Below are 56,921 nucleotides of genomic sequence, written 5' to 3'. Positions count from 1 at the left end.
CCGGGTACGTGCCCAACCGGGCCGCACGCTCGCTCGTCACGGGACGCACGGGGACGGTCGCGGTCGTGATCTCGGGCGTCGACCCCGAGATCGAGGGCAACCAGATGACCGGGCAGGTCTTCGCGGACCCGTTCTTCGGTCGGATCGTCGCCGCGTTCGTGCGTGCCCTGCGCCCCCACGACCTGCACCCCGTCCTCATGCTCGCCGAGACCGACGACGCCCGGGACCAGGTCATGTCCTACCTGCGCCAGGGCAACGCCGACGGCGCGCTGCTCGTCGCCGCGCAGGCCGACGACCCCCTGCCCGGCATGCTCGTCGAGGCAGGTCAGCGCGCGGTCCTGTTCGCCCGCCCCGAGCCCGCGCTGCCCATCAGCTTCGTCGACGTCGCCAACCGTGACGGCGCGCGACTGGCCGCCCGGCACCTCATCGAGCGCGGGTGCGACGAGCTCGCCGTGATCTCCGGCCCGGCCGGCCTGCACGCCGCCGAGGAACGCCTCGCCGGCTTCCGCGACGAGGTGTCCCGGCACGGTCGCGCGTACGTCCCCGCGGAGCCCGGGGAGTTCACGCTCGAGGGTGGCGAGGCCGCGATGGAACGTCTCCTCGACACGGTCCCCGGCCTCGACGGCGTGTTCGCCGCGAACGACTACATGGCGCAGGGGGCCGTGCACGCGATCACGGCACGCGGGCTGCGCGTCCCCGAGGACGTCGCCGTCGTCGGGTTCGACGACAGCTCGATCGCCCCGCTGTGCCGCCCGTCCCTCACGAGCGTGCGGCAGCCCGTCGAGGAGATGGCGGCCGAGATGGCGCGCCTGCTCGTCGGGCAGATCGGCGGCGAGCGGCAGGTGCGGTCCGTCGTGTTCGACCCGACGCTCGTGGTGCGCGACTCGGCCTGACCCGAGCACCGGGCGGCGGCGCAGCTCTCGTCGGAGAATCCCCGCGACCTCGTCCGGACCCCGGGTGCAGAATGGCAGCATGCCTCTCGCACCCCGCTACCTCGCTGCCGACGACCGCTACGACTCGATGACCTACCGGCGCTCGGGCCGCAGCGGCCTCGCCCTGCCCGCGCTGTCGCTGGGCCTCTGGCACAACTTCGGCGACGTGAACCCGTTCGACAACCAGCGTGCGATCCTGCGCCGCGCGTTCGACCTCGGGATCACGCACTTCGACCTCGCGAACAACTACGGCCCGCCCTACGGCTCGGCCGAGGAGAACTTCGGGCGCCACCTCGCGCGCGACCTGCGCCCCTACCGCGACGAGCTCGTGATCTCGAGCAAGGCCGGCTACGACATGTGGCCCGGCCCCTACGGCGACGGCGGCTCGCGCAAGTACCTGCTGTCCTCGCTCGACCAGTCGCTCGCGCGCACGGGCCTCGACTACGTCGACATCTTCTACTCGCACCGGTTCGACCCCACGGTCCCGCTCGAGGAGACCATGGGTGCGCTGCACACGGCCGTCGTGAGCGGCCGCGCGCTGTACGTCGGCGTCTCCAACTACTCGCCCTCCCAGACGCGTGAGGCCGCGCAGATCCTCGCCGACCTCGGGACGCCGCTGCTCATCCACCAGCCCAGCTACTCGATGTTCAACCGGCACGTCGAGCTGCCCGAGGCCGGGCACGACGACGGCGAGAACCTGCTCGACGTCGTCGAGGACCTCGGCGTCGGGACCATCGTCTTCTCGCCCCTCCAGCAGGGGCTCCTCACGGACCGCTACCTCTCGGGCGAGGTGCCCGCGGACTCGCGCGCCGCCGTCGGGCACTTCCTCAAGCCCGCCGCCATCTCCGAGACCTACCTCGAGCGCGCCCGCGCGCTGAACGAGGTCGCGGCCGGCCGCGGGCAGTCGCTCGCGCAGCTCGCGCTGAGCTGGGTCCTGCGCGACGAGCGCATCACGTCGGCACTGGTGGGCGCGAGCAGCGTCGCGCAGCTCGAGAACAACGTCGCGGCGCTCGACGCGCCCGCGCTCACGGCCGAGGAGATCGCCGCGATCGAGCCGTTCGCGGTCGACGGCACGACGCGCTGAGCCCACCCGCTCGACCCGGCCGTCGTGCCCGAGGTCGGTCAGGCGCGTCCCTGACCGGCCTCGGGCACGGCGCCGAGGTAGCTCAGCGCCAGCGCTGGACCGCGAGCGGTGCGGCCTCCGCGAGCTCGCGGACCACGGGGTGCTCGCTCTCGGCGAGGACCTGCTGCAGCGGGCCGGACTCGACGAACTCGCCGTCGACCAGCAGGTGCGCGGACGAGGTCATGCGGTGCACGAGCTCGAGGTCGTGCGAGACCAGCAGCACGCCCGTGCCGAGCTGTGTGGCCGTCTCCTTGACCCGACCGGCGATCTCGCCGCGCATGGTCGGGTCGAGCGCCGTGAGCGGCTCGTCGAGGAGCAGCACGTCGGGCCGCGTCGCGAGCGCCCGGGCCAGGGCCACGCGCTGACGCTCGCCGCCCGACAGGGTGCGCAGCGGGCGGTCCGCGTAGCGGTGCTCCAGGGCGACGAGGTCCAGCAGGTCCTCGATCGACTGCCCCGAGGGGCGCCCGCCCTTGCGTGCGTCGGTCAGCCCGGACTTGAGCACGTGCGTGACGCTGCTCGCGGGGTCGATGCCCGGCAGCCCGTCCTGCGACACGCGCCGCACGGCTGCCTTGAAGGTCTTCTTGTCGCGGCGTCCGAGGCGCGTCACGGTCCGCCCGCCCCACGTCACGGTCCCGCTCGACGGCTTGACCTCGCCCAGCAGCGCGCTCACGAGCGTCGACTTCCCGACGCCCGACGGGCCGACGATCCCCACGGGCTCCTGCCCCGCCGCGAGCTCGATCGAGACGCCGCGCAGGACGTCCGCGCCGCCGTGCCCGGCCCAGAGGTCGCGCGCCTGCAGGATGTGGGTGGTCGTCATGCTCGGTCCTTCCGAGGGTGGGTCAACCGATACGGGGGCATGAGTGTCCCCGGTGGTCCAACGAACGACGGTACTCGCGTTCTCCCGGTGGTCGGTGCGTCGCGGGTCACACCGACCACCGGCAGGCGGTACCGGTGCGCGCCCGCGACGCACCGAGGCGACCGGTCAGTCGCTCGTCGTCCACGCCGACGGCGCCGCGACCACGTCCCGCAGCACCGTGCGCGCCCCGCCGATCATGGCCGCGTGGGCCGCGACGAGCGCGGGCCGCAGGTCGAGCTCGGTCCAGGGCGACGCGAGCACGCGCGTCGTGAGCTCGGTCGTCAGGGCCTCGCGCAGGTAGGGCAGCAGGTCGGTGTAGATCCCGCCGAGCAGCACCGTCTCGATGTCGACGAGGTTGACGAAGTTCGCGAGCGCGCGCCCGAGCGCCGTCCCGGCCGAGGTCGCGGCCTCCCGGGCCGACGGCGCACCCTCCTCGAGCGCGTCGAGGAACCGTTCGATCGGCGCGTCCACGGGGATGCCGGCCGCGCGCAGCATCGCGTCCTTGCCCGCGTACTGCTCGAGGCATCCCGTGGCGCCGCACAGGCAGCGCGGTCCGTGCGGGTCGACCACGACGTGCCCGATCTCGCCGCTCCAGCCCCGGTTGCCGAGGAAGAGCTCGCGGTCGATCACGATCGCGGAGCCGATGCCCACCTCGCCCGAGACGTAGAGGAACGACGACGGCACGGGGGGAGCGACGTCGTCGGGCCTGCGGTCCGGTGCGCCCGCCACGAGCTGCGCGAGGCCCGCGAGGTTGGCCTCGTTGGCGATCTCGACGGGCAGGCGGTCGGGCAGGCCGAGCAGGGGGAGGGGCAGGAACGACGACCAGCCGAGGTTGGGGGCGACCTGGAGGCGGCCAGCGCGGGCGTCGACCAGGCCGGGCAGCGCGAGGCGTGCGCCCGCGACCTGCATGTCCTGGGCCTCGACGTCCTCGACGAGGCGGCGGGCGAGGGCGCCCAGGCGGCCGAGGACCTCGGCGGGGTCGCTGCCGTGCAGGTCGCCGGGGACGACCTCCTGGGCGACGACCTGACCCGTGAGGTCGAGGACCGTGCCGCCCAGGTAGTCGACGTTGACCTCGAGGCCCAGTCCGACGATGGTCCGCTCGGCGGGCGTGAGGGGGACGGCGGGGCGTCCGGCGCGCAGCGGGGTGACGGGTGGGAGCTCGCGCACGAGTCGTGCCTCGATGAGCTGGTCGACGAGCACGGACACCGTGGCGCGCGTGAGCCCGGTGGTGGCGGCGATGTCGGCGCGCGAGCGGGGGCGGGGCGCGTCGAAGAGCGCCTGGGAGACCAGGGCGAGGTTGTACTCGCGCAGGGTGTGCTGGCGGGCGGCCGTGGGGCGCGCCCGGGTGGGCGTCCTGACGCCGGTCGAGGACTCGTCGCGGTTCACGTCTTGACCTTACCGACAGGACCGCATAAGTTCATCCATACAACAAATGACGGCCTGCCCGAAGACGGAGCCGGCCCATCTCGACGAGGAGACTGTCGTGGCTGACGCGATCGACCAGAGCATCAACTTTTCCTTCGGCCTGTGGACCGTGGGCTGGACCGGACAGGACCAGTTCGGCGGAGCCAGCCGCCCCCACCTCGACCCGGCCGAGTCCGTGCGCAAGCTGGCCGACCTCGGCGCGTGGGGCTTCACGTTCCACGACGACGACGTCGTGCCCTTCGGCTCCGACGACGCAACCCGCGAGCAGCTCCTCGGCGAGGTCAAGAAGGCCGCCGACGAGACCGGCCTGACCATCGAGATGGTCACGACCAACCTCTTCAGCCACCCCGTCTTCAAGGACGGCGGCCTCACCTCGAACGACCGCGGCGTCCGCCGCTACGCGCTGCGCAAGGTCCTGCGCAACGTCGACCTCACCGCCTCGCTCGGCGCCAAGACGTTCGTCATGTGGGGTGGCCGCGAGGGCACCGAGTACGACGGCGCCAAGGACCTCCACTCCGCGCACGAGCGCTACGCCGAGGGCCTCGACCTCACGGCCGCGTACATCAAGGACCAGGGCTACGACATCAAGATCGCGCTCGAGCCCAAGCCCAACGAGCCCCGCGGCGACATCTTCCTCCCGACCATCGGCCACGCCCTCGCGCTCATCGCGAAGCTCGAGCACGGCGACATCGTGGGCCTCAACCCCGAGACCGGCCACGAGCAGATGGCAGGCCTGAACTACACGCACGGACTCGCGCAGGCACTCTGGGCCGGCAAGCTCTTCCACATCGACCTCAACGGCCAGCGGTCCATCAAGTTCGACCAGGACCTCGTGTTCGGCCACGGCGACCTGCTCTCCGCGTTCTTCACGGTCGACCTCATCGAGAGCGGCTTCCCCAACGGCGGACCCCGCTACGAGGGCCCCCGCCACTTCGACTACAAGCCCTCGCGCACCGAGAACGAGGTCGGCGTCTGGGACTCGGCCAAGGCCAACATGGAGACCTACTCGATGCTCGCGCGCAAGTCCGCCGAGTACCGGGCCGACCCCGAGGTCCAGGCCGCGTTCAAGCACGCGGGCGTGTTCGAGCTCGGTGAGACCACCCTGGGTGCCGGCGAGACCGTCGCCGACCTGATCGCGGACCGCGGCGCCTACGAGGAGTTCGACGTCGAGGCCGCCGCCGAGCGCGACTTCGGCTTCGTGCGCCTCAACCAGCTCGCGCTCAAGCACCTGATCGGCTGATGGGCGGCGCTCTCGGGTCGGCGGGCGACGTCCTCGTCGCCGGGGTCGACTCGTCGACGCAGTCGTGCAAGGTCGTCGTCCGTGACGCCGTGACCGGGGCGCTCGTGCGCTCCGGCTCGGCGTCGCACCCCGACGGCACCGAGGTCTCGCCCGACGCCTGGTGGACGGCGTTCCGCACCGCGGTCGAGGTCGCGGGCGGGCTCGACGACGTCGCGGCCCTGGCCGTGGGCGGGCAGCAGCACGGCATGGTCGTGCTCGACGCCGACGGCGAGGTGATCCGTCCCGCGCTCCTGTGGAACGACACCCGCTCGGCCGGTGCCGCGCAGGACCTGATCCGTGAGCTCGGCGCCGGGGACGCGGACGCCGGGGCCAAGGCGTGGGCCGAGGCCGTCGGGTCCGTGCCCGTCGCGTCGCTGACCGTGACCAAGCTGCGCTGGCTGCGCGACGCCGAGCCGCAGAACGCGGCACGGGTCGCGGCCGTCGCGCTCCCGCACGACTGGCTGACGTGGCGCATCGCGGGCTACGGGCCGCGGAGCGAGGGCCTCGAGCCCGACCTCGGCGCGCTCGTGACCGACCGCTCCGACGCGTCCGGGACGGGCTACTTCGACGCCTCGGCCGACGGCGGGCGCGGTGCCTACCGCACCGACCTGCTCGAGCTCGCGCTCGGACGCTCCGACGTCGCGCTTCCCCGGGTCCTCGGCCCGGGGGAGCCCGTCGGTCCGGCGGCTCGCGGCGTGGCCGGGGCGGACGTCCCGGACGGGGCCCTGATCGGCCCCGGCGCGGGCGACAACGCGGCCGCGGCCCTGGGCCTCGGCATGCGCGCGGGCGACGTCGCGGTCTCGATCGGGACCTCGGGCGTCGTCTCCGCGATCGCGACGGCCGCCACGGCCGACGCGAGCGGGCTCGTCAACGGCTTCGCCGACGCCACGGGCAACTACCTGCTGCTCGGGGTGACCCTCAACGCGAGCCGTGTCCTCGACGCGACCGCGCGGGTCCTGGGCGTGGACCACGCGGGCCTGTCCCGGCTCGCGCTCCAGGCCCCGGCGGGCGCCGACGGCCTCGTGCTCGTCCCGTACCTCGAGGGCGAGCGCACACCGAACCGGCCCGACGCGAGCGGCACGCTGCACGGCATGCGCCTCGCGGCCATGACGCCCGCGCACCTCGCGCGGGCCGCCGTGGAGGGCATGCTGTGCGGCCTGGCCGACGGGCTCGACGCCCTGCGCGCGCAGGGCGTGCAGGTCGAGCGCCTCCAGCTCATCGGCGGCGGCGCGCAGTCCGAGGCGGTGCGGCGCATCGCACCGCAGGTCTTCGGCCTGCCCGTCACGGTCCCCGAGCCGGGCGAGTACGTGGCCGACGGCGCCGCTCGCCAGGCAGCGTGGGTGCTGTCGGGCGAGGCGGAGGCTCCGAGGTGGGAGACGTCGTCGAGCACGGGGTACTCCGCGGACCCCGAGCCGACGATCCGCACGCGGTACGCGGCGGTGCGCGACCTGACCTGAGGTCGTCGTCGCTGGTGTCCTGACGAGGGGCCGCCGTTCCTGCGGGAACGGCGGCCCCTTCGCGGTGCACGGCCCGACGTGCCGCTCAGGCTCGACGCCGGGCGAGGTACCAGGTGCCCGCGGCCGCCGCGGCGAGCGAGGCCGCCGCGGCCGCCGCCAGGGTCTGCGCGAGGCTCGCGCCCGCAGGCCCGGAGGTGGCGCCGGGCCCGCCCAGCGCGACCGGTCGAGGGGCGAGCGTCGCGGTGGTCGCGACGAAGCTCGGCGCGGGGTGCCCGCCCGCGGGGTCGGTGTCGATCCAGTCGTACGAGTCCGTGGTGCACGTCTGGGTCGTGGGGAACCAGAAGGCCTGACCGGCCGTCCCCGTGACCCTGGCGACGAGCTCGAACCGGGCCGGTGTGCCGTCGGCGACCGGGGTCCCCTCCCAGCGCACCGCGCCCGGCCCCTGCTCCGCGGCCCATCCCTCGGGCTGGGAGGTAGACACCGCCTCGACCCCCGCGGGGAGCGTGACGTCGAGGCCTGTCGTCGGGGCGCCGTCGCAGCCGTGCTCGAACGAGAACGTGAGCGTGGTGGTGCCGTCCCCGTTCGGCGTCGCGGTCTCCAGGAGGACGTGGGCCGCCGCGCCCTGCGCCCCTGCCACGGTCAGCAGCGCGGCGAGGCCGAGGGCTGCGGCTGCGCGCGCACTACGCGTCATGGGGAGACCTCCACGGGGAACGTGACGACCGGGTTCTCGTACTTGGACGTGCGGACGCCGACCGTGACGTCCCACGCCCCGGCCATCGGCAGGTCGATCGAGGCCAGGTAGGTCCCGGTGCCCGTCCGCGTCACGGTGGGCGTGAAGGGGCCGATGCCCAGCTCGGGCTGGGTGAGCCCGACCTCGGGGAGTGCGACCGGGTCGAACGGGGCGCCGTCCGCGTCCAGCACGGTCAGCTCGAGCGAGTTGATGCCCAGCGCGCCCGGGGTGATCCTGGCGCGGAGCGACCCGGACCCGAGGGGTTCGTCGCGCTCCTGGGCGGGCACAGTGCTCTGCGCCTCGACGGGGGCCCGGGTCTGCGCCTCGACCGGGCTCTGGGAGACGAGCACCCCGGTCACGACCAGCAGCACCGTGAGGACCGACGCCTCGGCGACGACCGTCCGGCGCAGCCGCAGCCGCCCCTCGGGGCCCTCCGCGAGGTGCGGGACCAGCCCGTACCGGTTCCACGCCGCGATCGCCACGAGGCTCAGCGCCAGGGCGACCTTGACCAGGAGCGTCCTGCCGTACCCGGTGGTCACGAGCGCGTCGAGCGAGCCGAGGATGCGCCAGGCCAGCAGGACGCCGCTCAGGGCGAGCGCGAGGACGAGCCACGCGCCCACGGTCGAGAAACGCAGGACCGTGCGCGCCGAGCGCTGGGCCGACGCCCCCGACGAGCGCGTCAGCAGCAGGCACAGCCCCACGATGCCGCCGAACCAGACGGACCCCGCGGCCACGTGCAGCACGTCGGCGCCGAGCACGAGCCACGCCGGGCCGAACGTCCGGGTGTGCCCCACGACCGTCAGCGAGGTCGCGGCCAGCGCGGCGGCGCCGAGCGTGAGGGGGACGGGCCACAGCCGGCGGGTCGCCCGACCGGCTCGGGGGCAGAGGACGGTCGCGACCCCCAGGCCCACCAGGCCGAGGAGTGCGGCGAGGGCCGTCTCGGACCCCAGGGCCGCTCCCCAGACCTCGGGCGCCAGGAGGGCTCCGGCCCCGCGGCCCGCCTGCCACGCCGCCGTGACCGGCACCGAGACGAGCAGCCCCGCGCCCGCGAGGACCGCGAGCCCCCGGCGCGTGCGGTCGAGCCGACGCCGGAGCACGGGCATGGCCCCCGGGGTCGCGTCGAGCAGGAGGAGCTCGAAGACCACGAGGCCGGCCACCCCGAGAGTCCCGGCGTAGACGAGCGCCTGGGACGCCCGGCGCAGCGTCGAGACCACCACCGACGTCGACGGCTCGGGGGCCGTGGCGACGGTCTCGCTCGGCGCTCCGACCGAGAACGTGAACGCGCCCGCGACCGGGTGCGTGTCCCCGGACGTGACGCGCCAGCTCACGACGTACGTGCCGTCGTCGAGCACCGCGGGCACCGCGATCTCCACGCGGGAGTCGACCGCCGTGGGCGTGACGGCGACCGCCGTCCCGGCGGCGTCGAGCAGCGCGACGCCGCCGGGCGGCACCTGGACGGGTTCGTTGAACGTGAGGGTCAGCAGGGCGGGGGAGTCCTCGACGACGGAGCCGTCCCGAGGATCGCTGTCGACGATCACGGCGTGGGCCGCGGCCGGGGAGGCTGACGCGAGCATCAGCACCACCCCGGCCACGGCCGACACCACGACCGCCGTCACCCCGCGCAGGACGCGGGCGACGTTCATGGGCCGCGTCAGGCCTTCGGACGACGGGCGAACGCCGCGCCGCCCAGGACGAGCCCCGCCGCACCGAGCACGAGCGCGACCCCGGACAGGACGAGGGGCAGCGACGACGTCTCGTCCGAGGGACCCGCCGCGTCGGTGGTGCCGTCGGCGCCCGCTGACTCCGCCGACTCCGCGGCTGCGTCGTCGGAGACCGTCTCGACGGCCCCGTGCGCCTCTTCCGCCTCGGTGATCGTCAGGGTCGGGGCGGGGAGCTCGAGGTCGTGCGGGTCCTCGCCCTCGACCGCGACCTGGACCCAGGCGGACTCGCCCTCCTGGCAGGTCTGGACCGTCGGGAAGACGAGGGTCTCGCCGACCGCGTCGGGGAGCTTGGTCGACAGGACGAGGGCGTCCCGGTAGCCGTCGGGCAGCGGCGTCTTCGCGGTGTAGACGATCTCGCCGACACGCTCGGTGAGCTGGCCGCCGTGCCCGTCGTCGATCGGGGTCGCGAGGGTCACCATGACCTTCTCGACGTCCCAGCCGGGGTTGACCGTGGGGGTCACGCTCGTGATGGGCTCGGGGATCTGGATCGAGACCTTCGTGGTCGCGGACTCGCCGCAGCCGTGCGGGACGCCGAACGTCAGCAGGGCGTAGGAGCCCGCGGTGGTCGTGTCGGGGTTGACCGACACGTGGGCGGACGCGCCGCTCGCGCCGAGCGCGAGGAGCAGGGTCGTCGCCGCAGCGACGGTGAGGAGCTTCGGAGAACGCTTCATGATCGGGGCACAGGCCTTCCGTGGTCGAACGCAGGGTCGCTCCCGCCGCGAACAAGGTGGACTCGCGGTCATGGACGCGCGAGGGTGCGGCACGACGACGGGTGCGCCGTCGAGGCGGCAGGGAGCGGGTCGCGGCGGAGGGCCGCGACCGAGGTCAAGGTGCTGCGTGGACCAGGACGGGAGGGGCACGCCCCATGACCGCACCGCGGCCAGGGGCGGCGGGGGCGAGGGGTGTCGAGGCGAGGACGAGGACTCCACGCCCCCGGGAGGCAGGAGGACGCAGGAGGCGCGGGACCGAGCGCATGGTCAGCCACGACCACAGGGCCCACAGCGCCCGGTCGGCGTGGGTCAGGAGCACCGAGACGACGAGCGTCGCGAGCACGTGCGCGGCCAGCATGGGCACGGGGTTCTCGGTGGCGTGCGCGTGCGCGGGCGCCGGGGACGCCGCGAGGAGCGCGCACTGCTCGAACGTGTAGTGCAGGACGACCTGGCCCAGGCCGAGGACTCCCAGCAGGAGCGGCAGGGCCAGGCGGCGACCCAGGACGCCGCGCAGCAGCACGGCCGTCAGCAGCACGAGGACCACGACCGGCACGGCCCCCGGCGCCGCACCCCCGGCGAGGCGGTGCGAGACCAGGGACAGCCCGACGACCGCGGTGGCGAGCAACCCTGCTCGAACCCCGCGCAGCAGACCGACCGCCGGCGACAGCACGCGACGACTGTAGCGGGCAGAGCGTCAGAAAAGGACCCCTTGTCCAGGAATACGTCCGGTGACGGCGGTGGGCCGACCTCGGGCGACGCCCGCGTGGACGACGAAGGGCCGCCGTCCCGGAGGAACGGCGGCCCCTTCCCCGTCGATGACGAGGGGGTGTGGAGAAGTACCCGTCAGAGCACGCGGATCACGGGCCCGGTCACCCCGCCGAGGCGCCCGACAGCGAGCCCCTTGGTGACCGACCAGGCCGGCCCCTCGATCGTGAACGTCGTGACGTCGGTCGTCGAGGCGGACCGGGAGAGGTTGACGCCCCAGGCGCTCGCGGTGATCTCGAGGTGCACCCAGTCGCACGTGCCGGCGTCGAGCCGGAAGGTGTTGCCGGTGCGGGTGAGGTCGAACGTGCACGGCCCGGCGTCGACGGGTGCCGCGCTCGCGGACGGGGCCAGGGCGACGGTGGCGGCGACGAGGGCCGAGACGGCCAGGGCGCGCATTCTGGTGGTTCGCATGGAGCTCCTTCGCTTCAGGTGAGGGGACGTCGTCGTCCCCCGGACCTGTCCAGTCCACCCCGCCCGGACCCCCGCAGGCATCCGTGAAAACCCTTCCACGGAGGTTTCACCCTGTACGGGGAATCCCTCACACGCCGCCCGCGAACCCCGTCTGCCGCCACGCCTCGTAGATCGCGATCGACGCGCTGTTGGTCAGGTTGAGCGACCGGCGCCCCGGCAGCATGGGGATCTTGACGTGGTCGGTGATCCGGGGGTGGGCGAGGACGTCGTCGGGCAGGCCCGTGGGTTCGGGGCCGAAGAGCAGCACGTCGCCCGGGCGGTACTCGACGTCGGTGTAGGACGTGGTCGCGCGCGTCGTGAACGCGAAGACGCGCGCCTCGGGCATGGAGGTCAGCACGGCGTCGAGGTCGGCGTGGACCTCCATCGCGGCGAGGTCGTGGTAGTCGAGGCCCGCGCGGCGGAGCTTGGGCTCGTCGAGGTCGAAGCCCAGGGGTTCGACGAGGTGCAGGCGCGCGCCGGTCACGGCCGCGAGGCGGATCGCGTTGCCCGTGTTGCCGGGGATGCGCGGCTCGAAGAACACGAGGTGGGGCAGCGTCGGGGCGGGCCGCTCGGCGCCGGTGCCGAGGTGCGGGCGCCAGTCTTCTGCGCCGGTGACCCCGGGCGAGGGTGCGGGCACGGGGGAGGAGGGGACGTCGTCGGGCATGGTCCCGATTCTCCCACCGCACCTGCCTCTCACGTGTCAGGGCGAGCGAGGTCAGCCCATCTGCGTGAGCGCGGCCTCGTCGACCTCGTGGAGCAGCGGCTCGCCCGCGAGGAAGCGGTCGATCTCCTCGACGACGATCGACCCCTGCCGCAGCCGGCCCTGGACCGTCGCGGCCGCATGGTGCGGCGTGAGGAGAACGTTCGGCAGGCTCCGGAAGGGGTGGTCGACGGGCAGCGGCTCGGCGTCGAACACGTCGAGTGCGGCGTCGATCCGCCCGCTCGCGACCTCGTGGAGCAGCGCGGCCTCGTCGGTCAGCCACGACCGGGCGGTGTTGACGAGCCCGGCACCGTCGGGCATGAGCGCGAGCTCGCGCGCACCGACGAGGTGGTGCGTCTCGGGCAGGGTGGGGGCGTGGAGCATGGTGATGCGGCTCGTCGCGAGCAGGTCGTCGAGGCTCACGAGCGCGACACCGAGCGCCGACGCATCGGCAGCCGACAGCGTCGGGTCCGCGACCACGACCTCGGCCCCGAGCGCACGCAGCATCGTGATCGCCGCGCGCCCGGTCCGGGACGCACCGACGACGCCGACGCGCGTGCCCGCGATCTCGTACCGCGGCGGCGCGGCCTCGGCGTCCTCCCACGAGGCGCCCGACGCGAGCCCGTGGTGGAAGCGCGGGAGCTGGTGCAGCAGGGCCATGGCGAACACGACCGACACCTCGCCGACCGACTGCGCCATGCCCTGCCCGGCCTGCGTGACGCGCACGCCGCGCGCGAACAGCTCGGGCGTGACGAACGGCTTGACGCTCGCTCCCGTGTGCGCGACCAGGCGCAGGTCGGGGAGGCGGTCGAGCAGCGCGGCGTCGAGGCGCGGCGTGCCCCACGAGATGACGAGCACCTCGGCCCGCGGAAGGCCCGACGGCGCAGCGCCCGTCCGGGCGTCGAGCGTCGCGCCCAGCGTGGTCGGGTCGTCGACGAGCACGACGTCGGTCAGCGCCGTGAGCGTCTCCCACGCGGCGGGCGTGAAGAACTCGGCCCGCAGCGCGGGGGAGACGCTGACGACGCTCGTGGTGCGGCTCATCGCAGGATCATCCCAGCCACGCGTCGAGGTGCTCCGCGATGAAGTCGTCGTCCGACGCGCCGAGCCAGGGGTACGCGGCCGTGACGCGCGTGAGCTCGTCGGCCTGCCCGGGCGACAGCGTCTCGTCCGGGTCGAGGCACCAGATGCCCTCGAGGAGTCCCTGGCGGCGCAGGACCTCGTGCACCCCCGCGATGACGCCCGCGAAGTCGTTCGTGGAGTCGAACACGGCGGCGTTGGCGTCGGTGAGCCCGGTCTGACGGGCGACCAGGAGGCGCAGGGCCGCGTCGTCGGGCACGGTGGGCGTGCCGTCGGGGGTGACGCCCCGCGCGGCCTGCGCGAGGCGCAGGGTCTCGACCGCGCCGCGCGTCCACACGGCCCACTGGCCGAGCAGGCCGCCGACGAAGCGCGCCGGGTACGGGCTCGCGCTCCCCGGGACCGGGACGTCGACCTCGGAGACGAGGTCGGCGATGATCGCGTCGTCGTTGCCCGTGTACAGCGAGATCTGCTCAGCCCGCCCGGACTCGGCCACACCGCGCAGCACGTCGATCGTGCGGTACCGGTCGAACGGCGCGGCCTTGACGGCCACGACGGCCTCGATCGACGCGAACTCGCGCCAGAAGTCGACCGAGAGTCGCGGCCCGCCGATCGCCTCCTGGAGGTAGAAGCCGATCACGGGCAGGACCTCGCCCACGGCCCGCGCACGGTCGAGCAGGTAGCGCTCGACCTCCTCGCGCGTGCCGCCCAGGCCCGCCACGCGCGGGGCGAGGAGCACCGCGTCGTAGCCGAGGTCGGCCGCGACCTGGGCCTCTGCGACAGCCTGGGCTGTGGGGCCCGAGGCCCCGGCGACCTGGACGAGCGGGCGCGGGCCCGTGACCGCGGACCCCGCGGGGGCGCGCCCGCCCAGCGTCTCGCGCGAGACCTCGGCCGCCATCTCGAGCACGGGCCGGTAGAGCCCGACCTCGCGGATCTCGAACTGCGTCGTGTGCACGCCCACGGCCACGCCGCCCGCCCCGGCCGCGTGGTAGTACCGCGTCAGGGCGCGCTGGCGGCGCTCGTCGAAGCGGCGGTCGGCCGTCAGTGCGAGCGGCTGCGCCGGGATGACCGTGCCGGCGCGCAGGAGCGCGAGCGAGTCGGGCTTCATGGCGTCGAGCACCGAGCCCATCAGAACTTCCCGTCGCGCACGGTGAACTTGGTGGCCTTGCCGCTCGTGGGCAGGCCCGCGGCGAGCCACCGCGCCTGCCAGTCGACGAGCGTGCGCAGCGAGACGTCGGGGTACCCGAACAGCTCGTGGCACAGGCTCGCGTCGTTGAGCAGGGCCGTCCCGGCCTCGGCGCCCGTGAACGACACCTCGCGGCCCAGGCCCGCGCCGAGCAGCCCCGCGAGGCGGCGGACCGACGCGGTCTCGGGGCCCGTGAGGTTGACGGTGAACGCGGGAGAGGACGCGTGGCCGAGCGCGCGCAGCGCGACCTCGTTCGCGTAGCCCTGCCACACGACGTTGACGTGGCTCGTGGTCAGGTCGACCGGCTCACCCGCGAGGATCGGCGCCGCGACGTCGCACAGCACGCCGTAGCGCAGGTCGACCGCGTAGTTGAGGCGGATGTTCGCGACCTTGGTGCCGCGCGTGAGGGCCGCGTGCTGGAACAGGCGCTCGCGCCCGAGGCAGCTCATGGCGTACTCGCCGACGGGTCCGGTCGGGTCGTCCTCGGAGCAGCCGCCCGAGGACACCGGCACGAGCGGGTAGACGTTCCCGGTCGAGAACGCGGCGATGGTCGAGTCCGCGTAGCGGCGCGCGACGTCGCTCACGAGCGCGGCGTTCGCTGCCCACGCGAGCGAGGGGGCCGACGACGTGCCGAACTTGGCGCCGACCATGTAGACGACGTCGGCGCCGTCGGGCAGCCCGGCCAGGACGGCCGGGTCACCCGTCATGAGGTCGGCCGTCACGACGTTCACGCCCGCGTCGCGCAGGTGGTCGGCCTGGGCCGGGTCCGACCAGCGCGAGACCGCGTGGACGGCGTCGCCCGTGCGACCTGCGGCGTCGAGCGCGCGCCGGGCGAGGACAGTGAGGCTCGGGCCCATCTTGCCGCCAGCGCCCAGGACGACCAGGTCGCCCGAGCGGGCTGCCATGTCCGCGACGAGCGCGGGAGACGGCGTGGTGAGGAGGTCCTCGAGCTCGGCGAGCGAGGAGGGACCGGCGGAGCGCCCGACGGCGGAGGCGCCGGCAGGAGCGACGGCGGCGGCGGGCAGAGGGCTGGGTGAGGTCGAAGACACGAGTGCTATCCCTTGATTCCGGACATGGTGACGCCCTCCTGGAAGTAGCGCTGGGCCACGAGGTAGGCGGCGAAGATCGGCACGAAGGAGATGGTCGCGCCGGCGAGGATCATGTTGAGCGGCACGTCCTGCTGCTGCAGCGACGCGATACCCACGGTCAGGGTCCAGTGGTCGGTGCCCTGGCCCATGATGAGCGGCCACAGGAAGTCGTTCCAGTGCCACAGGAAGACGAACGTGCCGAGCGTCGCGAGGATCGGCTTGCACAGCGGCAGCACGATGCGCGTGAAGATGCGCCACTCGGACGCGCCGTCGAGCTTGGCCGCCTCGAAGAGGTCGTCGGGCATGTCCATGATGAACTGCCGCATGAGGAAGACCGCCTGGGCGTTCGCGAGCGTCGGCAGGATCAGGCCCCAGTAGGTGTCCAGGCCGCCGACCTGCGCCATGAGGATGAAGGTCGGGATGAGGGTCACGTGGTACGGGACCATGACCATCGCCAGGAACGACCAGAACATGGCCTCGCGACCCGGGAACTTCTTCTTCGCGAACGCGTAGCCGGCCATCGCGGAGAACGCGAGGACGAGGACCACGGACACGACCGAGTAGATGAGCGTGTTCCCGAACCAGGTCCAGATGTTCCCCGCGCCGAGCACGCGGTCGTACGCCGCGAAGCCCAGGTTCGTGGGGATCAGGCTCTGCGGGAACTGGATCGCCGCGGCAGGCTTGAGCGAGAGGACGACCATCGCGTAGAACGGGAAGATCGTGACGACCGCCGCGAGGCTCAGCACGACGTAGCGCACGACCTTTCCGCGCCACGTCAGGTCCATGCCCGAGCTCTTGCTGCGCCTGCGCCGAACCTTCGGCGTGAGGTCGGGCGATGTGGTGGTGCCGGCAGCGGTCCCGGGGTGCCCCGGGGTGCCGGGGGTGGCGAGCGTGGTCACTTGTCCCTCCCGATGAGGCGACGCTGCACCAGCGCAACGACGATGGTGATGATGAACAGCGCGACGCCGAGCGTGCTGGCGTAGCCGAGGTCGAAGTACTTGAAGCCCTGGTCGTAGATCTGGTAGACGAGGCTGTAGCTCGCGCGGGCGGGCCCGCCGCCCGTCATGGTGTAGACCAGGTCGAAGATCTGGAACGACGCCGTGGTCTCGATGACCGCCAGGAAGAACAACGTCGGCTTGAGCTGCGGCATGATGATGTGCCAGAACCGGTGCCAGGCGTTCGCGCCGTCGAGCGCCGCAGCCTCCTCGAGCTCGCGCGGCAGGTCCTGCATGCGAGCCAGGAGGATGAGCATCCCGTACCCGAAGCGCGACCAGATCGACACGAGCGCCAGGGCCGGCAGGACCAGGGTCGTGCTCCCCAGCCACGAGTCCGTCGACAGACCGATCAGGCCCATGAGCTGCGACCACGGGCCGCCCGTCGAGAACACCCACGTGAACACCGTCGCGGCGAGCACGAGGCTCGTGACGACCGGCAGGAAGAACACCGAGCGGTAGAAGCCCGAGCCGCGGAACGAGCGGCGCACCAGCAGCGCCATGAAGGTCGAGATCGCGAGCGACAACGGCACGATCAGGACGCTGAGGATCAGGGTCACGCGCATCGCGGACCAGAAGATCGGGTCGTTGACCATGCGTTCGAAGTTGTCGAGGCCGGTCCACTCGGCGGTGCCGCCGATCGTGTACTCGAAGAAGCTGAGCCCCACGCCCGCGATCGCCGGTCCGAAGCGGAAGGCGAGGAAGAGCAGGAAGGCCGGGAGCGCGAAGAGCAGGCCGATCCGCGCCTCACGGCGGGCCATGGTGCGGCGGAACGCTGATGGTCCTGTCGGGCCTGTCGAGCCGCTTCCGCCCGACGGGCGCGAGGACCCACCGGACGGTGGCTGCGCGGCGGGCGTGGCGCCGTCGGGCACGGAGCCCTGCAGGCCTGGCCCGAGGACGTCTCCGGACGGGGTGGTTGCTGTCATGGGGTTCTTCTCCTTCGCCTCACCGGGCCGAGGGCCGCGTCAGCGGCGGCCACCCGGCCCGGTGGGTGTGGTGCGAGATCAGCCGAGGAGCGGGTTCGCGGCAGCGGCCGCGTCCTTCATGGCCTGCTCAGGGGTCTTCTGGCCGATGAGCGCGGCCTGGATCTCCGGGGCGAGGATGCCCATGACCTCACGCGACTTCTCGTTGAGGTCGCCGGAGGTCGTCGCGTCGAGCGTGGCCTCGAGCGCGGCCATGGTCGCGTCGTCGCCGTACAGACCCGTCTGCGACGTGTACGGCGTGAACCAGCCCGCAGCCTTCGCGTACTCGGCCGACGCCTCGGGGCGCGTCGCGAACGCGAGCCACTTGCCCGCCGCGTCCAGGTTCTCGGCCTCCTTCATGAGGGCCAGCGAACCGACAGTGCCGTAGCCGATCGACTCGGCCTGCTTGAGGGAGGGGAGCACGACCGTGTTCTCCTCGCCCCAGAAGGTCGCGACGTCGCCGGGGCCCTGCTGCCACGTGCAGGCGATCTTGCCCTGCGCGGTGCGCGTCTGCTCGAACGCCGGGATGGTCGTCAGCAGGTCCTTCTCGACGAAGCCGCCCTCGGCCAGGTCCGTGACGAACTGGAGCGCCTCGACGCCCTCGGGCGAGTCGAACGCGACCTTCGTGCCGTCCTCGGAGAAGACCGAGCCGCCGGCCTGCCACAGCAGCGGGTAGAACGACTCGTTGAGCGTCGCGTCGACCGCGCCCCAGTAGTTCGTGACGTCGTAGCCCGCGTCCTTGAACTTCGGGGCCAGCGCCATCAGGTCGTCCCAGGTCTCCGGGTAGTTGCCCGACTCGCCGATCGCGTCGAAGGCCGCGGCGTTGCACACGAGCGGCTTCGAGTTCATGATCAGCGGCGCGCCCATCATGGCGCCGTCGATGCTCACCGACTTCGCGGCGTTCTCGCGCAGGTCGCCCGTGTTGTCGGTGATGTAGTTGTCGACCGCCGCGAGGGACTTGGCGTACTTCGGGAGCTGGTCCGGGATGAGGTAGACGACGTCGGGGCCCTTGCCGCCCGCGATGCCCGTCGCGAGCGTCTCGTCGCGACCCGCCCACGGGTAGATCTCGACCTTGACGTCGACGTCCGGGTTCTCCTTGGTGAACTCCGCGATCTGCTCGTCCCAGAACTTCTTGTGGGCCGCCTCGTCCGCGATGACGGGGTACGTCCACATGGTGACGGAGCCCGAGGCCGCGCCGTCCGAGGGGACGGGCGTCGAGCCGCCGGCAGCGTCGCCGCCGCCGCACGCGGTCAGGGCGCCGAGGGTGGCGATCGCCGCGATGGCGGTCGCCACGTGCTTCTTCGGCATGGTCATTTTCGTGCTCCTTTGACGTCGAATGATGACTACCGTGCTGGTTGACTCATGTGCTTCGAGCCGCCGGGCGCATCGTCGCGCCCTGCGGGGTGCTGCTCTGCCCGGGCGGCCGGACGGCCACCCGGACGGGACCTGCTGCTAGCGGGCCGGGACCTCGACGACGGTGCGTGAGTGCCGCGACTCCTCGGCCGCGAACACGGCGAGGTGGCTCTGGAGGGACTCGACGGCGCCCGACCGGACATGGCTCGGATCACCCGTCGCGACGGCGCGCACGAACGCGTCCATGACGCCCGAGTCGCCGCCGCCGTGGTCGTCGGCGGCGTTGGTCGCGCCGTGGTGGCCCGAGTCGTGGACCGTGACCGAACCGTCCCGGAAGTCGGTGACCCGGATCTTCTCGCCGTCGCCGTCGAGGCAGCCGTGGGTCCCGAAGATCTGCGTCTTGCGGTGGTCCTGCTCCGAGAAGGCCGTCATGGTGAACGTCGCCGCGCCGCCGCCCTCGAGCTCCATCGCGACGACCTGGTGGTCCACCACGTCGTTGTCCGACGCGTAGACGCACCTCCCGTAGTCGCCCGTGCGCAGCGCCTCGACGACCGACGCCTCGTCGGTGCCGTCCGTGACGACCGTGACGGGCCAGATCGCACCCTTCTCGCGCAGCGTCCCCAGGTACAGGCGGGGCGCCGAGTACGGGCACGTCGGCTCGAGCGGGCAGTCCAGGCAGCGGTCCGCGGCGCCCGCCGGGCGCTCCTGCGGACGGAAGTGCTTGAGCGAGCCGAAGCTCGCGACGGTCTGGATGCGCTTGCCCGTGACGTATCGGATCCAGTCCAGGTCGTGGCTCGACTTCGCGAGGAGCATGGGGCTCGACGTCTTCTCCGAGCGCCACGGGCCGCGCACGTACGAGTGCGCGTCGTGCCACCAACCGACCGGCTCCAGGTGCTGCACGTTGACGATCTCGCCCAGGACACCCGAGTCCACGACCGACTTCATGAGGTCCGTGTACGGCATGTACCGCATGACGTGGCACACGCCGAACAGGACGCCCGAGGTCTCGACCGCGTCGACGACGTCCCGGCACTCCTCGGCGCTCGGCGCGAGCGGCTTCTCGACCAGGATCGCGTAGCCCTGGGCGGCGAGTGCCACGACCGGGTCGCGGTGCTCACGGTCCTGCGTCGCGACGACGACCATGTCGGCGAGCGGAGCCGTGGTGCCCGCCGCGACCAGGTCCTCCCAGTCCGCGAACTGCGCGACGGGGGAGGCGTCGGGGCTCGCCGCGGCCGCGCCGTCGCTCACGAGCGACCGCTGGAACGGGCGCGGGTCCGCGACCGCGACCAGGCGCGCACGGTCGGGGTGCGCGGCGATCCAGCGTGCGTAGGTCTGACCACGGTTGCCGGCGCCCACGAGGGCGACGGTCACGGGTGCATCATTGCGGGTCACGAGCGGTCCTTGCGTCGTTGCGGGGGCTGCGGGGTGGTGCTGGGTGTTGCGGGTGGTGCTTGGTGGTGCTGGGTGTCGCTGGTCGAGAGGGAGGTGCTGGTCGAGCGGCCGGTGCGGGCGGAGAGCCGGGCGAGTGCGGCCTCATTTGCTATTTGCTATAGCAACTATGCCAGATGATCCTGCGCCCTGACAGCCCGTCAGGTCAACTTGCGACCGAGTCGTGACCTTTCGCGCGGCCCCCCGCAGGTCCCTGGAGGGCTCGACGGCGGTGCCGCGCCGCTGCCGGCAGCTGCCGCCCCCCGCCGCGCCCCCGCCGCGCCCCCGCCGCGCCGCGCCGCGCCCCCGCCGTGCCGCTGCTGCTGCGCCGCCGCCCGCCTCGGCCCCACCTCCCCCGGTGTCGAGCATGCGGTTGGTGTCGAGAATCGCGTGATCTTCGACGCCAACCGCATGGTCGACGGACGCCAACCGCATGGTCGGCGCCGGGAGCCGAGATCTGTGGCTGCCCGGCCCCGTCGGTGCCGAGAACGGGGTTGAGGTCGTCAGGTCATGGTTGGCGACCTCGACCCCGTGCTCGAGGCGGGGGTACCTCGTTCTCGGCGGCCGGCAGCCGGCAACCAGCAGCCGGCGACCGACGTCAGACCACGAGCGTGCCTGCCGTCGAGACTGTCGGGCCGTCGGCCGGGATCGCGACGCGCTGCACGCCGGCCTCGACGTTGCCGGTGTGCAGGAGGTAGGAGCCTGCACCGAACGCGCCGTCGGCGAGCTGGAGGCGGCCACCGGTGAAGGTGGAGCCCACGGCCGACCAGCGATTGATACCTGTGTCTAGCTTCACGTGACCAGTGTCACCCGACGGAGCCGTGGAGCGTGCACCGTCCAGGTTCCAGGTGACCGGCTTGTCCGCCTTCGCCCGGCTCAGGAAGGTGCCGCCCGCGGGCGAGCCCTCGAGCCGTGCCCCGTCGCCGACCCGGACGGTCTGCTCGGCGGCACCCGCAGCGACGACCGCGACGTTGCGCAGCACGCCGCCCCGGACGGTCAGGTCGCCCGACGCCGTCACGGTGCCCTTGCCCTCGGCCGCCTCGAGCGTGCACTGGTCCAGGACCACCGGCCCCGAACCTGCGAACGATGCACTCTCCAGCCCGTTGAGCGTCGTGCGGACCAGGTGCACGGGGTTGGTCACGTTGGCCTGCGTGATCGGGCTGTTCGGCAGCACGTTGAAGCGCGAGCCCTCGATGACGTTGGGACGCTTCGAGCGGCTCGACGCCTGGGACACGATGAGCGTGTCGTCGGCCTGGCAGCCGCGCAGCTGGACGCCGTCGGCGTTGACCCACAGCATGCCCGAGCCTGCGAGACCCTCCTTGCGGATGACCTGGACGTCCTCCAGCGTCAGGTCGGTGACCTTGACGCGCGCCACGAACCACGAGCACACGTGCTTGCTGACGGTGATGCGCTTGGCCGACGAGCCCCACGCCGCGCCCGAGTTGGCGAACGTCATGAGCCCCGAGTTCCCGACGTACGTCAGGTCGTGCTCGTACTGGCCGTGCGTGACGAACGGCCCCTGGTCGTCGCCGTCGCCGTGGCAGTTCTCCACGAGGCCGTACGCCGAGGCGGTCCAGTCGTTGAGGTGGCGGCAGTTCGACGTGTGGCAGTCGGACACGTGCCCGTACAGGCAGTAGATCTGCTGCGTCAGGTAGCCCGCGCCGCCCCAGGTGATCGAGGCCGGGTTGGCGAGCGAGCAGCGCGACGTCGTGAAGAACGTCGACCAGCGGCGCATGACCAGGGGCCAGAACGTCGCCACGCCGTGCACGTTCTCGACGTCGCAGCTCACCGCGTACTCGAACGCGAGCGGGTGCGAGCCCGTGTACTGGTCGCCGCCCGCGACGCCCACGAACGACAGGTTGCGCACGTGCACCTGCTGCACGGGCTCGACCTTGGTCCACGTGAGCGTGCGCCCCGCGGCGAGCTCCCAGCCGTTGAGGTAGTTGACGCGCACGTGCGTCGCGTCGACGATCTGCGTGACCTGGACCTGGAGCTGCAGCTCGCGCTCCCACCGGCCTGCGAGCGCGTTGACCTCGAGCGCGTACCACTCGCCCACCGCGTACCTCGAGGAGTCGGTGACCTCGAAGTCGTCGCGCAGCTCGGGCATGACGGCCGTGAGCTTGTTGGTGCGGACGTCGTTGGTGACGGTGCCGCGGAAGAACAGGACGGCCGCGAAGGGGTCGTCCTGCCCTGCCTTCTCGATGCCCTCGGTCGTCATGGTGTGCCCGCCGAAGTCGAGCTCGAGGTGCGAGCGCGTGAACCGGTGGCGGCGCACGAAGTTGAGGTCGGTGTGCGCCTCGATGCGGCTCACGGTCGGGTCGTTCACGAGGGCGTCGAGCGCGTCGTCGGCCGGGGTGTCCTTTCCGAACAGCCCGAACCAGCGGAAGTCCGCGGTGCCCGTGTGGAGCGTGTGCCAGCGTCCCTTGCCCTTGACGTCCTTCGGGGCCAGCACGGTGCCGCCGTTGGCCGCCGCGTCGCTCTTCGCGTCGTAGCGGACGAGGCGCGCGGCGCCGTCGCCGGGGGTCGCGTGGCCGAGGAGCTGGACGACGGTCCCGTCGTCGATCTTCTTGGCCTTCCAGCCCACGAGCTGGGCGACGGACGTCGCGACCAGGACCTCGTCGTCGGGCTCGTCCTTCTTCAGGGGCAGCACGCCCGACGGCGCCGCGGCGGCCGGCGTGGCGGCCGCGGCCGAGTGCGTGCCCAGCAGGGCGCCGGCGGCCACGAGGCCGCCGATCCCGGCGACGCGCAGCAGGTTGCGGCGCGAGGGGGCCTCGACCGTGGGGGTCGGGTGGGGCGAGGTCGACGTCGTCGTCGGCTCGCCGGGGGTCTGTCCGGAGGTGATGAGGTTCGTCATCTGCAGGGGCCTTTCATCAGGGGTTCTTCCGGGTGGGCAGGGGGAGCTCGTGCGGTTCACAGCGCGAGCGAGTCGGTGACGAGGACGTGGTCGCCCTCGGGGAAGCCGGTGCGGTCGACGCCCTGCTCGACGCAGCCGGACTGGAGCACGCGCGTGGTCGGGGCCAGGTCGTAGCGGCCGCCGCTGAAGCGCGAGCCGACCGCGGTCAGGGCGTCGGTGCCCGTGAGAGCGACGTGCGCGGTGGTCCCGCTCGCGGCGAGCGTCGCGCCCCGCAGGTCCACCTGGACCGTCCCGGGGCCCGCAGCCCGCGAGACCAGGGCGCCCGCCGTCGTCGTGCCGGAGACCTTCGCCCCGCGGACCGTGAGCCGCTGGTCGCGGACCGCGCTGAGCTGGATGCCCGTGCCCGTGAGGGTCCCGCCGCTGATCGTGACGTCGGCCGGGCCGACGAGCGCGGGGGCCGCCGGGGCGGCCTCGTCGGTCGAGCCGACGAACGTGCAGTCGGTGAACGTGACCGGGCCCGCGCCGCGCAGGATCGTGCCGGCGAACCCGGTGAACCGGGTCCGGACGAAGTGGACGGGGTTGGCGACCGGGGTCTGGTGCAGGACGCTGCCGACCGGCAGCGAGAAGTGGCAGTCCTCGATGACGTTGGGCCGCTTCGACAGGTTCGACCGTTGCGCGACCGCGAAGAACGACGCGGTGCACCCACGCATCTGCACGCCGTCGGCGTTGACCGTGAGGCTGCCCTGCTGGTCGAACGTCGAGCGCGCGACCACGTGCACGTCCTCCAGGGTCAGGTCCGTGATCTTGGTGCTCACCGTGAACCACGAGGCCACGTGCCCCTTGACCGTGATGCGCTTGGCGCTGATACCCCACTGCGCCCCCGAGTTGGCGATGTCCATGAGGCCGCTGTTGCCCTGGAACACGAGGTCGTGCTCGTACTGGCCGTGCGTCGTGAACGGGTTGCCGCCCTGGTCGTCGCCGTCGCCGTGGCAGTTCTCGACGAGGCAGTAGGCCGAGGCCGTGAGGTCGTTGAGGTGGCGCGCGTTGTGCGAGCGGCAGTCCGCGACGCGCCCGTACAGGCAGTAGATCTGCTGCGTGAGGTAGCCCGCGCCGCCGTAGAAGACCGTGGGCGGGTTCGCGACCGAGCAGCGCTCGGTCGCGAAGAACGTGTTCCAGCGGCGCATGATGACGGGCCACCACGTCCTGGAGCCGTGCACGTCCGACACGTCGCAGCGCACCGCGAACTCGTACGCGACGGGGTGCGAGCCGGTGTACTCCCGGTCGTCGGGCAGCTCGCCGTTGAGCGGGCCGTCGTAGGGACCGGACCCGATGAAGGTCATGTTCCGCACGTGGACCTGCTCGACCGGCACGACCTTGCGCCACTCGAGCACACGGCCCGGTGCCAGCTCCCAGCCGTTGCGGTAGTTGACGCGCACGTGCGCCGCGTCGACGACCTGGGTGACCTGCACGAGGCGCTGGAGCTCGCGCTCGTCGCGCCCGCCGCCCGGCCTCGGGTCGACCTGGATGGTCCACCAGTCGCCGACCGCGAACGCCGACGAGTCCGCGACCTCGAACACGTCGCGCTGGTCGGGCATGGTCTCGGCGAGCGTGCGCTGCTGGGTCACGTCCGTGACGGCGCCCCGGAAGAACATCACGGCGCCGAACGGGTTGTCGTGCGCGTTGCGCTCGATGCCCTCGGTCGTGATCGTCCGGCCGCCGAAGTCGAGCTCGAGGTCGGAGCGCGTGAACGTGTGGCGCCGCACGAAGTTGAGGTCCGTGTGCCCCTCGATGCGGCTGACGGTCGGGTCGTTCACGAGGGCGTCGAGCGCGTCGTCGGCGCTGCCGGTGGGGGCGTCGGTGCCGAAGATCCCGAACCAGCGGAAGTCCGCGGTGCCCGTGTGGAGCGTGTGCCACCGCCCGGGGGCGGTCGCGCCGAGGTCCTTCGGGGCCAGCACCGTGCCGCCGTTCGGCACCGCGGTGCTTCTCGTGTCGTAGCGGACGAGGCGAGCGGCGCCGTCGCCGGGGGTCGCGTGGCCGAGGAGCTGGACGACGGTGCCGTCGTCGATCTTCTTCGCACGCCAGCCGACGAGCTGGGCGAGCGAGGTTGCGACGGTGAGCTCGTCGTCGGGCTCGCTGTCCTTGCTCAGGCCGAGCGGCGCGGCGAGCGCCGAGGGGGCGAGGCCCGTCGACAGCGCGAACGCGGTCGCGGTCAGCGCGCCCATGCCCGCGACGCGCAGCAGGCTGCGGCGCGAGGGGTCGGTGGGGGCTGCGGGGGCGGGGGAGAGGTCGGGGGCTGCCGCGCTGTCGCGGGCAGTCAGGGGGGTCTTCACGTGGGTCACCCTTCGGACGGGTCGATGAGACGGGTCCGTTCAGGCGTGGCCGACGCGCGGCAACGGGCGTGCGGGTGGAGTCCGTCGGGCCGGGGCTGCGGTGACCGAGGACGGGACGAGATGGACGGTTCAGGCTGGGCGCGGCAGGCCGCGACAGCAGGATGGATGCGCTTCGTTGCGTCCGGATGAACCGGGCATTTCCCGGAGATTAGGCCGATGCTATAGCAATGTCAAGAGGTTGGTGACGAGTCGCCAGGTCCGCCGGGCGACCGTACCGAGATGCGGCCAACGGGGGTTCGTGGCCCCCGCGGACCCCAGGTGGCCGCAACTCGACGACGGCACGTGCCGCCCGAGAGCATGGCGCGAGCGCCTCTCACAGGTAGTCGCCCGGCCAGTGGAATCCCGTGGCCGGGCCGCTCGTCGCCGCGCGCAGGGCGTCGATCTCGGCGACAGGACGCCGGACCGGGCGCAGCATCCCGGTCGCATCCGTGATCGTCTCGCGACCCTCCGGCGCCAGCAGCGCGTCGATGAGCCCCGCCGCGGCCGGGATGCGTGGCAGGCGCACCTCGGCGCGGACCGCCCCGCGTTCGCGGGCCAGCGACCGGGCGGCGAGCGCGAGCGCGTCGAGCGCCGCACGATCGGCGGGCGCGGGCGCGGGCGCGGGCGCGGGCGCGGGTGCGGGTGCGGGTGCCGGTGCCGGTGCCTCACCGGTCCCGACGGCGAGCTCCCGCACGCGCAGCACCTCGCCCTCGAGCTCCACGACCAGGTAGCCAACGACCGACCCGTCGGGGCGCCGGGCCGTGAGGAGCTCGGCCGCGGAGTACCAGAGGGGGATCCGGCGCTGCCAGTGCTCGGCCGTGCGGCGCGTGGTCAGCGGGGAGGCGTGGAACGCGTCGTGGAGGCGCGCGAGGTCCTGCCACGGGAGGTCGGCGCCCCAGGCGGGGAACGTCGTCGGCACGGGCGACCCCGTGCGCGGCGGCTGCTCGTGGCGGGCGACGACCCCGGCCGAGCCTGCGGCCTCGGGACGAGCGGCGCCGTCGGGCAGGAGGGGGCCGCGGGTGACGGGGACCTCGAACGTCTCCCAGCCGCTCGGGCGGTACACGCCCGGGGTGCCCGTGAACAGGAGCGAGGCGTCCATGCCCGCGGCGTCCATGCGTGCGACGGCCTCGGCGAGCGCGAGACGGACGAGGCCGCGGCCGCGCACGTCCGGGGCGGAGGCGACGTTCGCGACGCCACTCACCGTGAGGGTCGTGGGTGCCCCGTCGGGGCCGGGGAGGCCCACGAGCGTGCGGGGGCTCCAGCAGACCGAGGCGACGACGCGGTCCTCGTCGCCGGTCGCACCCGGGAGGACGGCGACGACGGTGCGGTCGAGCCGGCCGTCGTCGGTCTCGTAGACGGGGACCATGAGCGGGGCGTCGAACGCTGTGGCCCACAGCGCGTACAGCGACGGGACGTCGGCGGGAGTCGCGGTGCGGAATTCCATGGGGCTCCTCGGTGAGCGGGTGCGTCGGTGCAGGTGGGGCACGTGTGCGGGCCGACCGGCGGTTTCGCCTTGACGGTTTGCTATAGCAAGAATAGTCTCGCATCCACGTTCTCGAGTGAACGATGCACGGCAACGAAGCACGTGCGAGGTCGGGCTGGACCTCGCACGAGGTGTCCCTCCCTCGACCGTCCCCCTCTCGCTGCCGACCATGTGGTTGCGGTCGCGAATCCCCCCGATCCCGACGCCCACCGCATGGTCGAGGAGCGGTGTCCGCATGTTCGGCACGTCCGCGCCACCCGGCGGGGCGGTGCTCGTCGACCTCGACGACACCCTCGTCACCGGCCCGGTGTCCCCGCAGCCTGGGCCGCGGCGTTCGTGCGTGACCGCAGGCTGTGCTCCGGCGCCGCCTCGTGGCTCGTCGAGGCCGACGGTGGCGGCTGCACGCACCGGGCCGTGCTCGCCGAGCGAGACGTCTGCCGAGTGTGCAGTTCGGGCTGTCGCGTCGGCCTCGGGGCGACCCGAAGTGCACACTCGGCGTGGACGCGCTCCGCCGGTCAGGCGCCCCCGGCCTCCGCCGCGGGCTCCTCGGCGTCGTCGGCGTCGTCGGTGTGGCTCTCGAGCCGTGCCGCGGCCTCGCCGATGTGCTCGGCCATGACGGTCCGCGCGCGGTCGGGGTCCCCGCTCGCGATCGCGTCGAGGATGAGGTGGTGGGTCTCGGCGTGGGCGACGCGGGCCTCGGGGTCCAGCGCCACGTTCGCGGCGCGCAGGAAGCCCGTGATCCGGGAGCGGAGCTGGGACGTGATGGTCATGAGCATGCGGTGGTCGGCGAGCTCCCAGAGCTGCTCGTGGAAGCGGCGGTCGAGCTCGAACACGCGGGCCGAGCTGCCGCGCTCGGCGGCGTCGACCATCTGCTGCACGGTCTTGCGCAGGCGGGCCTCGGTCTTGGCGTCCCACTCGGCCTGCACGCGCACGACGACGAACTGCTCCAGGAGCGTGCGCAGGCTCGAGATCTCCTCGAGGTCGCGGCTCGTGAGCGCGGCGACGCGGGCGCCGCGGTGAGGGAGGCGTTCGACGAGCCCTTCCTCGGTGAGGCGGGTGAGGGCCTCGCGCACGGGGATGTGGCTCGTGCCGAGCCGTTCGGCGAGCTTGCGCTCGACGAGTCGCGACCCGGGTGCGAGGTCGCCGCTGAAGATGGCCTCTCGCAGCTCGACGGTCACGCGGTCGGCGACGTTCAGGTCGGGCACGCTCTTGAGCGCCATGGGTTCTCCGTAGTGTTCTGCGGTCCGATCCGGGAGGTGCCCCGAAGGATAGCGGTCGGCGAACCGGGCCCGGCTGCTCGCCCGCGGTGCGTGCCGGGGTGAGGTCTGCGCGGGGCGCACCGTTGTGCCACCATCGAGGCGAAGGGCCACCGGACGGCTTGCCCCCTCACTACATGCTATAGCATTCGAGGGTTGACGCACAGGCTCGAGGAGGATCCATGGTGTCCCTGCACGACCGGGTGACGGTGCCCGGTTTCCGCGGACTGGCGGGAGTCGCCCGCCGCGACGTCACGCCGCCCGTGGGCATCCGCGCCCGCAACTGGGGGCCCGCCGACTGGAACGCGTCCCAGGGCACGCACCGCGCGATGACCCTCACCGCGATCGCCCTCGCGCAGGCGCCCGGCACCACGCCGTCGCACCGCACGCCCGACGGCGTCGCTCACCCCGAGCAGGTCGGCGCGCCCGACGGCGTCGCGCAGCCTGAGCAGGTCGGCGCGCCGGACGGCGCAACGCACCCCGAGCGCCCCACGCACGAGCGCCCCGGCGCTCCCAGGGCCGAACCGCTGGTGATGATCACCGTGGACGCCACGTGGTGGCGCCGCGTCGACGACGAGCGTGGCGTCCGGGACGCGGTCCTCGCGGGCCTCGGCCTGCCGCCCGAGCGGCTGCTCATCTCCCTGTCCCACACGCACGCCGGCCCGGTGCTGTGCAGCCACGACGCCGACCTCGAGGGAGGCGAGCTCGTCCCCGCGTACCTCGAGCACCTCGCGGCGCAGGCCGTCGACGCGGGCCGGGAGGCGGTGGCCTCGCTCGCTCCCGCGACGCTCGAGTGGACGACGGGGCGCTGCTCGCTCGCGGCCGACCGCGAGCTGATCCTCGGTGCGGGCGGGTCGCACGGCGAGCCCGTGGACACGACCTCCGCGGGGGCCGGCGCCACGGCGGACGCCACCGAGGACCTCGGGACCCCCGTGATCGGCTTCAACCCGTCGGTCCCGCGGGCCGCCACCGACGACACGGTCGTGATCGGCCGCCTCAGCCGGGTCGAGCCCGCAGCCGGCGAACCCCTGCCGACCACGACGCCCCTCGCGACGATCGTCAACTACGCGTGCCACCCCACGACGCTCGCGTGGCAGAACACGCTCGTCTCCCCGGACTACGTGGGCGCGATGCGTGACCTCGTCGAGGAGTCGACCGGGGCGCCCGTCGCGTTCTTCCAGGGGGCCTCGGGCGAGCTGGCCCCGCGCGAGCAGTACACGGGGGACGTGGCGGTCGCCGACCGGCACGGCACCTCGCTGGGGCTCGCGGTCCTCGCGGCGCTCGCCGAGCTGCCGCCTCCCGGCACGGCTCTCGAGCTCACGCGCGTCGTGCAGTCCGGCGCGCCGCTGGGGGTGTGGGAGCCGCGCCCCGTCGAGGGCTCGCGCGTGCTGCGCGCGGTGAGCGACGCCGTCGTGCTGGGGCTGAGGGACCTGCCTACCCTCGCGCAGATGGAGGCGGAGTGGGCCGACATCGATCCCCGCAGCCGTGACGAGCGGCTGCGCCGTGCACGCAACCTGCGCGACGGCTACGTGACCGGCCCGAGCGTCGAGCACCCCACCTGGGTGTGGCAGATCGGCGACGGGTTCCTCGTCGCGCACCCGGGCGAGGCGTACTCGCGCTTCCAGCGGACGGTCCGCGAGCACGCGGGGGACCGGCCTGTCGTGGTCGCGAACCTGACCAACGGTCCGGGCTTCGTGTACCTGCCGACCGACGAGGCGTACGTGCGCGGCGCCTACCAGGCCTGGCAGTCGCCGCTCGCGCCCGGGTCGCTCGCGCGGCTCGAGCAGCACGCGACGAACCTGATCGACACCCTTGCGGCGACGACGCCCGCACAGACGTCCACGGAGGACCAGTGAGCATCCCCAGCACCACGACCATGACCGGCGCCCCCGGCGCCCCTCTCCGCACCGCGATCGTCACGGGCGGCGCGGCGGGCATCGGCGGTCAGATCGCCGAGCGTCTCGCGGCGGACGGCTACCGCGTGGTGTGCGCGGACGTCGTCCAGCACGACCTGCCCGCGCTCGACCTCGCGGCCCTGCCCGCCGAGCCGGGCCTGGCCTGGATGCCCCTCGACGTCACCGACCACGCGGCCGTGGCAACGGCGTTCGACGCGGTCGCGGCCGCGACCGGCAGCATCGACGTCCTGGTCAACAACGCCGGGATCCAGCGCCACCGCGGCATCGAGGACCTGACCTGGGACGAGTGGAAGGCCGTGGTCGACGTCAACCTGCACGGCGTCTTCGCCTGCCTCCAGGCTGCGGGTCGGCACATGCTCGACGCCGGCCGCGGCGCGGTCGTCAACATCTCGTCGGTCTCGGCGCGCGGCTCCGCAGGTCGGGCCCCGTACTCGACGACCAAGGCGGCCGTGATCGGCCTGACGTCGACCGCGGGGGCCGAGTGGGCCGCGCGCGGGGTGCGGGTCAACGCGGTCGCGCCCGGGTACATCGACACGGGCGTCTTCCGTCAGGGCGTCGCGGCGGGGACGCTCAAGGAGGAGACGATCCTCGCGCGCATCCCCGCGGGCCGCCTCGCCGACGCCTCGGAGATCGCGAACGCCGTGAGCTGGCTCGTGTCCGACGAGTCGCGGTACGTGATCGGCCAGACCCTCTACGTCGACGGCGGGTTCATCGTCGACTACGGCGTCCCGCTCGCGAAGAAGCCGGAATGACGGGCCTGACCGTGAGCGCCGCCCGCGTCACCGACGTCCGCACGTCGACGACCGTCGTCCCCCTGCCGCAGCCCCTGCAGCTCGGCGCCATGACGGTCACGCGCCGCGAGTACGTGGGCGTCCAGGTGCGTGCGGTGCTGCCGGACGGCACCGAGGTCACGGGCGTCTCCTACGCCTTGACGCGCGAGGCGCCCATGGCCGAGATCGTCGAGCGTCTCGTCGCGCCGCACGTCGTGGGCCGCGAGCTCGCGGTCGACGACCCGGCCGCGGGGGTGCGGGCGGCGTGGGACGCCGCGCTGCGCGGGTCGGCGATCGTGGGGCGCGTGGGCCTGGTGCGCCGGGCGATCGGCCTGGTCGACGTCGCGCTGTGGGACGTCGCGGGCAAGGTCGCGGGCGTCCCGGTGTGGCGCCTCCTGGAGCGCTCGCTGCCCGACGGCGCCGCGCGTGACCTGCCGTCGGCCCCCGGTGCGCGCGGGGCGGCTCCCGTGCCCGACGGCGCCGCGCCCGTCGCTCCGTCGGCCCACCCCGACCGCGGGTCGAGCGGGGGCACGACCGGGCCGGTCGTCCCGGCACGACGGCCCGCGATCCTCGTCGCGGCCTACCCGACCCCCGGCCGGACGGCGCGCGCCGTCGCCGACGAGGTGCTCGACCGCGCCCGGGAGGGCTGGCCGCTGCTCAAGATCTCGCGGTCTCCCGACCGCGAGCTCATGCGCGACCTGCTCGCGATCCTGCACGCCGAGCTCCCCGCCGTGACGGGCCGCGAGACCGAGGCGGGTCGCAGCGGCGTCGTCGTGGACGTGGGCTTCGGCTGGCGCGACGCGGACGAGGCGCTCGCGGACCTCGACGCCTGGGGCATCGGAGCTCCGGCACCGGCCGGGGAGCCGCCCGCGCTCGCGTGGCTCGAGGACCCGGTGCTGCCCGAGGACGCCGCCGGGGCCGCGCGCATCCGGGAGGTCACGGGGCTGCCGCTCGCGATCGGCGACGAGGTCACGGACCCCGAGGTCCTCGCGCGGCTCGCTGCGCTCGGCGCGCTCGACGTGGCACGTGTGGACGTGGTCGGGATCGGCGGCCTCACCGCGGCCGACCCCCTGGTCCGTTCGTGGCAGGACGCAGGGCTCGTGACGTCGAGCCACGTGTACCCCGAGGTCAGCGTGCACCTGGGGGGTGCGGCGGGGATCGGGGTCGAGACGTTCGAGCGCTCGCCGCAGGGCAACCCCTACGACCCGGCGCCGTTGCTCGTCGAGGGCGGACCGGCGTTCCGTGACGGCACGGCACTGCCACCCGAGGCCCCCGGTCTGGGCTTCACGCTCTCGCCGACCTACTTCACGTTCGAGGCCACCCCCTCGCTGCCGAGCATGCGATCGGCGTCCGGGAGCGACCCCGCGACGACGACGACCACACGCTCGACCGACGACCGCATGCTCGGCGACCAGGAGGACCGATGACCGACCCGACCAGCACGCCCGGGGCGAGCTCCGCCGTCGGGCCGGACGACGAGCGAGCACCGATGGGCACCCAGGAGCAGACCACGCCGTCCCCGACGCCTGGACAGGCCGCGACCCGCAGCGTCGTCGTGACCGGGAGCGGCAAGGGCATCGGCCGGGCCATCGCGACGCGGCTGACCGCGGACGGGTGGACCGTCGTCGGGCTCGAACGGAGCCCCGGCTCGGGGACCGTCGAGGACGGGACCTGCGCGGCCGTCGTGCTCGCCGACTCGCGCGACCGGGAGGCGCACCGCGAGGCCGCGCGCGTCGCCCGGAGCCTCGCGCCGCTCGCGGGCTGGGTCAACAACGCAGGCATCACGAGGACGACACCGCTGCACGCGCTCGGCGACCCCGCGCGTGCCGAGGAGATCGAGCGCACGGCGCGCGACGTCGTCGAGATCAACGGCCTGGGCTACCTCTGGGGGGCCGCCGCCGCGGTCGAGGCGTTCACCGACCAGGCGAGCGGCGGGTCGATCGTCAACGTCGGCTCGATCCACGGGCGGTCCTCGTTCGTCGACCACGCCGCCTACGAGCTGACCAAGGGCGGCATCGACGCGCTCGCCCGCAGCGTCGCCGTCACCTACGGGCGGTACGGCATCCGGGCCAACACGGTCGCACCCGGCGGGGTGCGCACACCCCACCTCGACGCGCAGATCGCGAACGCCGTCGACCCCGAGGCGGAGGAACGCGGGCTCGCCGAGGGCCCGCCGCTCGGACGCATCGCCGAGTCGGCGGAGATCGCGGCCGTGGTCGCGTTCCTGCTCTCGGACGAGTCGTCGTACGTGTCGGGGCAGTCGATCGCGGCCGACGGCGCCTGGACCGCGTCGTTCGGGACGCTGCCCCACGACGCCGAGCTCGACGCGCGGTACGGGCTCGGCTGAGGCCGTGCCGGGTGCGCTGCCCGGCGGACTGCACTAGCGGTCGAGGACCGCCCGGCACAGGTGGCGCCGCGCCCGGTGCAGCCTCGACTTGACCGTGCCCTCGGGAAGCTCGAGGAACGCGGCCGCGTCACGCGTCGTGACGTCGTGGAGGATGCAGAGGTCGGCCACCTCGCGCAGCGCGGAGGGCAGCGTCGCGATCTCGCGGCGGGCACGACCCGCGAGGATCGAGGCGAGCACGCTCGCCTCGACGCCGTCAGCCGCCGGCACGGCCCTCCCGTGCAGCTGCGCGACGCGCGCGACCAGCCAACGGTGCCGCCGCACGGCCCGCTGCTCGTTCGAGCAGAGGTTCGCCGCGGTCGCCAGGAGCCACGGGAGCACCGAGTCGCGGACCTCCAGCTCCCGCCGCCGACGCCACGCCGTCAGGAAGACGCCCGAGGTCAGGTCCTCGCACCGTCCCGTGAGGTCGTCGTGCAGCCCGCCCGAGGTCAGCAGCGCGCGGCACAGGCCGTGGACGCGCCGCGAGTAGCGCCGGTAGACGACCGCGAACGCCTGCTCGTCCCCGTCCTGGACCCGGCTCCAGAGGTCCACCTCGGCCACGGACCCCTCGTCGAACGCCGACGACTGCTCACGCATCGCTGCCCCCTGGGTGCTGCCCGCCCGCAGGCGCCGCGCGGACCTGCCCGACCCGCCGCGCCCCTTCGACCATCGTCACCCGCAGGACGCGCCCGGGCGAGAGGAGGCCGCGTCCCTCGCCCCCCTCGCGCCGTCAGCGAGCACCCACCCGGGGCCGGTCGATGTACCCGACGGAGTGGAACCACCGGACGTACGAGTCGAGCATCTCGGCGTCGACCGGGGGGCAGACGATGCCGCTCCCGGCGAGGTGCGCGTCCGCCCGCTCCCGCCCGAAGCGAGGGAACGTCCCCTCGAAGTACAGCTCCTTGACCGTGAGCGTGCTCGACGACGCGATGTTCGTGAAGATCGGCAGGAAGGAGACGATCGGGTGCTGCGGGTGCTCGGCGCAGAACGCCGACAGGTCGTGCAGCCAGGTGTCGTAGTCGACCACCTCGATCAGGTGACCGTGCGCGCGCAGCCGCTCGACCATGAGCCCCAGCAGCGCGTACCGCGGGTTCGTGAGGTGGTACGTCTGCCCCTCCGCCGGCCGGGTCCGCGCGAGGTGCACCACGGCCCGGGCCAGGTGGTCGACCGGCACGAAGTCCAGCGGCAGGTCCACGTCCGGGGCGCGGCCCATCTCGACGATCGCCTTGAAGAACGCGCAGATCGCGGCCTCGGTGTTCCAGTGACCGTCCACGGTGCTGCCCGTGATCTCGTAGGGCCGGTGGACCACGACCGGCAGTCCCCGCGCCGACGCCGCGCGCAGGATCTGCTCGGCCACCCACTTGCTCTCCGGGTAGCCCATCGACAGCCGCTCGACGTGGTCGAGCGGGGTGTCCTCGGTGACGTGCCGGACGGCAGCGGACCCGGAGCCCGCCAGCACGGCGATGGTCGAGACGTAGTGGAGCGGGATGCCACCACCCGCCTCGGCCAGCTCGACCAGGCTGCGCGTGCCGTCGACGTTCGTCCGCCGCAGCCACTCGTACGGGTAGACGAAGTTCACGTGGGCACCCGAGTGGTGGATCAGGTCGGTCCGAGCGGCGAGCGACTCCCACGTCGCGTCGTCCAGCCCCAGACGGTGGGCCGTGAGGTCCCCGGGGACGGCGACGACCCGGTCGGTGGTGAGCGGACCGTGGCCGTACCTGCGCTGTGCCGCCAGCACACGAGCCATGGCCGCGTCCTCGTCGGCAGCGCGGACGAGGCAGCGGACCGTGGAGCCCGTGCGCTCGACGAGCTCGCGCAGCAGCGCCGACCCGAAGAACCCCGTCGCTCCCGTGAGCAGCACCTCGGCGGGCGGGTCGGGCCGGTGGCCCGGGGCGACCGGGGCCGGCTGGTGGACCCGGGTGACCGGGGCGGGCCGCGGGTCCTGGGCGGCCGGGTCGGGCTGGTGGACCCGGGTGACCGGGGCCGGCCGCGGGAGCAGGCGGACGTCGGGTCGCCAGCGGTCCGCACCGTCGGGCGCGGGACTTCCGGCCGGTCGGCCCACGATCTCGTCGACGACGGCCGTGAAGGCCGCCGGGCGTGGATCGGACAGCAGTCCTCGGATCAGGACGTGGCCGTGGGCGCCGTCGAGCGCCAGCGACGACTGGACGCGAGCGATGAGCTGCGCGGCCATGAGCGAGTTGCCGCCCAGCTCGAAGAAGTCGCCGTCCGGGTCGACCACGTCCACGACGAGGGTCTCGCGCCAGGCGCGGTCGACCGCCTCGCGGGCGTCCTGCGGAGCGCCCGGCACGCCCCCTGCGGCGGGGTGGGACGTCGCGGCCGACGCCCGGTCGGAGAGGACACGTCGGTCGACCTTGCCGTTCGCGGTGAACGGGAGTGCGTCGACGGGCACGACCGTCGCCGGGAGCATGGAGGCGGGCAGGATCGCGGCGAGTGCGCGGCGGACCGACGTCGGGTCGGGGACCGGCGCCACCGGCCCCGCGGGCGTGCAGAAAGCGACCAGGACACGGCTCGCGCCGTCCTCGACCGCGACGACGGCGGCCTCCCCGATGTCCTTGATCCCGGAGAGCGCCCTCTCGACCTCGGTGAGCTGGATCCGGTGGCCGCGAACCTTGACCTGGTCGTCGAGGCGGCCGCGGAACTCCAGGAGGCCCGCCTCGCCCCACCGGACCTGGTCCCCGGTCCTGTAGTACCGGACCGGGGGAGCACCGTCGATGCTCAGGTGCACGAAGCGTCGGGCGGTCTCCGCCGGGTCGCCCAGGTACCCGGCCGCGAGACCGTCCCCGGCGACGTGCAGCTCGCCGTCCTCACCCGGGTCGACCGGTGAACCGTCGGGGGCCAGGACGGCGACCGAGACGTAGGGGAGCGGTGTGCCGATCGGCACGGGGCCGGCGTCGGCCTCGCCGAGGACGTGCGCGGTGGCCATCACGGTGCTCTCCGTCGGGCCGTAGCCGTTGACGACGTACGTCGCACGACCCACGGCGTGCGCCGCGAGGAGGGGGTTCAGCACCTCGCCGCCGGTGATCGCGTAGCGCAGGCCGTCGAACAGCTCGGGGCAGGAGCGGGCGACCTGGTGGAAGACGCCCGTCGTGAGGAAGATCGAGTCGATCGCCGTGGCCCGGAGCGTGTCGCGAAGGGCCGCGGGGGCCAGGAGCAGCGCCTGGTCGACGATCACGAGGCACGCCCCCGAGAGGAGGGTGGGCCAGATCTCGAGCGTCGAGGCGTCGAAGGACAGCGAGGCCGCGTGCATGAAACGGTTCGCCGGGTCGAGGTGGAGAAAGCCGTTGTCCGTCGCCAGGCGCAGGATGCCTCGCTGGCGCACGGCCACGGCCTTGGGCCTTCCCGTCGAGCCCGACGTGAACATGACGTAGGCGGTCCGGTCGAGGTCGGCGTCGCCGAGGAGCGCGTCGTCCGCGAGGCCGTCTCCCACGGGGCTGTCGCCGGCGGGCCCCGCGAGGCCCGGGCTGTCGCCGGTCGCCCCGGCGCGTTCCGTCCTGACGAGATCCACGACGTGGACCCCGTCCCGCCCGTCCGCCCGGCTCCCGGCTGGGCGGACCGCGAGGTTCACGCCCGCGGTGTCGAGCATCGCGCGGACGCGCACAGCGGGCAGGTTCGTGTCGACCGGCACGTACGCGGCCCCAGCCCGCAGGATGCCGAGCATCGTCGCGCAGGTCTCCGCGGACCGGTCACCGACGACGGCGACGGCCTCCCCGGGCAGGACACCCGCGGACCGGAGCCGACGCTCGACGTTCCGGGAGGCGGTCTGCAGGTCCCGGTAGCTCCAGCGACCCGTGTCCCACTCGACGGCCGTGCGGTTGGGCCAGGTGTCCGCGACCAGGTCGAAGGCTTGGGGGACGGACGAGGCGCTCCGGACCCTCGCCCGGGTCGGACCCCCCGCGGCAGGGAGGGCGCCGGTGCCGCCGGTGCGCGGCGCGGGGCGTGGCTCGTGCTGGCTCGTCGTCATGGTCGGCCTCCTCGTCGCCAGAAGTGGTCCATCGCGATCGGGTCCTCGGGGAAGGGACGTAGCTCGGTCACGCGTCCCTGCTCGATGCGGTAGACGTCCGCGAACCGCGCCGTCACCTCCTCGCCCTCCCGTCGGGCGGTGTCGACCGCGATCACGACCCCACCGACGTCGTCCACGAGGACCCGCTCGACGTCCGCGCGCGACGTCCCACCGGTGATCGCCGCCATGCGGGCGAAGACGCCGAAGATCTCGTCGTGACCGTGGAAGGTGCCCGAGATCTGCGTCCGGCCCGGGATCACCATGGTCATGTCGTCCGCGAAGAGCTCTCTGAGCCGGGCGACGTGCCCCTGGTTGAACGCGCGGTAGACCTCGTCGAGGGTGGATCGGTTCTCGGTCGCTGACATCGCTTGGCTCCCTGCTCGGCGGACGACGGTGCGCGAGGACCCCGCGCTCGTCGTACATGTCCGGCAGGACGGGGTGGGTTCGCTCGTCCCCACCACCGACGGGAGTGTGCCAGTCTCCAGTCATGACAGAACTCTTCGTGGTGCCTGCCACGAGCGAACGGGCGGTGGCCGCGCTGGCCGACGGTGCACGGGTGGTCGCGAGGTCCTGGGGCGCCGGGCTGGGGGCCGGTGCGGTCGACCACGGTCGGCTGGAGCACGCGCAGCAGGCCGTGGTCGACCTGGTGTCCCTGCGCGAGCTCACGTCCGCGGACGTCCCGGTGATCCTCGCCCTGGACCACGACACCCGCGGTCACTACCCGGGGAGCGTCGCGACGCAGCACCGTCCGCTGACCGCCGATGACGCGTCGCCTTCGGCACGTCGGCGCGGGTTCGGTGCGTTCGCGGGGGCCGAGCTGGTCGCCATGACGTTCGTCGACCTCGAGGACACCGACGCCGAGACGGACTTCACGGTCGTCGCCGCGTCGTGGCGGGGTCGAGGGCTCTCCACCGCGGTCAAGGCTCTGTCGATCAGCGTCCTGGTCGCCGGGGGAGTGCAGACGTTCCGGACCGGGGGCTCGTCCGACAACCCCGCCATCATCGCCGCGAACCGCAACCTCGGCTACGTCCGGGACGAGGAGTGGCTCACGCTCACGCAGGGCGAGGTCGATCCGCACCGCCACGGCTGACGGGGGGCCGGGACCGCGCCCGGTCCTGCGGCGCCGACGGGGCGCGGCTCTGCCTGGCGCGACTTCGACGGCCGCCGCTCGGACGGGCCCGGCTCCGACCCGCCCCGCTCGGACATGCCCGGCTCCGACCTGCCCCTCTCCGACGGGCCCAGGCTCCGATGGCGGCCCTGCGCAACCGCACCTACGGTCGAGGTGGACCCGCCCGGACCGGGACGGCGTCCTCCGAGTACCGACGACGGAACGAGGCATGTGGTGGCAACGCTGACCGTGTGGAAGTTCGAGACTCCCGAGGGTGCGCAGCAGGCGGAGGACGCCCTGCTGGCGCTGCAGAAGCAGGAGCTCATCCAGGTGCAGGACGCGGCGATCGTGTCGTGGGAGGAGGGGAAGAAGAAGCCCAAGACCCACCAGTCGAACAACACGACGGGCATCGGTGCGCTGGGCGGCGCGTTCTGGGGCCTGCTGTTCGGGATCATCTTCTTCATCCCGCTCATCGGCGTCGCGATCGGCGCGGCGTCCGGGGCGCTCGCGGGGTCGCTGACCGACGTGGGCATCGACGACGACTTCATCGACTCGGTGCGCTCCAAGGTCACGCCGGGGACGTCGGCGCTGTTCGTCATGACGTCCGGTGGGGTCATGGACCGTGTGCACGACGCGCTCAAGGCGCAGGGCATCCACGGCGAGCTCATCCAGACGAACCTGTCGGCCGACGAGGAGGCCAAGCTCCGCGCGGCCTTCGACGACGCGGTCTGAGGACCTCCGCAGCTGCGAGACGTACGGCCCCGGTCCTTCGCGGACCGGGGCCGTCGTCGTGCCAGGGCGCCGGGAGCGCCACGAGCGCACGAGCGCTACGAGCGTTACGAGCGCACGAGCGTGATCGCCTGCGCGCGGTCGCGGACCGCGAGCTTGGTGAAGATCGCGTTGATGTGGGTCTTGACGGTCGTCATGCCGACGACGAGCCGCTCGGCGATCTCGGCGTTGCTCAGCCCCTGGCCCACCAGCCCGAGGACCTCGCGCTCCCGGGCTGTCAGGCTGGGGAACCGGCGGGACAGCGGCAGCGAGGCGGCCGGGGCCGAGACCGTGCCCACGTGACGACCGGTCAACGACCCGACGAGCACCTCGCTGACGGCGGGGGCCAGCAGCGTCTGACCGAGCGCGACCGTGCGGATCGCGTTGGCGACCTCGGCGCGCCCGGCGTCCTTGGTGAGATACCCGCGGGCCCCTGCGCGCAGCGCGCCGAGGATCGACGCGTCGTCGGCGTGGGTCGTCAGGACGAGCACGGCGGTGGCGGGGTGCTCGGCGAGGATCCGGGTCGTGGCCTCGACGCCGTCGACGCCCGGCATGCGCAGGTCCATGAGGATCACGTCGGGGTGCAGGGTCGCGGCGAGCCGCACGGCCTGCTCGCCGTCGGAGGCCTCCCCGACCACCTCGAAGTCGGCGACGAGCGAGAGGACCGTGACGAGGCCGTCCCGGACGATCGCCTGGTCGTCGACGACGAGGAGGCGGACGGGCTCGTCGCTCATGACAGGGCCACGGCGACGGTGACCGTGAACGACTCGGCGCCGTCGTCGACGTGGACCGCGCCGCCGAGCGGGAGGGCGGCGACCCGGCTGCGCATCCCCGTCAGCCCGTGGCCCGCGCCTGTCTCGGCGAGGGAGGATCGCGGGCCGGACGAGCGGGGTGTGACGAGGGTGAGGAGCACGCGAGCATCGTCCCAGACGATCGTCGCCCGGACGGGCATCCCGGGGGCGTGCTTGCGCGCGTTGCTGAGTCCTTCCTGCAGGGCGCGGTGGACCACCGCGGACTGCGCACCGTCGAGGGGGCGAGGATCTCCCGTCTCGACCAGGCTCACCGTGCCGCCGAGGTCCCGATGATCGGCGAGGAGCGCGTCGAGGTCGTCCTCGGGAGGCGCGAGGGTGCTGACCACGGAACGTGCCTCGCGCAGGCCCGACGCCGCCAGCCGCCGTCCCGCCGTGACACGGGACGCAGCCCCGGCCACGTCCCCTGCCTCGAGCAGGGCCTCGATCGCGTCGAGCTGCACGACGAGGCCACCCAGGCTGTGCGCGAGGACGTCGTGGATGTCCCGTGCGATCCTGGCACGCTCCTCGAGGGCCGCGGAGCGGACGCGGTCGTGCGCGGCGACGAGCCGCTCGGCCGCGAGGAGCTGCGCGCCCGCGGCCGCCAGGCGCGACTGCCGGCGGCTGAACCCCAGGGTCGCCGCGAGCACGAACACCGCGACCATCCCGAGGACGAGCACCGCGGGGACGTCTACACGGACGACCAGGAAGACGCCCTGGAGCGCGACGGCCGTCGCGGCGAGCCCGACCCCGTAGCCCAGCGGGCGGGCGGGGCGGCCGATCGCCATGACGATGGCCGCGAAGGCGGGGGCGATCGTCAGGCCGCCCGTGGGGACGACGACGAGCGCGCCGCAGACCGTCATCACGACCTCGGCGGCCGTGGTCGGGCCGACCCGTCGCAGCGGGACGAACACACGGACGACCCAGGCTGCGACCGCGACCAGGCCCAGCCACAGGACGAGGGGCGGGAGGGACGGGGCGGACGGCGCCACGAGCTGGGTCACCAGCACGTAGGCGACCACCGCGGCCCCGACCAGGTTGAGGATCTGCCCGGTCCGGCTGTGGCCGGTGTCGGCCGCGAGGACCTGGCGCCGGAGGGCAGCGGAGGGGGCGCTGCGAGGCGCTGCGGGGGAGTCCTCGAGGAGGGTCGTCGTCACGGGACCATCATGCGACCTGCGCGGGCGCGGGGAGGGTCACGCCCCGGAGGTCGGACGGTGCGTGCTCGCGGGCGAGGCGACCCGCCCGGGCGGTGACGACCAGGACGCGGGCTGCCCGGTTGGCGGCGAGCAGCAGCAGGATCACGCCGGCCGAGGCAGCGAGGTGAGCCCCGGCGGCACCCGCGAGCATGCCGGTCACGAGACGCGCGACGATCAGCGCGACCCACAGGGCGAGCGCCACCCACCCTGCACGAGCCTCGAGCGTCGCCCCCGCTGCCGCCGCGCGGGCCCGACGACGGGCCGCCGGTCCCGTGGCGGGTGCGGCGGCCGGGTCGATCGTCCGGAACGACGTCATCGCGCCGATGACCGCTCCCACGCCGACCGAGACCACGAGCTCGGCCGTGACGACGACCAGGTCGAGCCCGTTCGGTCGGACGGCGACCGCCGACGAGAGGGCCAGCAGGCCGATCGCACCCAGGACCGCGGGAAGCGTCCACATGCGCGCGGAGACCGCACGCCAGGTCGTCTGGCGGTAGCCGAGCCAGCAGAGGACGGCGACGGCGATCAGTGCGGGCTCGAGGTGCTCGGGGTTCACGGAGGGCTCCTGGGGTGAGGCGGGACGACGTCCTCAGCCTGCTGGGGTCGAGCGCGCGTGCCCACGACCCGTGGGTGGAGATCCGGGTGGAGATCCGGGAGCCACCGGGTGGAGGGCCTCTCGGCTGCCGGGTCCGGGCAGAGCGAAGCCCGGTCGATCAAGGGGGGTGACCGACCGGGCTCCGCGTCCGTGGGGGCGTCAGGCCTTGAGCATGCTCGCCCGGGTGATGACGCCGTCCTGGACCTCGAAGGTGGCGATGGTCTCGCCCGACCCGTTCGAGGTCGACACGATCTCGCGTGCGACCACCCATCGTTCACCGTACGCCACGGAGGCATCGAGTGTGCAATGCACATCACCGGTTGCAAGACGGGGGCCGTAGAAGGCGCGCAGGGCGTCCTTGCCGACGATCGGCTCGGGCGTCACGCCCACGACCACGACGTCCTGGGCGTAGGTCGCGAGGAAGCGTTCGAGGTCGTGCGCGTTGAACGCGGCGACCTGCTCGGTGACCACGGCGTGGGCGGTCGGGTCCTGCGTCATGCGGGTCCTCTTCTCGTGGGGTGTCGTGCGGTCTCCGGGTGACAGGTGCCCGACGGCGGAGCGCACCGAGCGTGCTCGGGTCCGGTCGGCCGACGCGCGGCCGGGGCCGGCGGGTCAGTCGATGCGGACGCCGCCGTTGATGTCGTACGTGGCGCCCGTGACGAACCCGGCCCGCGGGGAGGCGAGGGACGCGATGACCCACGCGACGTCGTCGGGCGTGCCGAACCTGCCCAGCGGGATGGAGGACGTGAGGGCCTCGCGGCCCGCGTCGTCGAGCTGGTTCGTGATGTTGCTCGTGACCGGTCCGGGCGTGACCGCGTTGGCGCGGATGCCCTCGGCGGCCAGGAGGCGCGCGAAGCTGCGCGTGATCGCGAGGAGCGCGCCCTTGCTCGCGGCGTAGTGGACGCCGGTCTTGAGCGCGCCCTGCTGTCCCGCGATCGAGGCGACGTTGACGATGCTGCGGTCGACGGGCTCGTCGCCCTTGGGGGCGGCGGCCGCGCGGAGGAGGGGGAGCGCTGCGCGCGTGAGGACGAACGTTCCGCGCGCGTTGGTCTCCATGACGGCGTCCCACTCGTCGATCTCGATGTCGTCGAGCGCGCGGTAGGGGCACGTGCCGCCGTTGTTGACCAGGACGTGGAGCTCGCCCCAGCGGCGGGTGACCTGGGTGACGAGCCTGTCGACCGACGTGACGTCGCGCAGGTCGAGGCGCGAGACTTGGCAGCTCGCACCCAGCTCGGTCGCGAGGTCGGCGGTGGTGCGCGTGCCGAGCTCGTCGTGGGCGTAGGTGAGCCAGAGGTCGTATCCGTCGCGGGCGAGCTGGAGGGCGGTCGCGGAACCGATCCCCGAGCTGGCGCCGGTGATCAGCGCAAGTCGTCGAGCCATGGCTTGAACGCTATAGCAAATTGTGCCGACCGCAAGCACCTGTCCACGGACGCTGGCCGTCGGTTGCTAGATGCTATAGCATTTCGGCTCATGAACCCCGACACCGTCGTCATCACCGACTGCGACCTCCCGGGCACCGCGTGCGAAGACACCGTCACGGCCGCCGGCCTCGGTGTCGTGCGCGGGACGGCCCGCACGGAGGACGACGTCATCGCCCTCGTCCGCGACGCCGCGGCCGCAGGTGCCCGCCCGTCCGCCCTGGTCGTCCAGTGGGCGCCCCTCACCGCCCGCGTCCTCGACGAGATCGAGGGCGTGCGCTTCGTCAGCCGCATGGGCATCGGCTACGACATGGTCGACGTCGCCGCCGCCACCGATCGCGGCATCGCCGTCGCCAACACCCCGACCTACTGCATCGAGGAGGTCGCGTCCCACACCGTCGCGATGGTCCTCGGCCTCAGTCGTGGGCTCGTCGGCTACGACCGTGCCGTGCGCGACGGCGTCTGGGCCGCGACCGCCCCGCGCCCCATGGCCGCGCGCCTGTCCGCGACCACCGTGTCCGTGATCGGGTACGGCCGGATCGGGTCGCTCGTCGCGCGCAGCTGCGCCGCGCTCGGCTACCGCGTGCTGGTCCACGACCCCTTCGTGCCCGACGCCGAGGTCGCCGCAGCCGGCTACCTCCCCGTGACCCGTCAGCAGGCCGTGGCCGAGGCCGACGTGCTGAGCCTGCACGCACCGCTCAGCGAGGCCACGCGCCACCTGCTCGACGCGGCGTCGATCGCGACCATGAAGCCCGGTGCGGTCGTGGTCAACACGTGCCGCGGCCCGCTGATCGACGAGGAGGCGCTCGCCGACGCGCTCGAGGGAGGGCACCTGGGTGCCGCCGCTCTCGACGTGTTCTCGCACGAGCCGCTGCCCGCCGACTCGCGCCTGCGCACGCTCGACCAGGTGCTGCTCAGCCCGCACGCCGCGTGGTTCTCGCCCGAAGCCATGGCCGACCTGCCCGTGCACACCGCGCGCAACGCGATCGACTTCCTCGCGGGTCGTCCCGTCGGGTCGATCGTCAACCCGGACTACGCCCGCGCCCTGGCACGCTGACCTCACCGACCCGCCCCTCCGACACCTGGAGCTTCTTCGTGCAGCACCTGCAGCTCATGCGCCTCGGCCTTCCCGGCCAGGAGCGTCCCGTCGTCCGCACGGCCGACGGCACGACCTACTCGCTCGACCCCCTGACCCGTGACGTCGACGGCGCGTTCCTCGCGGACGACGGCATCTCCCGGGTCCGTGCGGCCCTCGACGCGGGCGACCTGCCCGTCGTCGCGGACGCCGACGGGATGCGGGTCGGCCCTCCCGTCGCCCGCCCCACGGCCGTCGTGTGCGTGGGCATGAACTACGCCGCGCACGCCGCCGAGTCCGGCTCCGAGCCGCCGACCGTCCCGATCATCTTCTGGAAGCACTCCAACACGGTCGTCGGACCCGACGACGACGTCCTGCTCCCCCCGGGTGCGCAGAAGGTCGACTGGGAGGTCGAGCTCGCGATCGTCATCGGAAAGAAGGCCCGCTACCTCACGTCGCCCGCCGAGTCCGCGGCGCACGTCGCCGGGTACACCGTGTCCAACGACGTGTCCGAGCGCGACTACCAGATGGCCGTCTCGGGCGGCCAGTGGTCCAAGGGCAAGAGCTGCGAGACGTTCAACCCGCTGGGCCCCGCGCTCGTCCCGGCCGACCAGGTCGACGCCTCGGACCTGCGCCTGCGCTCGTGGGTCAACGGCGAGATCCGCCAGGACTCCTCGACGGCCGACATGATCTTCGACGTCGACTTCCTCGTGTGGCACCTGTCGCAGTACATGGTCCTCGAGCCGGGCGACGTCATCAACACCGGGACGCCCCAGGGCGTCGCGCTCTCGGGCCGCTTCCCCTACCTGGTCGACGGCGACGTCATGGCCGTCGAGATCGAGGGCCTCGGCCGCTGCGAGCAGAAGGTCCGCGACGCGGTCGTGTGACGCGCCGAGGTGCACCCGGAGGGCGTCGGTGCCGGGTGCGCCCGGCTCACGTGGTTCAGCCCGCGAACGGCAGGACCGGCAGGCCCTTCACGCCCGGGACGACCCGGAAGACGGATCCCGCGTCGAGCTCGGGCTCGAACGGCTCGCCGATCATGAGCCGCGACGTCGTGACGAACAGCTCGTCGAGGTCCTCACCGCCGAACGTGCACGCCGTGACGTGCGAGGCGGGCAGCTCGACGACCTCGGTCAGCGTCCCGTCCGGCGCGTAGCGGCGCACCGCGCTGCCGCCCCACAGGGCGACCCACACGCCACCCTCGGCGTCGACGGTGAGCCCGTCGGGCAGGCCGTCCGCGCGCGGGATCTCGACCAGGGCCCGCCGGTTCGCGAGAGGCTCGGGCGCCCCCGCGTCGTAGTCGAACACGTCGACCCGGCACGTGAGCGTGTCCACGTAGTACGCCAGCGTGCCGTCGGGCGAGAAGCCCAGCCCGTTCGAGCACGTGACGCCCGACAGCACGAGGCGAGCGGCGCCGTCGGGCTCGACGCGGAACAGGGCACCCGCGCCGGACCGGTCGTCGAACGGCATGGAGCCCGCGTAGAACGCGCCGTCCGGGGTGGTCGAGCCGTCGTTGAGGCGGACGGTCGGGTCGCTCCACAGCTCGGGGAAGGGACGCACGGGGGAGTCGGGCGCCTCGTCGTCCACGAGCGCGAGGCCACGCTCCAGCCCGACGACGTAGCCGCCCCGGGAGCGCGGGCGCACCATGGTCGCGTAGTCGCCCACGTGGCGGCGGGACACCGTGGCGTCGGGCTGCAGGGTCAGGAGGTCGCCCGCCATCATGTCGACGAACCGCAGGCCGCCCCAGGTCGGGGACCACACGGGCCCCTCGCCGTGGTGGGCGACGGGACCGGTGATGTTCTCGGCACGCATGGGGCCCATTGTCCCGGACCGCCGAGGGTGACGTGCCCGCCCGCCGAGGGTGACGGCTCGGCCCGCCGAGGGTGACATCAGATGTCACCCTCGGCGGGCGTGTCGGTCACCGTCGGCGTACGGGAGCGTCACCGTCGGCGGCCGGGGTGGTCACCCTCGGCGAGGAGGGGACCCGTTCAGCTCGCCTCACTCGGCGCCCAGGCGCGACCGCAGGCGTGCGAGCTGCGCCCAGAGCTGGTCCGGGACCCGGTTGCCGAACGTGTCGAAGAACTCGCTCGTCAGCTCGGTCTCCGCGAGCCACGAGGCGGCGTCGACCTCGAAGAGCGCGTCGAGGTCGGCCTGCGGCAGGTCCAGCCCGTCGACGTCCAGCGCACCGGGCGCGGGCAGCAGACCCACGGGGCTCGTGACGGCCCCCGCATCGGTCCGCAGGCCGCGCGAGCGGTCGACCTGCTGCGCGATCCACTCGACCACACGAGAGTTCTCACCGAACCCGGGCCACAGGAACGAGCCCTCGGCGTCCTTGCGGAACCAGTTGACCTGGAAGATCTTGGGGCGCTTCTCCGGATCGAGCCCGGCCCCGACGCTCAGCCAGTGCGCCCAGTGGTCGGCCATGTTGTAGCCGCAGAACGGGAGCATCGCGAACGGGTCGCGGCGCAGCTCGCCCAGGGCGCCCTCGGCGGCCGCGGTGCGCTCGGACGAGATCGTGGCGCCCATGAACACGCCGTGCTCCCAGCTGTACGCCTGCGCGACGAGCGGCACGTTGGTCGCGCGTCGACCACCGAAGATGATTGCGTCGATCGGGACGCCCGCAGGGTCCTCCCAGGTGTCGGCGATCGTCGGGCACTGGGCGGCGGCGACCGTGAAGCGCGAGTTGGGGTGCGCGGCGGGGGTGCCCGCGGCGCCGTCCTCGGGGGTCCAGTCGTTGCCGAGCCAGTCCGTGAGGTGCGCGGGCGCCTCGGGGGTCAGCCCCTCCCACCAGACGTCGCCGTCGTCGGTCAGGGCGACGTTGGTGAAGATCGTGTCGCGGTCGAAGGTCGCGACCGCGACGGGGTTGGTGTCGATCCCGGTGCCGGGGGCGACGCCGAAGAACCCGGCCTCGGGGTTGATCGCGCGCAGCGTCCCGTCGGGTCCGGGGCGCAGCCACGCGATGTCGTCCCCGATGGTCTCGACCTTCCACCCGGGGACGGTCGGCTGGAGCATCGCGAGGTTCGTCTTGCCGCACGCCGACGGGAAGGCAGCGGCCAGGTGGTAGGCGCGCCCCTCGGGGGACGTGGCGCGGATGAGGAGCATGTGCTCGGCGAGCCAGCCCTCGTCACGGGCCATGGCCGAGGCGATGCGCAGCGCGAAGCACTTCTTGCCGAGCAGCGCGTTGCCGCCGTACCCGGACCCGAAGGACCAGATCTCGCGGGTCTCGGGGAAGTGGGCGATGTACTTGGTGTCGTTGCAGGGCCAGGGCGCGTCCGGCGTGACGGCTCCCGTGTCGTCGACGAGCGGCGCCCCGACGCTGTGCACGGCCGGGACGAAGGGCGCCCCGCCGTCGATCAGTGCGAGGACCTCGCTGCCGACCCGCGTCATGACGCCCATGCTCACGACGACGTAGGGCGAGTCGGTGACCTGGATGCCGACCTGCGAGAGGGGACCTCCGACGGGGCCCATCGAGAACGGCACGACGTACATCGTGCGACCGCGCATCGACCCGTCGAACACGTCGCGGAGCTCGGTGCGCATGGCGTCGGGCTCGCGCCAGTTGTTGGTGGGGCCGGCATCGGCCTCGTCGCGCGAGCAGATGAACGTGCGCGACTCGACGCGGGCCACGTCGCTCGGGTTCGAGCGGGCGAGGTAGCTGCCGGGGCGCAGCTCGGGGTCGAGGGGCAGGAGGGTGCCGGCGTCGACCATGAGGTCGACGAGCCGCTGCTTCTCGGCCGCGGAGCCGTCGCACCACACGACCGCGTCGGGCTCGGTGAGCTCGGCGATCTCCCGGACCCACGTCCGCGGGTCGCGGGCGGCGCGGGCCGGGGAGCCGAACGCGGCGCCTGCCATCGCGGTGGTGAGCACGTCGGGCAGCGCCTCGGTGAGGGCGGCGTGGCGGGTGCGGCGGGGATGGGCGGTCGCGGTCATGAGGGTCTCCGGTCCTGGGTGGTCGTCGGGTCCACCCGGTGGGTGTCGGTGCTGCTGTTTCCACCTTCGACCCGGAACTCTCCGGTTTTCCACCTGGATCGCTGTCAAGAATCGTGGATCTTGACATAGGGTCAAGGAATGGCCGTCGACGAAGACCGCAAGATCCCCACGAGCCCCGAGATCCACACCCCGGCGAGCACGGACCTCATCACGCTCGGACGCCGGATCCGGTACTTCCGGACCGGTCGCGACCTCACGCTCGACGCTCTCGGCGCACTGGTCGGCACGACCGCGAGCCTCCTGTCCCTCATCGAGAACGGCAAGCGCGAGCCCAGGCTCTCGCTGCTCCAGGCGCTCGCGGGCGCGCTCGAGGTCACGGTGGCCGACCTCCTCGCGGACGAGCCGCCGTCGCGCCGCGCCGCGCTCGAGATCGAGCTGGACCGTGCCCAGCGCGGCCCGCTGTTCGCGACCCTCGGCCTGCCGTCGGTCAAGGCGTCGCAGAAGCTCCCCCTGCCCGTCCTGGAGAACCTCGTCGGCCTGCACGGCGAGCTCGCGCGCCGTGCGTCCGAGGCCATCGCGACGCCCGAGGAGGCGCGCCGCGCCAACACCGAGCTCCGCCTGGAGCGTCAGGAGCGCAACAACTACATCCCCGAGCTCGAGGACCTCGCGGAGGAGATGACGCGTCGTGCGGGCTACACGTCGGGCGCGCTGACGCACCGCACCGTCGCGCGCATGGCCGAGCAGCTCGGCTTCACGCTGCTGCACGTCGACGACCTGCCGCACTCGACGCGCACGGTCACGGACCTGCGCAACGGCCGGATCTACCTGCCGCCCGCCTCGATCCCGGGCAGCCACGGTCTGCGCTCGCTCGGCCTCCAGGCGATCGCGCACCGCGTGCTGGGGCACCAGCGCCCGACGTCGTACGCGAACTTCCTGCGCCAGCGCGTCGAGATCACGTACTTCGCGGCGTGCTGCCTCATGCCGCAGTCGGCGGCGGTCGAGTTCCTCGAGCAGCGCAAGAAGGAGAAGGACCTCGCGGTCGAGGACTTCCGCGACGCGTTCGGCGTCTCGCACGAGGCCGCGTCGCAGCGCTTCACGAACCTCGCGACGTCCCGCCTGGGCATCCCGGTGCACTTCATGCGCGTGGGGGACGACGGCGCCCTGTACCGCGGCTACGCGAACGACGGCCTGCCGTTCCCGGCCGACGTCACGGGGGCCATCGAGGGTCAGCTCGTGTGCCGCCGGTGGGCCGCGCGCGAGGCGTTCACCCGCCGCGACCGCGCGACCGAGTCCTACCAGTACACGGACACCCCCGCGGGCACGTTCTGGTGCAGCACCCAGACGGGCACGACGACGACGGGCGAGTTCTCGATCACGGTCGGGGTCCCGTTCGCCTCGGCCAAGTGGTTCCGGGGACGGGAGACGACGGCTCGCCGTGCGTCTACCTGCCCGGACGAGGCCTGCTGCCGCAGGCCGGCAGCCCAGCTCGCACGGCACTGGGAGGAGGTCGCCTGGCCCAGCGCGCGCATGCACCAGTACGTCCTGTCGGCGCTGCCGTCCGGCGCGTTCCCGGGGGTGGACGCCTCGGAGGTCTACGCGTTCCTCGAGAAGCACGCGCCTCGCGAGGGCTGACCGGGCCTGGTCGGGCGTGCGGCGTCGTCGGGCGGTCCGGCAGGCCGGGTGAGCTCGGCGACCTGTCCGAGCACCTCGGCGGTCTCGATCTCGACGCGCTGCGCGATGCGGGCGAGGCCCAGGGACGCGGCGTCGGCGACCGTGCCGAGCAGCACGCGCAGGTCGGCCACGGCGGCCGCCGCCGCCTCGACCGTCGCGGCGCGCTCGGCCCGGGCCGTCACGAGCCCGAGGCTCAGGCCGAGGTCCTCGACGACGTCGGGGCCCGCCGACAGGAGCGTCGACGCGGCCCGCGCCAGGGCGCCGACGTACTGCCCGAGCTCGCGGGCCGGGAGGCGGGCGGACGCGAGGTCGGTCACGCGGTCGTCGAGCTCGCGCGCGACGAGCGCCGAGGAGGCGTCGCGCAGGTCCTCGACGTAGGTGCGGTACCCGGAGCCCTCGGCGAGGGGCCGCTGCGTCCGGTCGAGGGCCCAGGCCGGGTCGCGGTCGGCGGCTCGCAGGAACACGTCGAGGTCGACGGCGTCGAGCGCCTCGTCGTCGTCGCCCGCGAGCCACCGCTCGACCCGGGCGAGGTGAGCGGGGTCGTCGACGTCGAGCCCGACGGTCGAGAGCACGTCGAGCCAGGTGCCGGTGATCGGGTCGTACAGCGGGACGAGGTCCGCGTCGTCGGGGCCGAGGGGCCGGACGTGCCGCCCGTGGGACGGGTCGTGCAGGAGCACCCACTGCCGGTCGTCGATGATCACGGGACCGGACTCGGTCATCTCGAGCGCGACCCGGGTGGCCCACTCGTCGTAGGTCTCGCCCCAGGTCTCGCCCGTCAGGGGGTCGCGGAGCGTGATCGGTGTCCGCAGCCGCGCGGGCAGCCACAGGAGGGGGTGCCACATGGCGGCGGGGCGCAGCCCGGGCCACCGGCGGTGACCTGCGGGCACCGTCCACGGCATCGGCAGCGGGCTGGCGGTGAGCGGGGAGAGCAGGAGCTCGCCGTCGTGCAGCCCCGTGAAGGCGCGCCACAGGTGCAGCCGCCCCGTCGTGTCGAGCGTCGACGCGGGCAGGAGGAGGTGTTCCCCCGGTCCGACGTCGAGCGCTCGGCGCCTGTGCTCCACGTTCGTCCTCTCCTCGCTGACCGTCTGGGGCTGCCTATGCCGGGTGAGCACGCGCCAGCCTGCGTGGCGGGGAGGCGCGCCCCTGGGATGCATGTGATGGAGGTCACATCGCCCGAGGTGCCCGGAGGCCCGATTTTCGCGAGCGCGCCGCACACACACGTGCCATGCAGACCATCACCGTCACCGCCGACGTCGACGTCGATGTCACCGCCGCTGCCCGCACGACCGTCCACGACCGCGCGAGCGACGAGCTCGACCGCACCACGACCGACGTCGCGCGTCGGGTGCAGGCCGGCGACCTCACCGAGCGTGAGGCCCGCATGATCGTCTTCGAAGCGGTGTTCCGCACGGGCATCGTGCGCTCCGAGACCACGCGCTACTGCCACCGCCACGGCATCGCACGCTTCCTGCACGACGACATGGTCGACGCGGCCGTGGACTTCTACACCCGCAAGATCCTCGACCTGCCCAGCGCCGACGGTGCCGAGGGTGACTCCCGGGGGCGCAACGGCACCAAGTTCTTCGACCTCGAGGTCTTCGCGGGCGGTGCGAGCGCGGCGGGATCGATCCGCCAGGCGCTCGGGGACTACACGCTCATGCACCGGACCCTGCTGCGCAGCGTCCGGTCGGCCCGCAAGGTCGGCCAGATCGTCTCGACCGACCTCCTCGAAGGGACGATCGACGCCGAAGGGCGCCTCGCGGGCCTCGTGCACGAGCTCCCCGTGGTGCCGGACCTGGCCGTCCAGGTCCTCGACGCGGGGCGCGACGAGGAGCTCGACCGCCTCTACGCTGCCCACGAGAGCGCTGCCACGCGTCAGCGCGGAGTCCTGCGCATGCACGTCGACGCTGCGGCGATCCGCGACGCGTTCGCCCTGCCGGCCCTCGAGCGCCCCCTCGACCCCGACGTCCGAGCACGCATGCTCGCGTGGATCGAGGAGGACGAGGGCCTCGCCCTGCGCTCGGTCCACGCGCTCACCGCCCCGCCGTCGGACCCGCGCGTGGCGACCCTCGCCGGGCTGTGGACGACCTACGAGGACGAGCACCTCGAGACCGTCGCCTCCCACGAGTACGGGCAGAAGATCGCGCACCTCCTCGTGCGCGACGTCCTCGCGGACCGTGCACGCCCGGGACGGCCCGCGCTGTCCCGTACCCGGGTCGCGGTCAAGCAGGCGGTCGCCGGCTGCGGGGTCGACGCCGCCTGGGTCACCGAGCTCACCGCGGTGTTCGTCGAGCACGAGCACGAGGCACGTTCGGCCTGGGACCCGGACCGCGGGACCGGAGAGTCCACGCGCGACACCGCACGCTACCTGGGCGCCCTCGCGGCGGCCGTCGCGCTGCCCGGCGCCCCGCTCGGACGCACGCCCCTCGAGGTGCGCAGCACGCTCGCCGACGTCGTCGCCGCGGCACGCCAGACCGCGAGGGTCGCCGAGGCGGGCTGACCGACCTTCGCAGCGAGGCCGGACGACGGCCGACGTCGCTGCATAGGAAGCACGACCGTCGACGCCTCGACCAGAGGCACCGAGAGGAGCACCCCATGGCTGCCACCCCCGCACGCCCCAGACCCCAGACCATCGCCGAGCGCTGCGCACCCCTGACCAAGGAGCTCGCGCGTCGACGAGCGGGTGCCCCTCTCTACCCCGGCGACGTGCACGAGCAGATCGCCTCGCTCGTCGACGAGCTCGTCATCCAGGGACTGACCCGCGCCGAGGCCGCGGGGCTCGTGAACCGCGCGGCCCAGAAGGCCACCGCGGCATGAACCACCTGCGGCGACCGTGGGAGCCCCCGGACGCCGACCCGCACGAAGCGCTCGACCGGTGCGACCGGTGCGACGCGTGCGGCGCGAGCGCCTGCGTCCGGGTGACGGTCGCCCACGAGGGGGCCCTTCTCTTCTGCGACCCGCACTACCGCTTGCACGAGAGCGCGATCGTCACCGCCGGGTACGACGTGCGGGACGAACGGCGCACCCTCGACGAGGACATCGCCCTCGCGCTCGCCCTCGCGCGGGCGCTCGACAGCGCCGCCTGACCGCGACCGGCAGGTCCGCCCGCCCGAGGCGCCCGGTATCACCCCCACCAACCGCACGAGACGACCGACAGTCACCGACGACAGCCCCGGTGGACGCCAGGGCTGGGGACCCGTGTCCCTGACGAACAGGTCGCTCCGAGCGACGACGACGATGCCAGCGATGGCGTGGAGGTGCGGGCGTGGACGAGATGGACGAGATCGTCCACGAGTTCTTGGTCGAGTCCTACGAGAATCTCGATCAGCTGGACCAGGACCTCGTGGCACTGGAGAGCGACCCTTCGTCGCGCGTGCTGCTCAGCAGCATCTTCCGCACGGTGCACACGATCAAGGGCACGAGCGGCTTCCTCGGCTTCGGCAACCTCGAGCGGGTCTCGCACGTCGGGGAGTCCCTGCTGTCCGAGCTGCGCGACGGCGAGCGTGTGATGGACCCGCAGGTGGCGGACGTGCTGCTCGCGCTCGTCGACACGCTGCGAGCGATCCTCGCCAAGGTCGAGGCGGGCGCCGGGGACGACGTCGACGTCGAGCCCATGGTCGCCCAGATCGTGGCGGTGCAGGAAGGGACCGCGCCCGCAGAGGAAGCGGCGCCGGCCCAGGAACCGGCGGTGGCCGACGAGCAGCAGGCGGCCCAGCCGCCGGCTGCGGCCGAGGAGCCGGCGGTCGTCGAGCCCGACGCCGTCGTCCTCCCCGGACCCGAGCCCGAGCAGGCCGAGGCCGACGCACCCGTGGCTCCCGTCGCCGTCGAACCTGCCCCCGCCGCGACCGCACCCGCCGCCCTCGCGGTGAAGCACGAGGAGATCGAGCTCCCCGGGCGCAACGCGGCCGACGGCTCGATCCGCGTCGACGTCGACCTCCTCGACTCGCTCGTGCGGCAGGTCGGCGAGCTCGTGCTCGTGCGCAACCAGTTCGACCGCATCGCCGGGGCAGGGGAGGACCAGGAGACCAAGCGGTCCGCACAGCGCCTGAGCCTCATCGCCTCCGAGCTGCAGGAGGGCGTCATGCGCACGCGCATGCAGCCCATCGAGCACGTGTGGTCGAAGATGCCGCGCATCGTGCGAGACCTCGCGAAGATGCTCGGGCGCGAGGTGCGCGTCGAGATGACCGGTGGCGACACCGAGCTCGACCGCTCGCTGCTCGAGGCCGTGAAGGACCCGTTGACCCACCTGGTGCGCAACGCGGTCGACCACGGGATCGAGGCGCCCGACCAGCGTCGCGCCGTGGGCAAGGCGAGCCAGGGGCTCGTGACGCTGCGCGCCTATCACTCGAACGGCCAGGTCGTCGTCGAGATCACCGACGACGGCGCGGGCATCGACCCCGAGAAGGTGGGGCGCTCGGCGGTCTCGAAGGGGCTGCGCAGCACCTCCGAGATCGCGGCGATGTCCTCGTCCGAGGTGCTCGACCTGCTGTTCCTGCCCGGGTTCTCGACCGCGGTCAAGGTCACCAACGTCTCCGGGCGCGGCGTCGGCATGGACGTCGTCCGGACCAACATCGAGGCGATCGGCGGGTCCGTCGACGTCGAGTCGAGCGTCGGCAAGGGCACGACGTGGCGGATGCGCATCCCGCTCACGCTCGCGATCATGCCCGCGCTCACGGTCACGTGCTGCGGCTCGGTCTACGCGATCCCGCAGGTCAGCCTCCTGGAGCTCGTCGCGCTCGGCGGACAGGACACGCGCATCGAGCACGTCGGTACCGCGCCGGTCTTCCGGCTCCGCGGGACGTTGCTCCCGCTCGTCTCGCTCGCCGAGGTCCTGGACCTCGCTCCCGAGTCCGCGGGCCGCGTCATCGCGGTCGTCGAGGCCGACGACCAGCGGTTCGGCGTGATCGTCGACCGCGTCCTGAACATGGAGGAGATCGTCGTCAAGGGCCTCGCCAGCCGGCTCAAGCAGATCGGCATGTACTCGGGCGCGACGGTGCTCGGTGACGGAGGAGTCGCCCTCATCCTCGACCTTCCCGCGATCGCGCGGCGCGTGCTCAGCACCGAGATCGCGGAGCTCGCCAAGGTGCGTCGGCAGACCGCGGTGCAGACCACGAAGGCGGCCCAGCAGGTGCTCGTCGTCGCGGCCGGGGACCGCCGCGTCGCGATCCCGCTGTCCGCGGTCACCCGGCTCGAACGGATCCGCACGGAGCGGATCGAGCAGGTGGGTACCCGCGAGGTGCTGCAGTACCGGGGAGCGCTCGTACCGCTCGTCCGCCTGGACCAGGTGCTGGGCGCCGTGGGCGGCCCGACGGGCGACGAGCTCGACGTCGTCGTCTACACCCGCGGCGGCCGCAGCATCGCGATGGCCGTCTCCGAGATCCTCGACATCGTCGAGGACGACGCCCGCCTGCACAGCGACATCGACGACCACGGCCTCGTGGGCTCGACCGTCCTCGACCAGCGCGTCACCGAGCTGCTCGACGTCCGCAGCGCCGTCCGTGCCGCCGACGCGGGCTTCTTCGACGACGACCACGACGACGACCATCCTCACGGCCTCGCCGACCGGGCGGCCTTCGACGACGACCTCCTGGCAGGTGTGCGATGAGCACGAGACTCGTGACCTTCACGCTGGGTGACCGCCTCTGCGGCATCCCCGTCGACAGGGTCCAGGAGGTCCTGCCGAGCCGGCCCCGCACGCGCGTGCCGCTGGCCCCCGACGACGTCGCAGGGCTCGTCAACCTTCGCGGCCAGGTCGTCCTCACGGTCGACCTGCGCCGACGGCTCGGCATGCCCGCGCACGACGGCGAGCAGATGATGGCCGTCGTCTTCGTGGGCGACGAGACCGTGAGCCTGCTCGTCGACCGGATCGGCGACGTGCTCGTGGTCGACGAGGACCAGTTCGAGCTGCCGCCCCAGACCCTGTCCGAGGCACTGCGAGCCGTGATCCTCGGCACCTACAAGCTTTCCGACCGGCTGCTCCTCGCGCTCGACGTCGACGCCGTGGCGTCGTGACCCGAGCCGTGCAGAAGCCTGCGAACCGGCCCGTGCGCGGGCCCGCAGGTCGCGCCGGCACCTTCCTCCCCATTCATCACACCGCCCAGGAGTACCCATGTCCACGTCCCTGACGTCCGCGACCTCGCGGCAACGCCGCTCCCGCTTCGGCGACCTCTCCGTCCGGACCCGGATCATCATCGCGCTCGGCGTCCTCGTCCTCGTGCTCGTGGGGACCGTCGCCGTCGCCCTGCAGGGCCTGCGCTCGACCCTCGAGGACACCGAGGCGGTGGCGGACGTCGGGAACACCGCGCTGCGGCTCAACGCCGAGATCGACCACGGCGCTCAGGAGGCGTGGCGACTGACGTACCAGTACGACATCGTGACCGGCGCTGCCCGGGCCGCGGTCGTCTCGCAGATGGACGCGACAGACGCCCTGCTCGAGACCAAGATCGCCGAGTACGACACGATGCTCGGCACGATGGCCGAGCCGAACTGGGAGACGTTCAAGACGGCGTGGTCCGAGTGGACCGCCTACCGCGACTCGACCCTCATGCCGGCCGTCGAGGACAAGGCGGTGACCCCGGAGATCCAGTCGCGCAACGACGCGCTCATCGCCGCCCACGTCTCGGCTCTCTCCGCCGCGGGCGATGCTGCGAACGCGTACGCCGCGTCGGTCTCCGACGAGGCCGCGGCCCACGCCCAGAAGACCGTCCTCACGATGATCGTGCTCGGGCTGGCAGGCCTGGTGATCGCGCTCGTCGTCGCGCTCGTCGTCGCGAACGGGATCCGCCGGTCGGCCGAGAAGGTGCGACGCTCGCTCGTCGCGCTCGCCGAAGGGGACCTGACGGTGCACCCGGACGTGGACAGCCGCGACGAGATCGGTCAGATGGCCGTGGCTCTGGCCACCGCGCAGACGAGCCTGCGGGCGATCATCTCGACGGTCGCCGGCACGGCCCAGGAGGTCGCCGGGGCCGCCGACCGCCTGTCCTACGCGGGCGCCCAGTTCTCGGCGTCGTCGGAGGAGACGGCGGCGCAGTCGGGGGTGGTGGCTGCTGCTGCGGAGCAGGTGTCGCAGAACGTGCGGACGGTGGCTGC

Annotated in this window: 49 protein-coding genes (1 of these 49 running past the window's edge); 19 read left to right on the top strand and 30 right to left on the bottom strand. The window is 73.3% G+C overall.

All coding sequences use genetic code 11. The features are described from left to right. Positions 1-893, top strand: partial view of a LacI family DNA-binding transcriptional regulator gene (locus ACFVQ3_RS06575; RefSeq protein ID WP_387636580.1) — the 3' portion only. Its footprint begins 154 nt before the window's first position; 893 of the gene's 1,047 nt are visible here — the last part of the coding sequence; its start codon lies beyond the left edge, outside the window; its stop codon occupies positions 891-893. 79 nt (positions 894-972) lie between these two features. Beyond that, complete coding sequence (mgrA, locus tag ACFVQ3_RS06570; protein ID WP_387636578.1) at positions 973-2,016, top strand: L-glyceraldehyde 3-phosphate reductase; 1,044 nt, start codon at positions 973-975, stop codon at positions 2,014-2,016. Positions 2,017-2,098: 82 nt separating this feature from the next. On the opposite strand, the gene ACFVQ3_RS06565 is transcribed toward mgrA, so the two are convergent. Continuing rightward, positions 2,099-2,872, bottom strand: a complete 774-nt coding sequence (locus tag ACFVQ3_RS06565) for an ABC transporter ATP-binding protein (protein ID WP_387636576.1) — start codon at positions 2,870-2,872, stop codon at positions 2,099-2,101. A gap of 165 nt (positions 2,873-3,037) precedes the next feature. Then, positions 3,038-4,297 (bottom strand): ROK family protein, encoded by a 1,260-nt coding sequence (locus ACFVQ3_RS06560; protein ID WP_387636573.1) that lies wholly within the window; start codon positions 4,295-4,297, stop codon positions 3,038-3,040. A gap of 97 nt (positions 4,298-4,394) precedes the next feature. Between ACFVQ3_RS06560 and xylA the strand changes: the two genes are divergently transcribed. Then, the gene (xylA, locus tag ACFVQ3_RS06555) at positions 4,395-5,576 is read left to right on the top strand and encodes a xylose isomerase (protein ID WP_387636571.1); all 1,182 of its coding nucleotides are present in this window, start codon (positions 4,395-4,397) and stop codon (positions 5,574-5,576) included. Beyond that, positions 5,576-7,072 (top strand): xylulokinase, encoded by a 1,497-nt coding sequence (gene xylB / locus ACFVQ3_RS06550; RefSeq protein ID WP_387636569.1) that lies wholly within the window; start codon positions 5,576-5,578, stop codon positions 7,070-7,072. The genes xylA and xylB overlap by 1 nt, the downstream gene beginning before the upstream one ends. A gap of 85 nt (positions 7,073-7,157) precedes the next feature. Here the strand turns inward: xylB and ACFVQ3_RS06545 are convergent, their stop codons facing one another. From ACFVQ3_RS06545 to ACFVQ3_RS06465, 17 genes are all read right to left on the bottom strand, one after another. Then, positions 7,158-7,763: a DUF1775 domain-containing protein gene (locus tag ACFVQ3_RS06545; RefSeq protein WP_387636566.1), complete on the bottom strand. Its 606-nt coding sequence runs from the start codon at positions 7,761-7,763 to the stop codon at positions 7,158-7,160. After that, entirely contained in the window at positions 7,760-9,445 is a 1,686-nt protein-coding gene (locus tag ACFVQ3_RS06540) for a copper resistance protein CopC (RefSeq protein WP_387636564.1), read from the bottom strand. The genes ACFVQ3_RS06545 and ACFVQ3_RS06540 overlap by 4 nt, the downstream gene beginning before the upstream one ends. A gap of 8 nt (positions 9,446-9,453) precedes the next feature. After that, positions 9,454-10,194, bottom strand: a complete 741-nt coding sequence (locus ACFVQ3_RS06535; RefSeq protein ID WP_387636561.1) for a YcnI family protein — start codon at positions 10,192-10,194, stop codon at positions 9,454-9,456. Positions 10,195-10,348: 154 nt separating this feature from the next. Further along, positions 10,349-10,903 carry a hypothetical protein gene (locus tag ACFVQ3_RS06530; RefSeq protein WP_387636559.1) on the bottom strand — a complete coding sequence of 185 codons (555 nt, stop codon included), beginning with the start codon at positions 10,901-10,903 and terminating at the stop codon, positions 10,349-10,351. A 173-nt stretch (positions 10,904-11,076) separates the two neighbouring features. Continuing rightward, complete coding sequence (locus ACFVQ3_RS06525; RefSeq protein ID WP_387636557.1) at positions 11,077-11,409, bottom strand: hypothetical protein; 333 nt, start codon at positions 11,407-11,409, stop codon at positions 11,077-11,079. Between the two features lie 127 nt (positions 11,410-11,536). Continuing rightward, positions 11,537-12,001 (bottom strand): tRNA (cytidine(34)-2'-O)-methyltransferase, encoded by a 465-nt coding sequence (locus ACFVQ3_RS06520; protein ID WP_387636801.1) that lies wholly within the window; start codon positions 11,999-12,001, stop codon positions 11,537-11,539. A 162-nt stretch (positions 12,002-12,163) separates the two neighbouring features. After that, positions 12,164-13,189, bottom strand: coding sequence for a hydroxyacid dehydrogenase (locus tag ACFVQ3_RS06515; RefSeq protein WP_387636554.1), 1,026 nt, complete (start codon positions 13,187-13,189; stop codon positions 12,164-12,166). Between the two features lie 7 nt (positions 13,190-13,196). Beyond that, on the bottom strand, positions 13,197-14,351 hold the full coding sequence (locus tag ACFVQ3_RS06510) for a dihydrodipicolinate synthase family protein (RefSeq protein ID WP_387636551.1): 1,155 nt from the start codon (positions 14,349-14,351) through the stop codon (positions 13,197-13,199). Beyond that, positions 14,351-15,457, bottom strand: a complete 1,107-nt coding sequence (locus ACFVQ3_RS06505; protein ID WP_387636548.1) for an NAD-dependent epimerase/dehydratase family protein — start codon at positions 15,455-15,457, stop codon at positions 14,351-14,353. The genes ACFVQ3_RS06510 and ACFVQ3_RS06505 overlap by 1 nt, the downstream gene beginning before the upstream one ends. A 5-nt stretch (positions 15,458-15,462) precedes the next feature. Beyond that, positions 15,463-16,395, bottom strand: coding sequence for a carbohydrate ABC transporter permease (locus ACFVQ3_RS06500; protein ID WP_387636546.1), 933 nt, complete (start codon positions 16,393-16,395; stop codon positions 15,463-15,465). Next, a complete protein-coding gene (locus tag ACFVQ3_RS06495) occupies positions 16,392-17,414 on the bottom strand; it encodes a carbohydrate ABC transporter permease (RefSeq protein WP_387636543.1) in 1,023 nt (340 codons plus the stop codon). Before ACFVQ3_RS06495 ends, ACFVQ3_RS06500 begins: the two co-directional genes overlap by 4 nt. A gap of 78 nt (positions 17,415-17,492) precedes the next feature. Next, complete coding sequence (locus ACFVQ3_RS06490; RefSeq protein WP_387636540.1) at positions 17,493-18,764, bottom strand: ABC transporter substrate-binding protein; 1,272 nt, start codon at positions 18,762-18,764, stop codon at positions 17,493-17,495. A gap of 138 nt (positions 18,765-18,902) precedes the next feature. Continuing rightward, on the bottom strand, positions 18,903-20,195 hold the full coding sequence (locus tag ACFVQ3_RS06485; protein ID WP_387636538.1) for a Gfo/Idh/MocA family protein: 1,293 nt from the start codon (positions 20,193-20,195) through the stop codon (positions 18,903-18,905). Positions 20,196-20,829: 634 nt separating this feature from the next. Beyond that, positions 20,830-23,085 (bottom strand): peptidase C14, encoded by a 2,256-nt coding sequence (locus ACFVQ3_RS06480; RefSeq protein ID WP_387636536.1) that lies wholly within the window; start codon positions 23,083-23,085, stop codon positions 20,830-20,832. Between the two features lie 56 nt (positions 23,086-23,141). Further along, the gene (locus tag ACFVQ3_RS06475) at positions 23,142-25,415 is read right to left on the bottom strand and encodes a peptidase C14 (RefSeq protein WP_387636533.1); all 2,274 of its coding nucleotides are present in this window, start codon (positions 25,413-25,415) and stop codon (positions 23,142-23,144) included. A gap of 373 nt (positions 25,416-25,788) precedes the next feature. Then, positions 25,789-26,898 carry a GNAT family N-acetyltransferase gene (locus tag ACFVQ3_RS06470; protein WP_387636531.1) on the bottom strand — a complete coding sequence of 370 codons (1,110 nt, stop codon included), beginning with the start codon at positions 26,896-26,898 and terminating at the stop codon, positions 25,789-25,791. Positions 26,899-27,452: 554 nt separating this feature from the next. Continuing rightward, positions 27,453-28,157 (bottom strand): GntR family transcriptional regulator, encoded by a 705-nt coding sequence (locus tag ACFVQ3_RS06465; RefSeq protein ID WP_387636527.1) that lies wholly within the window; start codon positions 28,155-28,157, stop codon positions 27,453-27,455. Between the two features lie 218 nt (positions 28,158-28,375). Between ACFVQ3_RS06465 and ACFVQ3_RS06460 the strand changes: the two genes are divergently transcribed. From ACFVQ3_RS06460 to ACFVQ3_RS06445, 4 genes are read left to right on the top strand one after another with little or no spacing between them, the layout of a single operon-like run. Beyond that, on the top strand, positions 28,376-30,049 hold the full coding sequence (locus ACFVQ3_RS06460; RefSeq protein ID WP_387636524.1) for a hypothetical protein: 1,674 nt from the start codon (positions 28,376-28,378) through the stop codon (positions 30,047-30,049). Next, positions 30,046-30,861 (top strand): SDR family NAD(P)-dependent oxidoreductase, encoded by an 816-nt coding sequence (locus ACFVQ3_RS06455; RefSeq protein ID WP_387636521.1) that lies wholly within the window; start codon positions 30,046-30,048, stop codon positions 30,859-30,861. Before ACFVQ3_RS06460 ends, ACFVQ3_RS06455 begins: the two co-directional genes overlap by 4 nt. Further along, on the top strand, positions 30,858-32,306 hold the full coding sequence (locus ACFVQ3_RS06450; RefSeq protein ID WP_387636519.1) for an enolase C-terminal domain-like protein: 1,449 nt from the start codon (positions 30,858-30,860) through the stop codon (positions 32,304-32,306). Before ACFVQ3_RS06455 ends, ACFVQ3_RS06450 begins: the two co-directional genes overlap by 4 nt. Further along, positions 32,303-33,226 carry an SDR family NAD(P)-dependent oxidoreductase gene (locus ACFVQ3_RS06445; RefSeq protein ID WP_387636516.1) on the top strand — a complete coding sequence of 308 codons (924 nt, stop codon included), beginning with the start codon at positions 32,303-32,305 and terminating at the stop codon, positions 33,224-33,226. The genes ACFVQ3_RS06450 and ACFVQ3_RS06445 overlap by 4 nt, the downstream gene beginning before the upstream one ends. A 33-nt stretch (positions 33,227-33,259) precedes the next feature. On the opposite strand, the gene ACFVQ3_RS06440 is transcribed toward ACFVQ3_RS06445, so the two are convergent. The 3 genes from ACFVQ3_RS06440 to ACFVQ3_RS06430 form a co-directional block, all read right to left on the bottom strand. Then, the gene (locus tag ACFVQ3_RS06440; RefSeq protein ID WP_387636513.1) at positions 33,260-33,859 is read right to left on the bottom strand and encodes an RNA polymerase sigma factor; all 600 of its coding nucleotides are present in this window, start codon (positions 33,857-33,859) and stop codon (positions 33,260-33,262) included. Positions 33,860-33,992: 133 nt separating this feature from the next. Next, complete coding sequence (locus ACFVQ3_RS06435) at positions 33,993-37,244, bottom strand: amino acid adenylation domain-containing protein (protein ID WP_387636511.1); 3,252 nt, start codon at positions 37,242-37,244, stop codon at positions 33,993-33,995. Beyond that, positions 37,241-37,648, bottom strand: coding sequence for a nuclear transport factor 2 family protein (locus ACFVQ3_RS06430; RefSeq protein ID WP_387636509.1), 408 nt, complete (start codon positions 37,646-37,648; stop codon positions 37,241-37,243). Before ACFVQ3_RS06430 ends, ACFVQ3_RS06435 begins: the two co-directional genes overlap by 4 nt. 122 nt (positions 37,649-37,770) lie before the next feature. On the opposite strand from ACFVQ3_RS06430, the gene ACFVQ3_RS06425 reads away from it, so the two are divergent. Beyond that, complete coding sequence (locus ACFVQ3_RS06425) at positions 37,771-38,373, top strand: acetyltransferase (protein ID WP_387636507.1); 603 nt, start codon at positions 37,771-37,773, stop codon at positions 38,371-38,373. A gap of 252 nt (positions 38,374-38,625) precedes the next feature. After that, a complete protein-coding gene (locus ACFVQ3_RS06420; RefSeq protein WP_205306573.1) occupies positions 38,626-39,123 on the top strand; it encodes a DUF1269 domain-containing protein in 498 nt (165 codons plus the stop codon). 104 nt (positions 39,124-39,227) lie between these two features. Here the strand turns inward: ACFVQ3_RS06420 and ACFVQ3_RS06415 are convergent, their stop codons facing one another. From ACFVQ3_RS06415 to ACFVQ3_RS06395, 5 genes are all read right to left on the bottom strand, one after another. Further along, positions 39,228-39,893 carry a response regulator gene (locus tag ACFVQ3_RS06415; protein ID WP_387636504.1) on the bottom strand — a complete coding sequence of 222 codons (666 nt, stop codon included), beginning with the start codon at positions 39,891-39,893 and terminating at the stop codon, positions 39,228-39,230. After that, the gene (locus ACFVQ3_RS06410; RefSeq protein WP_387636501.1) at positions 39,890-41,104 is read right to left on the bottom strand and encodes a sensor histidine kinase; all 1,215 of its coding nucleotides are present in this window, start codon (positions 41,102-41,104) and stop codon (positions 39,890-39,892) included. The genes ACFVQ3_RS06415 and ACFVQ3_RS06410 overlap by 4 nt, the downstream gene beginning before the upstream one ends. A 7-nt stretch (positions 41,105-41,111) precedes the next feature. Continuing rightward, positions 41,112-41,699 (bottom strand): hypothetical protein, encoded by a 588-nt coding sequence (locus ACFVQ3_RS06405; RefSeq protein ID WP_387636499.1) that lies wholly within the window; start codon positions 41,697-41,699, stop codon positions 41,112-41,114. A gap of 198 nt (positions 41,700-41,897) precedes the next feature. Beyond that, complete coding sequence (locus tag ACFVQ3_RS06400; protein ID WP_387636497.1) at positions 41,898-42,236, bottom strand: nuclear transport factor 2 family protein; 339 nt, start codon at positions 42,234-42,236, stop codon at positions 41,898-41,900. Positions 42,237-42,350: 114 nt separating this feature from the next. Then, complete coding sequence (locus ACFVQ3_RS06395) at positions 42,351-43,118, bottom strand: SDR family NAD(P)-dependent oxidoreductase (protein ID WP_387636494.1); 768 nt, start codon at positions 43,116-43,118, stop codon at positions 42,351-42,353. 90 nt (positions 43,119-43,208) lie between these two features. On the opposite strand from ACFVQ3_RS06395, the gene ACFVQ3_RS06390 reads away from it, so the two are divergent. Then, the gene (locus ACFVQ3_RS06390) at positions 43,209-44,213 is read left to right on the top strand and encodes a C-terminal binding protein (RefSeq protein WP_387636491.1); all 1,005 of its coding nucleotides are present in this window, start codon (positions 43,209-43,211) and stop codon (positions 44,211-44,213) included. A 47-nt stretch (positions 44,214-44,260) separates the two neighbouring features. Beyond that, the gene (locus tag ACFVQ3_RS06385) at positions 44,261-45,118 is read left to right on the top strand and encodes a fumarylacetoacetate hydrolase family protein (protein ID WP_387636798.1); all 858 of its coding nucleotides are present in this window, start codon (positions 44,261-44,263) and stop codon (positions 45,116-45,118) included. A 55-nt stretch (positions 45,119-45,173) separates the two neighbouring features. On the opposite strand, the gene ACFVQ3_RS06380 is transcribed toward ACFVQ3_RS06385, so the two are convergent. Beyond that, positions 45,174-46,043 carry an SMP-30/gluconolactonase/LRE family protein gene (locus ACFVQ3_RS06380; protein WP_387636489.1) on the bottom strand — a complete coding sequence of 290 codons (870 nt, stop codon included), beginning with the start codon at positions 46,041-46,043 and terminating at the stop codon, positions 45,174-45,176. Between the two features lie 186 nt (positions 46,044-46,229). After that, on the bottom strand, positions 46,230-48,083 hold the full coding sequence (locus tag ACFVQ3_RS06375) for a phosphoenolpyruvate carboxykinase (GTP) (RefSeq protein ID WP_387636796.1): 1,854 nt from the start codon (positions 48,081-48,083) through the stop codon (positions 46,230-46,232). 216 nt (positions 48,084-48,299) lie between these two features. Between ACFVQ3_RS06375 and ACFVQ3_RS06370 the strand changes: the two genes are divergently transcribed. Further along, positions 48,300-49,793, top strand: a complete 1,494-nt coding sequence (locus ACFVQ3_RS06370) for a helix-turn-helix domain-containing protein (protein ID WP_387636486.1) — start codon at positions 48,300-48,302, stop codon at positions 49,791-49,793. Here ACFVQ3_RS06370 and ACFVQ3_RS06365 read toward each other — a convergent pair. After that, positions 49,754-50,893, bottom strand: a complete 1,140-nt coding sequence (locus tag ACFVQ3_RS06365) for a hypothetical protein (protein ID WP_387636484.1) — start codon at positions 50,891-50,893, stop codon at positions 49,754-49,756. The genes ACFVQ3_RS06370 and ACFVQ3_RS06365 overlap by 40 nt on opposite strands. 164 nt (positions 50,894-51,057) lie before the next feature. Between ACFVQ3_RS06365 and ACFVQ3_RS06360 the strand changes: the two genes are divergently transcribed. The 6 genes from ACFVQ3_RS06360 to ACFVQ3_RS06335 form a co-directional block, all read left to right on the top strand. Further along, a complete protein-coding gene (locus ACFVQ3_RS06360; RefSeq protein WP_387636481.1) occupies positions 51,058-52,332 on the top strand; it encodes a hypothetical protein in 1,275 nt (424 codons plus the stop codon). 95 nt (positions 52,333-52,427) lie between these two features. Continuing rightward, the gene (locus ACFVQ3_RS06355; protein WP_030152901.1) at positions 52,428-52,649 is read left to right on the top strand and encodes a hypothetical protein; all 222 of its coding nucleotides are present in this window, start codon (positions 52,428-52,430) and stop codon (positions 52,647-52,649) included. After that, positions 52,646-52,918, top strand: coding sequence for a hypothetical protein (locus ACFVQ3_RS06350; protein WP_387636479.1), 273 nt, complete (start codon positions 52,646-52,648; stop codon positions 52,916-52,918). The genes ACFVQ3_RS06355 and ACFVQ3_RS06350 overlap by 4 nt, the downstream gene beginning before the upstream one ends. 188 nt (positions 52,919-53,106) lie before the next feature. Next, entirely contained in the window at positions 53,107-55,437 is a 2,331-nt protein-coding gene (locus tag ACFVQ3_RS06345; protein WP_387636793.1) for a chemotaxis protein CheA, read from the top strand. Continuing rightward, positions 55,434-55,844 (top strand): chemotaxis protein CheW, encoded by a 411-nt coding sequence (locus tag ACFVQ3_RS06340; RefSeq protein WP_387636476.1) that lies wholly within the window; start codon positions 55,434-55,436, stop codon positions 55,842-55,844. Before ACFVQ3_RS06345 ends, ACFVQ3_RS06340 begins: the two co-directional genes overlap by 4 nt. 97 nt (positions 55,845-55,941) lie before the next feature. Continuing rightward, positions 55,942-56,921, top strand: a 980-nt coding sequence (locus tag ACFVQ3_RS06335; RefSeq protein ID WP_387636473.1) for a HAMP domain-containing protein, incomplete at its 3' end; no start/stop codon positions are given.

This window comes from Oerskovia sp. NPDC057915 (assembly GCF_042887685.1).
In the GTDB taxonomy this organism is placed as follows: domain Bacteria; phylum Actinomycetota; class Actinomycetes; order Actinomycetales; family Cellulomonadaceae; genus Oerskovia.
The sequence above is the reverse complement of the archived record's forward strand: the minus strand, read 5'-3'. Positions and strand labels throughout refer to the sequence as shown.

What these genes read in the sequence shown, in the direction of transcription:
- ACFVQ3_RS06450 (WP_387636519.1), top strand. Translation starts at nt 30,858, where the DNA reads ATGACGGGCCTGACCGTGAGCGCCGCCCGCGTCACCGACGTCCGCACG.
- ACFVQ3_RS06425 (WP_387636507.1), top strand. Translation starts at nt 37,771, where the DNA reads ATGACAGAACTCTTCGTGGTGCCTGCCACGAGCGAACGGGCGGTGGCC.
- ACFVQ3_RS06350 (WP_387636479.1), top strand. Translation starts at nt 52,646, where the DNA reads ATGAACCACCTGCGGCGACCGTGGGAGCCCCCGGACGCCGACCCGCAC.
- ACFVQ3_RS06470 (WP_387636531.1), bottom strand. Translation starts at nt 26,898, where the DNA reads ATGGAATTCCGCACCGCGACTCCCGCCGACGTCCCGTCGCTGTACGCG.
- ACFVQ3_RS06525 (WP_387636557.1), bottom strand. Translation starts at nt 11,409, where the DNA reads ATGCGAACCACCAGAATGCGCGCCCTGGCCGTCTCGGCCCTCGTCGCC.
- ACFVQ3_RS06540 (WP_387636564.1), bottom strand. Translation starts at nt 9,445, where the DNA reads ATGAACGTCGCCCGCGTCCTGCGCGGGGTGACGGCGGTCGTGGTGTCG.
- ACFVQ3_RS06545 (WP_387636566.1), bottom strand. Translation starts at nt 7,763, where the DNA reads ATGACGCGTAGTGCGCGCGCAGCCGCAGCCCTCGGCCTCGCCGCGCTG.
- ACFVQ3_RS06440 (WP_387636513.1), bottom strand. Translation starts at nt 33,859, where the DNA reads ATGCGTGAGCAGTCGTCGGCGTTCGACGAGGGGTCCGTGGCCGAGGTG.
- ACFVQ3_RS06380 (WP_387636489.1), bottom strand. Translation starts at nt 46,043, where the DNA reads ATGCGTGCCGAGAACATCACCGGTCCCGTCGCCCACCACGGCGAGGGG.
- ACFVQ3_RS06445 (WP_387636516.1), top strand. Translation starts at nt 32,303, where the DNA reads ATGACCGACCCGACCAGCACGCCCGGGGCGAGCTCCGCCGTCGGGCCG.
- ACFVQ3_RS06415 (WP_387636504.1), bottom strand. Translation starts at nt 39,893, where the DNA reads ATGAGCGACGAGCCCGTCCGCCTCCTCGTCGTCGACGACCAGGCGATC.
- ACFVQ3_RS06400 (WP_387636497.1), bottom strand. Translation starts at nt 42,236, where the DNA reads ATGACGCAGGACCCGACCGCCCACGCCGTGGTCACCGAGCAGGTCGCC.
- ACFVQ3_RS06395 (WP_387636494.1), bottom strand. Translation starts at nt 43,118, where the DNA reads ATGGCTCGACGACTTGCGCTGATCACCGGCGCCAGCTCGGGGATCGGT.
- ACFVQ3_RS06465 (WP_387636527.1), bottom strand. Translation starts at nt 28,157, where the DNA reads ATGGCGCTCAAGAGCGTGCCCGACCTGAACGTCGCCGACCGCGTGACC.
- ACFVQ3_RS06480 (WP_387636536.1), bottom strand. Translation starts at nt 23,085, where the DNA reads ATGACGAACCTCATCACCTCCGGACAGACCCCCGGCGAGCCGACGACG.
- ACFVQ3_RS06345 (WP_387636793.1), top strand. Translation starts at nt 53,107, where the DNA reads ATGGACGAGATCGTCCACGAGTTCTTGGTCGAGTCCTACGAGAATCTC.
- ACFVQ3_RS06355 (WP_030152901.1), top strand. Translation starts at nt 52,428, where the DNA reads ATGGCTGCCACCCCCGCACGCCCCAGACCCCAGACCATCGCCGAGCGC.
- ACFVQ3_RS06435 (WP_387636511.1), bottom strand. Translation starts at nt 37,244, where the DNA reads ATGACGACGAGCCAGCACGAGCCACGCCCCGCGCCGCGCACCGGCGGC.
- ACFVQ3_RS06565 (WP_387636576.1), bottom strand. Translation starts at nt 2,872, where the DNA reads ATGACGACCACCCACATCCTGCAGGCGCGCGACCTCTGGGCCGGGCAC.
- ACFVQ3_RS06370 (WP_387636486.1), top strand. Translation starts at nt 48,300, where the DNA reads ATGGCCGTCGACGAAGACCGCAAGATCCCCACGAGCCCCGAGATCCAC.
- ACFVQ3_RS06430 (WP_387636509.1), bottom strand. Translation starts at nt 37,648, where the DNA reads ATGTCAGCGACCGAGAACCGATCCACCCTCGACGAGGTCTACCGCGCG.
- ACFVQ3_RS06340 (WP_387636476.1), top strand. Translation starts at nt 55,434, where the DNA reads ATGAGCACGAGACTCGTGACCTTCACGCTGGGTGACCGCCTCTGCGGC.
- ACFVQ3_RS06495 (WP_387636543.1), bottom strand. Translation starts at nt 17,414, where the DNA reads ATGACAGCAACCACCCCGTCCGGAGACGTCCTCGGGCCAGGCCTGCAG.
- ACFVQ3_RS06515 (WP_387636554.1), bottom strand. Translation starts at nt 13,189, where the DNA reads ATGAGCCGCACCACGAGCGTCGTCAGCGTCTCCCCCGCGCTGCGGGCC.
- mgrA (WP_387636578.1), top strand. Translation starts at nt 973, where the DNA reads ATGCCTCTCGCACCCCGCTACCTCGCTGCCGACGACCGCTACGACTCG.
- ACFVQ3_RS06490 (WP_387636540.1), bottom strand. Translation starts at nt 18,764, where the DNA reads ATGACCATGCCGAAGAAGCACGTGGCGACCGCCATCGCGGCGATCGCC.
- xylB (WP_387636569.1), top strand. Translation starts at nt 5,576, where the DNA reads ATGGGCGGCGCTCTCGGGTCGGCGGGCGACGTCCTCGTCGCCGGGGTC.
- ACFVQ3_RS06535 (WP_387636561.1), bottom strand. Translation starts at nt 10,194, where the DNA reads ATGAAGCGTTCTCCGAAGCTCCTCACCGTCGCTGCGGCGACGACCCTG.
- ACFVQ3_RS06390 (WP_387636491.1), top strand. Translation starts at nt 43,209, where the DNA reads ATGAACCCCGACACCGTCGTCATCACCGACTGCGACCTCCCGGGCACC.
- ACFVQ3_RS06510 (WP_387636551.1), bottom strand. Translation starts at nt 14,351, where the DNA reads ATGGGCTCGGTGCTCGACGCCATGAAGCCCGACTCGCTCGCGCTCCTG.
- ACFVQ3_RS06360 (WP_387636481.1), top strand. Translation starts at nt 51,058, where the DNA reads ATGCAGACCATCACCGTCACCGCCGACGTCGACGTCGATGTCACCGCC.
- ACFVQ3_RS06375 (WP_387636796.1), bottom strand. Translation starts at nt 48,083, where the DNA reads ATGGCAGGCGCCGCGTTCGGCTCCCCGGCCCGCGCCGCCCGCGACCCG.
- ACFVQ3_RS06460 (WP_387636524.1), top strand. Translation starts at nt 28,376, where the DNA reads ATGGTGTCCCTGCACGACCGGGTGACGGTGCCCGGTTTCCGCGGACTG.